Annotated in this window: 54 protein-coding genes, 1 tRNA gene and 2 pseudogenes (2 of these 57 cut by a window edge); 18 read left to right on the top strand and 39 right to left on the bottom strand. The window is 67.3% G+C overall.

Features of this window, described 5'->3' with window-relative positions:
* The 5 genes and pseudogenes from MYF83_RS15165 to MYF83_RS15145 form a co-directional block, all read right to left on the bottom strand.
* Positions 1-110 carry the start of a Mut7-C RNAse domain-containing protein gene (locus MYF83_RS15165; protein WP_248960976.1) on the bottom strand. The gene continues 637 nt to the left of window position 1, outside the view, so the window shows 110 of its 747 coding nt (coding positions 1-110); it begins with the start codon at positions 108-110; its stop codon lies beyond the left edge, outside the window.
* A gap of 312 nt (positions 111-422) precedes the next feature.
* A pseudogene (locus MYF83_RS15160) lies at positions 423-992 on the bottom strand (transposase); the annotation flags it as partial.
* 294 nt (positions 993-1,286) lie between these two features.
* A complete protein-coding gene (locus MYF83_RS15155) occupies positions 1,287-1,694 on the bottom strand; it encodes a hypothetical protein (RefSeq protein WP_248960975.1) in 408 nt (135 codons plus the stop codon).
* A gap of 33 nt (positions 1,695-1,727) precedes the next feature.
* Complete coding sequence (locus tag MYF83_RS15150; protein ID WP_308201455.1) at positions 1,728-2,432, bottom strand: MFS transporter; 705 nt, start codon at positions 2,430-2,432, stop codon at positions 1,728-1,730.
* A gap of 45 nt (positions 2,433-2,477) precedes the next feature.
* Positions 2,478-2,801 (bottom strand): hypothetical protein, encoded by a 324-nt coding sequence (locus tag MYF83_RS15145; RefSeq protein ID WP_248960974.1) that lies wholly within the window; start codon positions 2,799-2,801, stop codon positions 2,478-2,480.
* Between the two features lie 139 nt (positions 2,802-2,940).
* On the opposite strand from MYF83_RS15145, the gene MYF83_RS15140 reads away from it, so the two are divergent.
* The 8 genes from MYF83_RS15140 to MYF83_RS15105 all read left to right on the top strand — a co-directional run bounded on the left by MYF83_RS15140 (position 2,941) and on the right by MYF83_RS15105 (position 14,327).
* The gene (locus MYF83_RS15140; protein ID WP_248960973.1) at positions 2,941-3,900 is read left to right on the top strand and encodes an AraC-like ligand-binding domain-containing protein; all 960 of its coding nucleotides are present in this window, start codon (positions 2,941-2,943) and stop codon (positions 3,898-3,900) included.
* A 171-nt stretch (positions 3,901-4,071) separates the two neighbouring features.
* Positions 4,072-5,961 (top strand): hydantoinase/oxoprolinase family protein, encoded by a 1,890-nt coding sequence (locus MYF83_RS15135; RefSeq protein ID WP_248960972.1) that lies wholly within the window; start codon positions 4,072-4,074, stop codon positions 5,959-5,961.
* A 10-nt stretch (positions 5,962-5,971) separates the two neighbouring features.
* Positions 5,972-6,346, top strand: coding sequence for an acetone carboxylase subunit gamma (locus MYF83_RS15130; RefSeq protein WP_248960971.1), 375 nt, complete (start codon positions 5,972-5,974; stop codon positions 6,344-6,346).
* A complete protein-coding gene (locus MYF83_RS15125; RefSeq protein WP_248960970.1) occupies positions 6,343-8,475 on the top strand; it encodes a hydantoinase/oxoprolinase family protein in 2,133 nt (710 codons plus the stop codon). Before MYF83_RS15130 ends, MYF83_RS15125 begins: the two co-directional genes overlap by 4 nt.
* Complete coding sequence (locus MYF83_RS15120; RefSeq protein WP_248960969.1) at positions 8,472-10,526, top strand: hydantoinase B/oxoprolinase family protein; 2,055 nt, start codon at positions 8,472-8,474, stop codon at positions 10,524-10,526. The genes MYF83_RS15125 and MYF83_RS15120 overlap by 4 nt, the downstream gene beginning before the upstream one ends.
* Before the next feature lie 58 nt (positions 10,527-10,584).
* Complete coding sequence (locus tag MYF83_RS15115) at positions 10,585-11,211, top strand: hypothetical protein (RefSeq protein ID WP_248960968.1); 627 nt, start codon at positions 10,585-10,587, stop codon at positions 11,209-11,211.
* A 162-nt stretch (positions 11,212-11,373) separates the two neighbouring features.
* Positions 11,374-13,140, top strand: coding sequence for a feruloyl-CoA synthase (locus MYF83_RS15110; RefSeq protein WP_248960967.1), 1,767 nt, complete (start codon positions 11,374-11,376; stop codon positions 13,138-13,140).
* Positions 13,137-14,327 (top strand): thiolase family protein, encoded by a 1,191-nt coding sequence (locus tag MYF83_RS15105; protein ID WP_248960966.1) that lies wholly within the window; start codon positions 13,137-13,139, stop codon positions 14,325-14,327. Before MYF83_RS15110 ends, MYF83_RS15105 begins: the two co-directional genes overlap by 4 nt.
* A gap of 200 nt (positions 14,328-14,527) precedes the next feature.
* Here the strand turns inward: MYF83_RS15105 and MYF83_RS44285 are convergent, their stop codons facing one another.
* Positions 14,528-14,863: an integrase core domain-containing protein gene (locus tag MYF83_RS44285; protein WP_372500159.1), complete on the bottom strand. Its 336-nt coding sequence runs from the start codon at positions 14,861-14,863 to the stop codon at positions 14,528-14,530.
* A gap of 325 nt (positions 14,864-15,188) precedes the next feature.
* Between MYF83_RS44285 and MYF83_RS15100 the strand changes: the two genes are divergently transcribed.
* Complete coding sequence (locus tag MYF83_RS15100; RefSeq protein WP_248960965.1) at positions 15,189-15,683, top strand: hypothetical protein; 495 nt, start codon at positions 15,189-15,191, stop codon at positions 15,681-15,683.
* Positions 15,684-15,922: 239 nt separating this feature from the next.
* Positions 15,923-16,885: an ISKra4 family transposase gene (locus tag MYF83_RS15095; RefSeq protein WP_308201451.1), complete on the top strand. Its 963-nt coding sequence runs from the start codon at positions 15,923-15,925 to the stop codon at positions 16,883-16,885.
* Between the two features lie 31 nt (positions 16,886-16,916).
* Here MYF83_RS15095 and MYF83_RS15090 read toward each other — a convergent pair whose 3' ends face one another.
* The gene (locus tag MYF83_RS15090; RefSeq protein WP_248960963.1) at positions 16,917-17,369 is read right to left on the bottom strand and encodes a MarR family winged helix-turn-helix transcriptional regulator; all 453 of its coding nucleotides are present in this window, start codon (positions 17,367-17,369) and stop codon (positions 16,917-16,919) included.
* A 111-nt stretch (positions 17,370-17,480) separates the two neighbouring features.
* Here MYF83_RS15090 and MYF83_RS15085 point away from each other — a divergent pair, with 111 nt between their 5' ends.
* Positions 17,481-18,368 carry an alpha/beta fold hydrolase gene (locus MYF83_RS15085; protein WP_248960962.1) on the top strand — a complete coding sequence of 296 codons (888 nt, stop codon included), beginning with the start codon at positions 17,481-17,483 and terminating at the stop codon, positions 18,366-18,368.
* 31 nt (positions 18,369-18,399) lie between these two features.
* Here MYF83_RS15085 and MYF83_RS15080 read toward each other — a convergent pair whose 3' ends face one another.
* Positions 18,400-19,182, bottom strand: a complete 783-nt coding sequence (locus tag MYF83_RS15080) for a hypothetical protein (RefSeq protein WP_248960961.1) — start codon at positions 19,180-19,182, stop codon at positions 18,400-18,402.
* Positions 19,183-19,556: 374 nt separating this feature from the next.
* Between MYF83_RS15080 and MYF83_RS15075 the strand changes: the two genes are divergently transcribed.
* Positions 19,557-19,847 carry a hypothetical protein gene (locus MYF83_RS15075; RefSeq protein ID WP_248960960.1) on the top strand — a complete coding sequence of 97 codons (291 nt, stop codon included), beginning with the start codon at positions 19,557-19,559 and terminating at the stop codon, positions 19,845-19,847.
* Positions 19,848-19,908: 61 nt separating this feature from the next.
* Here the strand turns inward: MYF83_RS15075 and MYF83_RS44280 are convergent, their stop codons facing one another.
* Both MYF83_RS44280 and MYF83_RS44275 read right to left on the bottom strand, forming a co-directional pair.
* A complete protein-coding gene (locus MYF83_RS44280) occupies positions 19,909-20,835 on the bottom strand; it encodes a LacI family DNA-binding transcriptional regulator (RefSeq protein WP_279339565.1) in 927 nt (308 codons plus the stop codon).
* A pseudogene (locus tag MYF83_RS44275) lies at positions 20,812-22,365 on the bottom strand (GH1 family beta-glucosidase); the annotation flags it as partial. The pseudogene MYF83_RS44275 and the gene MYF83_RS44280, both read right to left, overlap by 24 nt.
* Positions 22,366-22,603: 238 nt before the next feature.
* Between MYF83_RS44275 and MYF83_RS15060 the strand changes: the two are divergent.
* Positions 22,604-23,566: a quinone oxidoreductase family protein gene (locus MYF83_RS15060; RefSeq protein ID WP_248960959.1), complete on the top strand. Its 963-nt coding sequence runs from the start codon at positions 22,604-22,606 to the stop codon at positions 23,564-23,566.
* Positions 23,567-23,808: 242 nt separating this feature from the next.
* Here MYF83_RS15060 and MYF83_RS15055 read toward each other — a convergent pair whose 3' ends face one another.
* From MYF83_RS15055 to MYF83_RS15015, 9 genes are all read right to left on the bottom strand, one after another.
* A complete protein-coding gene (locus MYF83_RS15055; protein ID WP_248960958.1) occupies positions 23,809-24,588 on the bottom strand; it encodes an SHOCT domain-containing protein in 780 nt (259 codons plus the stop codon).
* Between the two features lie 122 nt (positions 24,589-24,710).
* Positions 24,711-25,781 (bottom strand): PucR family transcriptional regulator, encoded by a 1,071-nt coding sequence (locus tag MYF83_RS15050; RefSeq protein ID WP_248960957.1) that lies wholly within the window; start codon positions 25,779-25,781, stop codon positions 24,711-24,713.
* Positions 25,781-26,581, bottom strand: a complete 801-nt coding sequence (locus tag MYF83_RS15045) for a DUF2705 family protein (RefSeq protein ID WP_248960956.1) — start codon at positions 26,579-26,581, stop codon at positions 25,781-25,783. Before MYF83_RS15045 ends, MYF83_RS15050 begins: the two co-directional genes overlap by 1 nt.
* Positions 26,562-27,467: an ABC transporter ATP-binding protein gene (locus MYF83_RS15040; RefSeq protein WP_248960955.1), complete on the bottom strand. Its 906-nt coding sequence runs from the start codon at positions 27,465-27,467 to the stop codon at positions 26,562-26,564. The genes MYF83_RS15045 and MYF83_RS15040 overlap by 20 nt, the downstream gene beginning before the upstream one ends.
* A 267-nt stretch (positions 27,468-27,734) precedes the next feature.
* Positions 27,735-28,091, bottom strand: a complete 357-nt coding sequence (locus MYF83_RS15035; RefSeq protein ID WP_248960954.1) for a thiol-disulfide oxidoreductase DCC family protein — start codon at positions 28,089-28,091, stop codon at positions 27,735-27,737.
* Positions 28,092-28,214: 123 nt separating this feature from the next.
* Entirely contained in the window at positions 28,215-28,427 is a 213-nt protein-coding gene (locus MYF83_RS15030) for an SHOCT domain-containing protein (RefSeq protein ID WP_248960953.1), read from the bottom strand.
* A complete protein-coding gene (locus MYF83_RS15025) occupies positions 28,424-29,956 on the bottom strand; it encodes a cobyric acid synthase (protein ID WP_248960952.1) in 1,533 nt (510 codons plus the stop codon). Before MYF83_RS15025 ends, MYF83_RS15030 begins: the two co-directional genes overlap by 4 nt.
* Before the next feature lie 14 nt (positions 29,957-29,970).
* Positions 29,971-30,903, bottom strand: a complete 933-nt coding sequence (locus tag MYF83_RS15020; RefSeq protein ID WP_248960951.1) for a cobalamin biosynthesis protein — start codon at positions 30,901-30,903, stop codon at positions 29,971-29,973.
* A gap of 100 nt (positions 30,904-31,003) precedes the next feature.
* Positions 31,004-31,690, bottom strand: coding sequence for a phosphotransferase (locus tag MYF83_RS15015; protein WP_248960950.1), 687 nt, complete (start codon positions 31,688-31,690; stop codon positions 31,004-31,006).
* 222 nt (positions 31,691-31,912) lie between these two features.
* Between MYF83_RS15015 and MYF83_RS15010 the strand changes: the two genes are divergently transcribed.
* The 3 genes from MYF83_RS15010 to MYF83_RS15000 all read left to right on the top strand — a co-directional run bounded on the left by MYF83_RS15010 (position 31,913) and on the right by MYF83_RS15000 (position 34,004).
* Positions 31,913-32,890: a Gfo/Idh/MocA family protein gene (locus MYF83_RS15010; protein WP_248960947.1), complete on the top strand. Its 978-nt coding sequence runs from the start codon at positions 31,913-31,915 to the stop codon at positions 32,888-32,890.
* 209 nt (positions 32,891-33,099) lie between these two features.
* On the top strand, positions 33,100-33,855 hold the full coding sequence (locus tag MYF83_RS15005; protein ID WP_248960941.1) for a ZIP family metal transporter: 756 nt from the start codon (positions 33,100-33,102) through the stop codon (positions 33,853-33,855).
* Positions 33,856-33,927: 72 nt separating this feature from the next.
* Positions 33,928-34,004, top strand: a tRNA-Arg gene (locus MYF83_RS15000).
* Positions 34,005-34,208: 204 nt separating this feature from the next.
* On the opposite strand, the gene MYF83_RS14995 is transcribed toward MYF83_RS15000, so the two are convergent.
* The 14 genes from MYF83_RS14995 to MYF83_RS14930 all read right to left on the bottom strand — a co-directional run bounded on the left by MYF83_RS14995 (position 34,209) and on the right by MYF83_RS14930 (position 44,470).
* The gene (locus MYF83_RS14995) at positions 34,209-34,412 is read right to left on the bottom strand and encodes a hypothetical protein (protein ID WP_308201448.1); all 204 of its coding nucleotides are present in this window, start codon (positions 34,410-34,412) and stop codon (positions 34,209-34,211) included.
* 143 nt (positions 34,413-34,555) lie between these two features.
* Entirely contained in the window at positions 34,556-34,750 is a 195-nt protein-coding gene (locus MYF83_RS14990) for a hypothetical protein (RefSeq protein ID WP_248960939.1), read from the bottom strand.
* A 235-nt stretch (positions 34,751-34,985) separates the two neighbouring features.
* Positions 34,986-36,296 carry a tyrosine-type recombinase/integrase gene (locus tag MYF83_RS14985; RefSeq protein WP_308201447.1) on the bottom strand — a complete coding sequence of 437 codons (1,311 nt, stop codon included), beginning with the start codon at positions 36,294-36,296 and terminating at the stop codon, positions 34,986-34,988.
* A 68-nt stretch (positions 36,297-36,364) separates the two neighbouring features.
* Positions 36,365-36,577, bottom strand: a complete 213-nt coding sequence (locus tag MYF83_RS14980; protein ID WP_248960931.1) for a helix-turn-helix transcriptional regulator — start codon at positions 36,575-36,577, stop codon at positions 36,365-36,367.
* The gene (locus MYF83_RS14975) at positions 36,574-38,190 is read right to left on the bottom strand and encodes a replication initiator (protein WP_248960929.1); all 1,617 of its coding nucleotides are present in this window, start codon (positions 38,188-38,190) and stop codon (positions 36,574-36,576) included. Before MYF83_RS14975 ends, MYF83_RS14980 begins: the two co-directional genes overlap by 4 nt.
* On the bottom strand, positions 38,187-38,342 hold the full coding sequence (locus tag MYF83_RS14970; RefSeq protein WP_248960928.1) for a hypothetical protein: 156 nt from the start codon (positions 38,340-38,342) through the stop codon (positions 38,187-38,189). Before MYF83_RS14970 ends, MYF83_RS14975 begins: the two co-directional genes overlap by 4 nt.
* Positions 38,339-39,766: an FtsK/SpoIIIE domain-containing protein gene (locus tag MYF83_RS14965; RefSeq protein ID WP_248960927.1), complete on the bottom strand. Its 1,428-nt coding sequence runs from the start codon at positions 39,764-39,766 to the stop codon at positions 38,339-38,341. Before MYF83_RS14965 ends, MYF83_RS14970 begins: the two co-directional genes overlap by 4 nt.
* 82 nt (positions 39,767-39,848) lie before the next feature.
* Positions 39,849-40,163, bottom strand: coding sequence for a hypothetical protein (locus MYF83_RS14960; protein ID WP_248960925.1), 315 nt, complete (start codon positions 40,161-40,163; stop codon positions 39,849-39,851).
* Complete coding sequence (locus MYF83_RS14955) at positions 40,160-40,435, bottom strand: hypothetical protein (RefSeq protein WP_248960924.1); 276 nt, start codon at positions 40,433-40,435, stop codon at positions 40,160-40,162. Before MYF83_RS14955 ends, MYF83_RS14960 begins: the two co-directional genes overlap by 4 nt.
* Complete coding sequence (locus MYF83_RS14950; RefSeq protein ID WP_248960922.1) at positions 40,435-40,872, bottom strand: plasmid replication, integration and excision activator; 438 nt, start codon at positions 40,870-40,872, stop codon at positions 40,435-40,437. The genes MYF83_RS14955 and MYF83_RS14950 overlap by 1 nt, the downstream gene beginning before the upstream one ends.
* Positions 40,873-41,008: 136 nt before the next feature.
* Positions 41,009-41,845, bottom strand: coding sequence for a protein phosphatase 2C domain-containing protein (locus tag MYF83_RS14945; RefSeq protein WP_248960921.1), 837 nt, complete (start codon positions 41,843-41,845; stop codon positions 41,009-41,011).
* Entirely contained in the window at positions 41,846-42,691 is an 846-nt protein-coding gene (locus MYF83_RS14940; RefSeq protein WP_248960920.1) for a sigma factor-like helix-turn-helix DNA-binding protein, read from the bottom strand. It lies immediately after the preceding gene.
* Between the two features lie 432 nt (positions 42,692-43,123).
* The gene (locus MYF83_RS14935) at positions 43,124-43,564 is read right to left on the bottom strand and encodes an ATP-binding protein (protein WP_248960918.1); all 441 of its coding nucleotides are present in this window, start codon (positions 43,562-43,564) and stop codon (positions 43,124-43,126) included.
* Between the two features lie 93 nt (positions 43,565-43,657).
* On the bottom strand, positions 43,658-44,470 hold the full coding sequence (locus MYF83_RS14930; protein WP_248960917.1) for a helix-turn-helix domain-containing protein: 813 nt from the start codon (positions 44,468-44,470) through the stop codon (positions 43,658-43,660).
* Positions 44,471-44,758: 288 nt separating this feature from the next.
* Here MYF83_RS14930 and MYF83_RS14925 point away from each other — a divergent pair, with 288 nt between their 5' ends.
* Positions 44,759-45,985, top strand: a complete 1,227-nt coding sequence (locus tag MYF83_RS14925) for an HNH endonuclease (RefSeq protein ID WP_248960916.1) — start codon at positions 44,759-44,761, stop codon at positions 45,983-45,985.
* A 167-nt stretch (positions 45,986-46,152) separates the two neighbouring features.
* On the opposite strand, the gene MYF83_RS14920 is transcribed toward MYF83_RS14925, so the two are convergent.
* The 6 genes from MYF83_RS14920 to MYF83_RS14895 all read right to left on the bottom strand — a co-directional run bounded on the left by MYF83_RS14920 (position 46,153) and on the right by MYF83_RS14895 (position 56,658).
* Positions 46,153-47,637, bottom strand: a complete 1,485-nt coding sequence (locus MYF83_RS14920; protein WP_248961005.1) for a DNA phosphorothioation-associated putative methyltransferase — start codon at positions 47,635-47,637, stop codon at positions 46,153-46,155.
* Positions 47,638-48,887: 1,250 nt separating this feature from the next.
* Positions 48,888-49,595, bottom strand: coding sequence for a hypothetical protein (locus MYF83_RS14915; RefSeq protein ID WP_248960915.1), 708 nt, complete (start codon positions 49,593-49,595; stop codon positions 48,888-48,890).
* A gap of 268 nt (positions 49,596-49,863) precedes the next feature.
* Entirely contained in the window at positions 49,864-50,700 is an 837-nt protein-coding gene (locus tag MYF83_RS14910) for a phosphoadenosine phosphosulfate reductase family protein (protein WP_248960914.1), read from the bottom strand.
* A complete protein-coding gene (locus MYF83_RS14905) occupies positions 50,697-54,308 on the bottom strand; it encodes an ATP-binding protein (protein WP_248960913.1) in 3,612 nt (1,203 codons plus the stop codon). The genes MYF83_RS14910 and MYF83_RS14905 overlap by 4 nt, the downstream gene beginning before the upstream one ends.
* On the bottom strand, positions 54,305-55,480 hold the full coding sequence (locus tag MYF83_RS14900; protein WP_248960911.1) for a DUF4007 family protein: 1,176 nt from the start codon (positions 55,478-55,480) through the stop codon (positions 54,305-54,307). The genes MYF83_RS14905 and MYF83_RS14900 overlap by 4 nt, the downstream gene beginning before the upstream one ends.
* Positions 55,477-56,658: a cysteine desulfurase family protein gene (locus MYF83_RS14895; protein WP_248960910.1), complete on the bottom strand. Its 1,182-nt coding sequence runs from the start codon at positions 56,656-56,658 to the stop codon at positions 55,477-55,479. Before MYF83_RS14895 ends, MYF83_RS14900 begins: the two co-directional genes overlap by 4 nt.
* Positions 56,659-57,081: 423 nt before the next feature.
* Between MYF83_RS14895 and MYF83_RS14890 the strand changes: the two genes are divergently transcribed.
* Positions 57,082-57,217, top strand: partial view of a DEAD/DEAH box helicase family protein gene (locus MYF83_RS14890; protein WP_248960909.1) — the start only. 1,925 nt of this gene lie beyond the right edge of the window; the window shows 136 of its 2,061 coding nt (coding positions 1-136); its start codon is at positions 57,082-57,084; its stop codon lies beyond the right edge, outside the window.

Genomic DNA, 57,217 nt, shown 5'->3' with positions numbered 1-57,217 from the left:
CCATCGCAGGTCACACGCACCTCGTCCCGCCGGTGCCGCGGCGCGAGGAACACCCACAACCCACGCTCGACCAGCAGGCACAGCCCCTGCTCCCCCACAAGGCCCAGCATGCCAGGCGGCCTACACGACCGTCCTGTTCGTTTACGGCTTCCGCCGGGAGAACCAGATCTCCGGGAGGATCGAGACGATCACCCCGGCCATCTGGGTCCCGGTTCCTTCGGAGGAAATGCCCGAGGTGGCTCGGTCGATCCAGTTCGACTACAACCTGGCGCGCGGCATCGTCGAGGTCGGACGGTCCACTCGGCTCACCGAGGTCGAGCCGCCCAATTACGAGTCTCTGTCGAGCGCGTTCGACGGCGGCTCCGGAACCGGCAGTGCCAGCCGCTTGGCGATCGCGGTGTGCGCCCCGACCCTTGAATAGCCTGCGCGGTGCCGATATGCACGGTAAATGGCGTGTGCAGCCCGATTCCCGAATGATAGTGCCGATGATTGTAGTACTCGAAGAATCGACGGCAGAACGTTCGCGCGTCCTGCGCCGACCCGAACACCTCCGGGAATGTCGGGCAATACTTCATAGTCTTGAAGTTCGCCTCGCTGTACGGGTTGTCGTTGCTCACCTTCGGCCGAGAATGTGACTTTACGATGTCCAGGTCCGACAGCAGGTTCGCCACTGACTTCGACGTCATCGACGGGCCCCGGTCGGAGTGAATCGTCCGCGGCGCAGTTCCGCCATTGGCCCGGATGCAGTTCTCAATGAACTGCTTCGCAAGCTCCGCAGATTCGCGGACGTGCACCTCCCAATGCACCACGCACCGCGAGAAGATGTCGATCATCACATACAGCTCGAAGTACTTTCCCCGCTCGACGGACGGGAGCTTGGTGATATCCCAGCTCCACACCTCATTGGGAGCTCTGGCGACCAGATGCGGTTTCTTCTTGGCCTCGTGCCGGGCCAGAGCACGCCGCTCGCGGACCAGGCCCTGCGCACGCATCACCCCGGTACATCGTCGACACCGACGCCAGGTAGACGCCGCGATCGATCAAGATCGCCCACACTTGGCGAGGCGACTTGTCCACGAACTCGCGGCTATTGAGAACTCGGATCAGCTCATCGCATTCTTCCTTGGACAGCGCGTTCGGCGGGGTCGGCCGCACCGTTTCCGGCCTGCTCTGCTTCGGCGCCCGCCGCCGATACAGCGTCGATCGGTTGATCCCGGTCAGCATGCATGACCCTTGAATGCCGACATGGGGTTCGAGTTGCTCACGGGCTTCGTCGCGCAGCCCGGTCACGAGTTCTCCGAGTCCGCGCTCTCGGACATCGTCTCCAAGAGCGCGTGCCACTTCCCCATGATCTCCAGGGCGGCCTCGGTCTGCGCGAGCTTCTTCTTCAGACGGGCGTTCTCGCGCTCCAGTTTCTCCCTCTCAGCCTTCTCCTTCGCCCGCTCCCTCGCCGCCTCGCCCGAAGTGACCTGCTTTTCTCCGGACACGCCCTTCAAGGCGCCCTCGTCGCGCTGCTTACGCCACAACTGAATGCTGGAGTCATACAACCCCTCACGCCGGAGAATGGCACCCTTCTCGCCGGACGAGGCGGCGTCGTACTCGGCGACCACCCGCAATTTGTACTCCGCCGAGAAGTGCCGGCGCTTCGGTCGATCAGCCCGAGGCCCGCCGGCCTCCAGGTCGTGCTTCGTCATCGTCACAGCCTGCTACACCAAGTCTCGCCCTACTCATGCCACACGGGGAACTTCATCACCATATGTCCCACTTGAGCTTGGCACAGAGGGATCGTCCGGCAGTAGGCGAGGATGTACCGGTTCCGGCCGCCTGCCCAGGAGACGCGGAGCGTGGGCCGGCCGTTGAGCACGATGTTTATCTCTAGCTAATCGCTCTTTGCGCAGGTAGTGACGCTGGATCAGTGTCAGGCACGTGAGGCAGGGGTCGGGCATCACGATCGGTCGGGCGGTGAAGAGCAAGCCGATCAAGGCGAGGATCATCCAGGCGGTCAGATAGAAGAACGCGGTGGCCGGAGAGGCGAGGGTCCATAGAAGGCCGGCGATGCCGCTGGCGGCGAGATTGCCCAGGGACTGGACGGTGGCCAGTAGACCGAAGGCCGAACCGCGTAGGCCCGTTGGGGCGAGGGTGGCGACCGCGGCGTGCTGGGCGGTTTCGACGGCGCCGATGCCGATCCCAGCCAGGACGAACGGGACCGCGAGCAGAGCGATGGCCGGGCTGGTGACGGCGAACAGGGTGTAGGCGGCGGCGAAGGAGGCGACTCCACCGGCCAGCACGCGGACCGAGCCGCGGGCGCCGAGCCGGTCGGCGAGGTGTCCGGCCGGGACCGAGGCGAGCGTGGCGGCGGCGTTGTAGGCGACGTAAAGGCCCAGCGCGATGGTGGTCGCTGTGGTGGTGCCGTGGGCGGAGGCGGGGACGATGTCGGCCAGTAGTGCGTTGCGGGCCGGGACGCATGTCCCCTTCCATCACCCGCGAGCTGGTCCTTGGCCAGGCCAGGACCCTGGCGCCACGGCGAGGCCGCGGAGCTGCTGGAGGATCTCCAAGGGGAGCCCAGCGTGGCCGTGCTGGACCTGCTGGCTCGCATCCACGCCCAGCAGGGCGACCTCGACCGGGCGGACCAGTGCTGGGCCGAGGCGGAGCGGCTGGCCCCGGGCGGCGCGGAGATCGTCAACGGGCGGCGGCGGATCGCAGCCGAGGGTTTCGGCGAGCATCGCCTCCATCTCGGCCGCCATCAGCAGGGCGTTGGCCAGGCGCACGTGGTAGCGCCGCTGGCCGAGTTGCGTGCGCAACAGAACCTCGTGGCGCACTCGATATGCACATACAGTGCCGTCAGTAGGGTGTCCAGCGCGGTCGTCACACCCCGATGCTGGAGACCCTCCCACCATCTGAGAACCCCGTATTCGGAATTACTCGTTCAGGGGAGAGGCCGTGGGTGACAAATTCGTGACAAGCACTCAACCTCCTGCGCAACGCCTGCAGTTCTGGCTGGAGGTCGTCTGCAATCAGATCCTTCCGGTGAGCATCGACCCCCGTCATGACCGCGTCCCGCAGGCGGGCATGGCATGCAGCACCCTCGGATCGCTGCGCATCAGGGACGTGGTCGGTGGCGATCACGTGTACACCCGCGACCAGGCCTGCCTGCGCCGCGGCGATCCCGAGACCGTGCAGATCGGGACACCCCTGCAGGGGGGATCGATCCTGATCCAGGACGGCAGGGAGGCCGTCCTTGGGCCAGGTGACATGGTCGTGTATGACAGCTCGCGGCCGTTCACCTTGGTGATGGAGGAGCGATTCCACTGGCAGGTCTTCCTGCTACCCAAGGTGAAGCTACGCCGCCCGGAGAGCGAGTTGGCGCAGATCACTGCCGTCCCGCTGTCGTCCGAGCGCGGCGTCGCACGGGTGGTCTTCCAGTTCCTGCGCAACCTGGCCACCGAGGCCCGTTTCTTCGAGGGCGATCCGGGTGCGGCCGCTCTCGGTGAGAACGCCGCCGACCTGATCGCGACGATGGTCCGCTCTCACTTCGGCAAGCCATGGGACGTCGCGGACCGGGACGCGGTGCTCCTGCACTCGGTCCTGGCCTTCATCGCCGAACACCACGCCGACCCATCCCTCGATCCCGCGCTCATCGCGCACCGGCACGGGATCTCGGTACGGCGGCTGCACGCGCTGTTCGAACGCCACGAACGGTCAGTAAGCACCCAGATTCGGCAGGAGCGCCTGATCGCGATCCGCCGGGATCTCGCCGATCCCCGGCTGGCACAGCGGCCGATCGCACGGATCGCCGAATCGCACGGCATGGTGAACCCGTCGGCGTTCGCCCGGCTCTTCCGCGCGGTCGAAGGCATCACCCCGCGCCTGTTCCGCGAGATGGCGTTGCGCCGCACCTGAACGACGTTCTGTGCCGATCGTGCAGTCCTCTGTGCGACCGGCGTAGTTAACACTACGAAGCATTGACGTTACACGCGTAATTTGTCGAACATCTCCGTGACGCTGTCGGGTGTGTCACACCGCGGCGGTGAGCCGGCTTCGCCGGCTCACGTTCGAATTGGAGGTGTTGGCATGTACAACGTCGACATCGACACCGGCGGCACCATGACCGACGGCCTCGTCTGCGGAGGCGGGACGGTCCTGGCGCTCAAGGTCGAGACGACACCCCACGATGTAACGGTCGCGTTCCTGGACATCCTCAAGGCGGCTCAGCGGGAGTTCGGCTTTGCCGACCTGCGCTCTTTCCTTGACCGGGTCGAGGTGATCCGGTGGTCGTCCACCATCACGTCGAACGTCCTCGCCCAGCGGGTCGGCCCCAAGCTCGGCCTGCTGGTCAGCGCCGGCCACGAGAAGGATCTGTACGACGAGGAGGCCGCGCGGGCGGTCGTCGGCGTGCTGGTCTCGGCCGGGGACATCAGCGGCATCCCCTCGGACGCCGACGAGCACGAACTGCGGCTGGCGATCAAATCACTGCTGGACAAGGGCATCCGCCGCATCAACGTCAGCCTGCGCGACGCCTTCCCTGACGGCCAAGCCGAACGGCGCATCATCGACATGATCGCGCAGGACTACCCGGACCACTTCCTCGGCTCTATCCCAGCGCTGGCCGGTAGCGACGTGGTGCTCCGCCCGGACGACAGCACGCGTACCGTCGCCTCTCTCATCAACGCTTATGTGCACCCCGCCCTGGCCACCTCGCTCTACCGGGCCGAGGAGATCGTCCGCGACGAGCACGGCTGGCAGGGAAACGTCCTGATCGGCCACATCAACGGAGGCGTCGCGCGCATTGGCAAGACCAAGGCGTTCGACACCATCGAGTCCGGGCCGCTGTTCGGCACGCACGCCTGCGCGGTCACAGCGGGCAGGTTCGGCGACGACAAGGTCATCGCGATCGACGTGGGCGGCACCACCGCCAAGGCCAGCGCGGTACGGGCCGGCCAGGTGGTCTCCAAGGAATCGGGCCACCTCTTCGACATTCCGCTGCGGCTGGACATGCCGTTGCTGCGCTCGATGGCCCTGGGCGGGGGCAGCGTCGCCCGGGTGACCGACGGCCGGGTCGTGCTCGGCCCCGACAGCATGGGCGCCGCGCCGGGACCGGCCTGCTATGGGCTCGGCGGCCGCAACGCCACGGTCACCGACGCGTTCTTTCTGTGCGGGTTCATCTCACCAACCGCCTTCCTGGGAGGCAAACGCGTCCTCGACGCCGACCGCGCCCGGACCGCGCTCGACAAGCACGTCGGCACGCCGCTCGGGCTGGCCCCGCCGGCCGCCGCCCAGGCTGTCGTCGAGGCCGCCTGGGACGCCGTCGCCCAACTCGCCAGGGGGACCGCCGAAGAGGCGGGCTGGGATCCGGCCGACTGCGTCATCTACGCTTACGGAGGCAACGGCCCGTTGTTCGTCACCGCCGTCGCCGAACGGCTCGGTGCCCGCAACGCGAGGTTCTTCCGCTACGGGCACGTCTACTCGGCCTACGGCTCGGCCATCTCCGATGTGGTGCATGTTTACGAGTCGGCCCTGACCGACCGCGGGCACCTGGAAAGCGTCGGCGCACACCTGGCGGACCAGGCGCGCCGGGACCTGCGGGCCGAGGGATTCGACCCCTCCGTCGCGTTCCTCCACTGGGACGTCAGGTCAGCGAAGGGCGCGGTACAGGGGGAAGGCGAGCTGCCGCCCGCACCGCACGACGGCGAGCCGACGCTCGTCCGACTCACCGCACGCCATCCGCTGCCAAGGCTGCGGCAGTCGGAAATCGACGGACCGGGCGAGACCGAGGCGACCGGAGGCCGGCCCTCGCCTTTCGGCGCCGACGGTTCGCTGGCCACTTACGACGGCGTCGAACTGGCCAGCGTCGACCTGACCGGGCCGCTGCTGGTCGACGGCGGCAGTTACACCTGGCTGGTCACCCGCGGCTGGTCCCTGTCCACAGACGCGTTCGGCGATGCGTCCCTGACCCGCGAGTAGGAGACGAGACATGCCCAGACTGCACGTCGGCGAGTATCTCGATGCCGACCTGGACACCGAACGCTGGCACTGCCACGAGTGCGGGCACGACTTCGGGCCGCTGCGCTCGGACTACAAGCGCGGCCTCCTGGTGGCCGAACGCGATCCCCGCGAGGTGCATCCGCCGGTGCTGGAGGGCGCGTACACCTTCGCGCCCAACGGCGACTGGATCCGCATCGTCGAGTTCTACTGCCCCGGTTGCGGAAGGCAGGTGGAAACCGAATACCTGCCCCCCGGCCACCCCCTGACCCAGGACACCGCGCTGGACGTCGACGCCATCATGGCCCGGCTCGCTTCGGGCGCGGTTCGCATCGACGAGCACGGCAAGCTGGAGGCGACCCGATGAAGGCGATCGACATCGATGTGGGCGGCACCTTCACCGACATGGTGCTGACCTGGGACGACCGGCGGGTCGTTGCCAAGTCGCCCACCACGCCCTACGACCTGTCGGTCGGCTTCCTCAACGTGTTGCACGCCGGGGCCGCTCAGCTCGGTCGCCCGCTACAGGAGGTGCTGCCGCACATCGAGATCGTCCGGTACTCCACGACGGTGGCGATGAACCGGCTGATCGAGCGGAAGGGGCCCAGGCTTGGTCTGATCACCACCGAGGGCCACGAGGACGCGATCCTCATCGGCCGCGGCGCCCAGTGGACCGACGGAACGCGTATCGGCGAGCGCCGCAATCTGGCCGTGCAGCGCAAGCCCGAGCCACTGGTGCGGCGCGACATGATCGTCGGCGTGGCCGAGCGGATCGACTCGGCCGGGAACGTGATCCGGGCGCTGGACGAGGACGACGTGCGCGCCAAGCTGCGCGACCTCGTCGACCGGGGAGCCCGCGCCATCGCCGTGTCGCTGCTGTGGTCGTTCGCCAACCCGGAGCACGAGCGGGTGATCCGCCGGATCATCCGCGAGGAGTACAAGAGCTACCACGTCGGCTATCTGCCGGTGGTCCTGTCGCACGAGGTTGTCGGCAAGGTCGGCGAGTACGAGCGGACCATGACCGCCGTGCTGGACGCCTATCTGCAGACCAGCATCAAATTCGAGCTGGAGACCACCTGGGACCAGTTGCGGGAGAACGGTTACCGGGGCACGTTCCTGCTCACCCACAATACCGGCGGCAGTGCGGAGATCTTCAAGACCACCGCCAGCCGGACCTTCAACGGCGGACCGGTCTCCGGCTTGATGGGTTCCTTCCACATCGGCAAGGCACTCGGCTACCGCAACGTGATCGCCTCGGACGTCGGCGGTACCAGCTTCGACGTCGGCATGGTGGTGGACGCGTCAGTCCGGTCGTACGAGTTCCGGCCGATCATCGATCGATGGATGGTCGGCATCTCGATGCTGCAGACGACCACCATGGGTGCGGGGGGCGGCTCAATCGCCTGGATCAACGACCTGCTCGGCGGCCGCCTGGAGGTGGGGCCGCGCAGCGCCGGGTCCTACCCGGGTCCGGTCTGCTACGACCTGGGCGGTACCGAGCCCACCGTCACCGACGCCGACGTCGTTCTCGGCTACATCTCCCCGGATGGGTACTTCGGCGGCAACATGCCCCTGAACAGGGACAAGGCTGTAGAAGCGATCCGTACGAAGATCGCCGATCCGCTCGGCGTGACCGTGGACGAGGCGGCCGCCCTCGTCCGCCGCATCGTCGAGCAGAACATGGCCTCGGCGATCAAGCGTGAGGTCCACCTGCGCGGCTACCACCCGGAGGACTTCGTCCTGTTCGCCTTCGGCGGTGGCGGGCCTACGCACGTGGCGGGCTACCGTGCCGACGTGCCCACCGCGGTGATCTTCCCGCAGGCTCCGGTCTTCTCGGCGCTGGGCAGCTCCGTCATGGACATCATGCACGTCTACGAACAGAGCGGCCGTATGCAGTTCATGGCGCCCGTCACCGAGGAGATCGTGATCGACCTGGAGGCGTTCAACGCCCGGGTTGAGGAGCTGATGCGGCGCGCACGAAAGGATCTGGAGGCCGAGGGGCTGAGCGACCGTGAGACCGTCTTCAGCGTCGAACTCGACATGCTGTACGGCGGGCTGGTGCAGGTCAAGCGAGTCTCTTCGCCGGTCATCACCATAGAGTCCGATGACGACGCCCGCCTCGTGTACGAGGAGTTCGAAAAGGAGTTCGCCGACGCCTTCAGCCCTCATGTGGTGAACCGGCCCGGCGGGGTCTACCTCGACGCCATCGTCCTCAAGGCCACCGTTCTCACCGAGAAGCTCGATCTGCCCACCTATCCACTCGAAGCCGCCGACCCGTCGGCGGCCCGTTCCGGCGCCAGACCGGCGTACTGGCCCGAACTCGGCGAACGGCGCGATACCGAGGTCTTCGCCTTCGACGCACTCCGGCCGGGCAATGTCGTCACTGGCCCGGCGATCGTCGAGATGGAGTACTCGACGATCGTCGTTCCGCCCGGCCAGCAAATGAGCATCGACCAGCACGCACTCGGCGTCATCGAGAAGGAGGGCGGGCGATGAGCCACCCGACACTGGAGGAGAAGCTCGCGGCACTGAAGGTCTCCGCTCCCAGCGCGTACGAGCGCGCCTGCGCCGACTCGCTGCGACCCGGCGACTACGAGATCGGGGTGCAGCGTACCGCCGACATTCTCGACGAGGGATACGAGATCTTCATGCGCTCGTCCCGGTCGTCCATGGGCGTGGCCGGCGACTCGATCGTGGCGATCTTCAACGCGGCCGGCGATCTGGTAAACGCCTCGGCGGGCACCTACCTGCACGCGGTCATCCCCCCGATCGTCATCAAGTACATCCTGTCCCGGCACTCGAAGAACCCCGGGATCAACGACGGGGACATCTGGTATACCAACGACGCGCTCTACGGCGGAATCCACAACCCCGACCAAGTTGCGATCATGCCGGTGTTCTTCGAAGGCGAGCTGGTGGCGTGGACGGCGGCGCTGTCCCACACCACCGAGACCGGCGCGGTGGAGCCGGGTGGGATGCCGCTGGCGGCCACCGCCCGGTTCCAGGAGGGCATGAACCTGCCGCCCATGCGCGTCGGAACCGACTTTCAGATCAACACCGATGTCCTGGAGATGTTCGCCGCCTTCGGCATCCGCGCCGAGGCCAACGTCACGGTGGACATGCGGGCCCGTGCGACCACAGCCGACCGGGTGCGGGTGCGGCTGCTGGAGATGATCGCCCGCGAGGGCAAGGACTTCGTGGTCGGGCTTATGCGCCGGATGCTCGACGAAGCAGAGGCGGGCGCCCGCAAGCGCATCGCTCACTGGCCCGATGGCACCTACCGGACGGTGACCTTCAGCGACGCGGCCGGGCTGGCTCCCGGCCTCATCCGCAACTGCGCGATGACGATGATCAAGAAGGGCGACCACCTGCTGTTCGACTTCACCGGCACCAGCCCGGAGACCCCGTCGAGCTACAACGCCCACCCGCAGGCCGTCATCGGCCACATGGCCAACTACATCTACGAGTACGTCTTCCACGACCTGCCGGTCAGCTCGGCCACCTTCGAGCCGATCGACTTCGTCTTCCCGCCGAACTCGATCCTCTCGCCCGACGCGCGGGCCGCCACGTCCTGCTCGGTGATGGCGGCGACCGGCGCCATGAGCGCCGTGGCCAACTGCATCAGCCGTGCCAGATTCGGCTCCGACGAGTGGAAGCAGGTGGCCGCCAGTCAGGGCAACGGCGGCAACGCCATCGTGCTCGCCGGAGTCAGCCAGTGGGGTGCCAACTTTGCCGACATGATCGCCTATCCGATCAACACCGAGGGCCAGGGCGCCCGGGCCACCAGCGACGGCATGGACGCCTACGGCTTCCCATGGTGCGCGTTCGGTCGCGCCCCGGACGTGGAGAGCATGGAGAACGAGTTCCCCATGCTGATCCCGTTCTCCTCGCACTGGAAGGACAGCGGCGGGCACGGCAAGCACCGCGGAGGGGTCGGAACGGCCCAGTTGTGGGTCACCCACCACGTGCCGATGCTGTTCCAGATGGCGATCGCCGACAACTCCGTCATCCAGACGCCGCAGCCACTCTTCGGCGGGTACGCCCCGCCCACCGTGCCCGGCATCAGGCTTGACGGCATCGACGTCGCCGAGGCGATGGCCTCGGCCAAGACAGGAACTCTGACGCTGGAGGCACTGCTGCGGGGCGAGTTCGGCGGCACCGTCGTGTCCGGGCCCTACGGCAGCGCGGTGCACCCGGTGCCGGGTGGGCAGAGCATCATCGTCGGCCTGTCGACCGGAGGTACGGGGTACGGCGATCCGCTCGCCCGCGATCCGGCTTCCGTGGCAGCCGACGTCACCAAGAACCTGGTCTCCGTCCATGTGGCCCGCGACATCTACGGCGTCGCGATCGACCCGGTCAGCGGCCGGGTCGACGACGAGGCCACCCGGGCGAGCCGGGAGAGCATGATCGCGGCCCGGCTGGAGCGGGGCCGGCCTTACGAGGAGTTCGAGGCCGACTGGTCTCAGCGCAAGCCGCCGGAGGAGATCCTAGAGTTCTTCGGCTCCTGGCCCGACGGCTCGGTCGTCACCCCGCTGATCCGGATGTGATCCGGTGACTACCCCTCGCAATGCGGTACGGGCGCTGCTTGCCGGTCAAGAGGGCGGCGTGCTCGCCATTCCCCTGGCACTGCAAGTGGCGGCTCGTATCCAGGAACGCGACGCCGAGGACTTCGTCTACGACCCCACCCATCTCGCCAACGCACTGCGGGATCTGACCGAAGCGGTGGATCCGGACGGCGTGCCCGTCACCGCCCCCGAGGTGCTCCTGGTCGGCTGCCCCGACACGGCGCGACTCCTCTCCAGCGAGCAGCTCGACGTCGCCCTCGAAGCGACCCGCCGGCTGCGCGCCTCGGCGGGGGACCGGATCGCGCTGGTCGCGGAGTTGCCCGGCCCTGCCGCGATCATGGATTGCTGCGCGGCCGGACCCGACGCCGCAGCCGACGCCGTACTGGCGCTGGGAAGGAGGTTCCTGGCCGCCGGAGCGGACGTCATCCTGATCGGCGACCACGCCGAACCCTCCGGCGCCGGCCTGTCGACCCTGGCCAATGTCGCGCGCTTCCACCAGGCACTGGCACTGTGCCACCCGGTCACCCGGTATGGGCTGGCCGCGGCCACCGTCGTCTCGCTGGACACGCCGGGTGCGGGACGCGGGGTCACCGTGACGGACCGGCAACTCTCCCGTCACACCGACATCGAAGTGCTGCGGGACTGGATCAACGCCGTACGCGGCTGACCGCCCCGTTCGTCCCCTTCCGTATACGAGGGGGCGGCGACCGTCCGGACCGGTCGCCGCCCACCAAGGCTCTCCCGAGCCCGAGGAGTCGTAGCCATGAAAAAAGTAGCGCACCTGTACTCACGCCCGTCGATCGTCCGCCGGGACCGCGCGGACGGCTGCGTGCTGCTGGAGTCGGCTACGCCACTGCAGCCCAGCCCCGGCGGCGTCGTCGAGATGCTACGGGGGTGGGCCGCGCTCGACCCCGAGCAAATGCTCGTCGCCCAGCGCGGGCCGGACGGGACGTGGTGGGGCAAGACGTACAGCCAGGCGCTCGCCGCCGCCGACTCGATAGGGCAGGCACTGCACGAGCGAGGCCTGTCGAGCGAGCGGCCGCTGATGGTCCTGTCCGGCAACTCCGTCGGGCATCTGCTGATGACGCTCGGCGCGATGACCGCCGGTATCCCGGTGGTACCGATCAGTGTGGCGTACTCGCTGCAGAGCCGTGACCACGCCCGAATCAAGATGATCGGCGAACTCGTACGGCCGGGCGCGGTGTACGCCGAGGACGTCGAGCCGTTCCGTCCCGCGGTGTCGGCGCTGGGCGGCGACCCGATGCTGATTTCCGCGGTGGGCGGCCCGGCTGAGCACTCACTGGACGCGTTGCTCTCGACGGCGCCCGGCAGGGAGGTGGCGGACGCCGGTGCGCAGATCGCCGATGACACCGTTGCCAAGATCTTGTTCACCTCCGGCTCGACGGGGATGCCGAAGGGTGTCATCACCACCCACGGCATGTTGTGCGCCAATCAGCAGATGATGCGGCAGGTCTGGCCGTTCCTGACGGGGGAGCGACCCGTGCTCGTGGACTGGTTACCGTGGAGCCACACCTTCGGCGGCAATCACAACGTAAACATGGTGCTGGCCAACGGTGGCACTCTCCACATCGACGATGGACGCCCGACCCCCGGACTGCTGGCCAGGAGCCTGGCCAACTATCGGGACGTATCACCCACGCTGGCGTTCAACGTGCCATCCGGCTGGGCGCAGCTCGTTCCTGCATTGGAGCGGGACCACGATCTTGCCGAGCGGTTCTTCGACCGTATCCGCCTGCTGTTCAACGCGGCGGCGGCGCTGCCGTCCACGCTGCGGCATCGGCTGAAGGTGCTTGCCCGGGAGGCCACCGGACGAGACATTCCGGTGACCGGATCTTGGGGCACGACGGAGACGGCGCCGGCGGCCACCACGGCCCACTTCGACTACACCGACGCGCGCTGCATCGGCGTTCCGCTGCCGGGTGTGACGCTCAAGCTCGTTCCGGCCGACGAGGACAGTTATGAGATTCGCGTACGGGGCAAGCTGATCACGCCGGGTTACCACCGCCGCCCGGATCTGTCCGACGCGGCCTTCGACGAGGAGGGCTTCTACTGCCCCGGGGATGCGGTGAGCTTCGCCGATCCGGCCGACCCCAATGCGGGGCTGCTGTTCCGCGGGCGCCTCGCCGAGGACTTCAAGTTGTCCACCGGCACCTTCGTACGCGTGGGCTCGCTGCGCACCGCGCTCCTGTCGGCCGCGCCGGTTCTCTCCGACGCCGTCATAGTCGGAGAGAACCGTGGCGACGTGTGCGCCCTGGCCTGGCTCAATGCCACCGAGGCCGGCCGCGTGCTCGGCGAGCTCCCAGACACCCAGGGCGAGGTCTTGTATTCCGCCGAGCTGGCCGCGTACCTGGCGCCGATCCTGGGCGAGCTGAACGCCAGTGCCGGCTCGGCGTCGCGGATTCAACGGCTCCTGGTCATGGCACGTCCAGCCACTCTGGACGCCGGTGAGATCACCGACAAGGGCTATGTGAATCAGCGGCGAGTGCTGGCTCAACGAGCAGAACTGGTCGGCCTTCTCTACCGCGACGCGCCGCCCGGCGAGGTCATCGTCTCTTCACGCAAGGAGGGTTCATGAAATACCAGGACGTGGCGATTCCGGCCGGGCACGCATGGAGCTCGCCGTTCGCCCGGTGGCAGGGTTCACTGGCCGACGTCTCGGCCCTTGATCTGGCCGCCGATGTCACAGCACGTGCCCTCGCCGTGCGGCACCTGACCCCGGACGCCCTCGACGGGCTGGTTCTGGGCTGGACGGTGCCCCAGCCCGACATCTTCTACGGCGCTTCTCTACTGGCCGCCCAGATCGGCGCATTGGGGCTGTCCGGCCCCATGATCAGCCAGGCGTGCGCGACCTCTGTGGCATCCCTGGAGGCCGCGGCGGGCCGGGTCACGTCGGGTGGCGGCACCCAGCTCGTCGTCGTGACCGATCGCACGAGCAACGGCCCGCAAGTGCTCTACCCTCGCCCTAACGCACCCGGCGGCGCACCGCAATCCACGCACTGGGTGCTCGACAGCTTCGCCCACGATCCCTGGGCGGGCACATCCATGCTGGCCGCGGGTGATGCCGTGGCGGCGGAGTCTGGAGTTACCCGGGCCGAACTCGACGAACTGGCCATTCTGCGCTGGGAGCAATACCACAAGGCACTCGCCGATGGCCGCGCCTTCCAGCGCCGCTATCTGGTTCCCGTAGAGGCTCCCGGGCGGCGTGGCGCCAAGACGACGATTGACGCCGACGAGGGGGTGCGCCCGGTTGTGCGAGAGGAAATCGCCAGGCTACGGTCGGCCGCGCCGGGCGGCACACACACCTTCGCCACTCAGACTCATCCGGCCGACGGGTGCGCCGGGGCGATCGTCACTTCTGTGGCACAGGCAAGGGAGCTCAGCGGAGGAGAGGGCGTCGTACACATTCTGGCCACCGGCATGGCGAGGGTCGGCCGGAGCCGCATGCCGGAGGCACCGGTACCCGCGGCACTCGCAGCCCTGAACGACGCCGGCCTGAGTATTGATCAGGTGGACGCGGTGACCACCCATAATCCCTTCGCGGTCAACGACGTTTACTTCTCCCGCAAGCTTGGTTTCCCCTTGGAGCGCATGAACTCCTATGGATGCAGCCTCATTTTCGGTCATCCACAGGCGCCGACCGGGTTGCGGTCCATCGCCGAGCTCATTGAGGAACTACGGCTGCGCGGCGGGGGGATCGGCCTGTTCACCGGGTGCGCAGCAGGTGACACCGGAGCGGCGATCGTCGTGCGAGTGACCGACTGACGCATCACGAACGATCGCCGGAATGGCGGCGACCTGCGTCACGGACGGCGTCTTCATCCCGCACCATGCGTACGAACAGGGCGGTGCACCAAGCCGAGGTTATTGTCGAATCCAACCACACTGACGGCGTGACCACTGAGGCGCTCTCGCGCCGCTCCTGTGCCGTGCCAATACTCGTGTATTGGCTCCCCAGGGGATCGCTAAGCCGCTCGCCGGTACTGATTGATCAATCCCGAGACTGCCTTGGTCCGTCGAACCGGCACCCTCATATCGATCACTCGACCGGGCTCGTGCAGTGGCGGCAGCTGATCTCGGGACTGATGCGGCCGATGATCGTTGTAGTGCCGCTCGAATTCGGCAAGTACCCGGCGCAGATGCCGCTCACCATGGACCAACACGTGGTCCAGGCACTCACGCCATAGTGTCCCAGCGAACTGCCGCCAGTTCGGCGAGGCCTTACGCGGTGCCGGGCCGAGCCCGGCCGGCCCAGTCCGGCCGTGGATGAGCGACCTGGCGCCGGAGCACCGCCACCTCATGCCGCAGTACGAGAATTTCCACTTCCTTGGAAGCGTCGCTGCGGGCCAACAGCATCAGCCAGCCCACAACCCGGACGAAGACCAGATACAGCAGACGGAAGCACACGAGGAGGGAGGATAAGTACGCCTGCCGCTTCACCGGCCGTGAGGCGTTCCCGAAGGGAGACAACCGTGGCTGACGACCGGTCCAAGGTCATTGATTTGATGGCCCCCGAAAAGAAGATGGGTGTAGCTCTTTTGCAGTGAGTGTCTGACCTGGGCCTTTGCGGACGTGACTGTTTGATCCGGGAACCGCCTTTTACTGTGAGTGCAAAGGTGTGAGGCGGTGGTGACGATGGGCTCGTTGCTGGGGGAACTGGCGCGGCGTGAAGCCGTGGTCCGGCAGCGGATCGAGGAAATCCACGAGCAGATCGCCGCGCTGGCGTCACAGCTGGAGGACGAGCAGGACCGGTTGTCACGGCTGACGATCACGCGGGAGACCGTGGAGGAGATCCTGGGCGAAGCAGCCCGGCCGCTCGATGAGCCCGAAGGACAGGTCGGCCTCGCCGGGGCGGGCGCAGCGCCGGTGCGGCCGCCGGTGCTGGGTGTGGTGACGGTGCCGCCGTGGCGGCCGGGCATGAAGGCGGGGGTGCTGCCGCGCGCCTACCGGGACGCGGTGGAGATCATGGCCGATGCCGGTGCGGCGATGCGTGCCGGGCAGATCGCGGTGGCGATGGGATTGCCAGATGAGGCCGCCAAGCGGGAGGGGCTGCGGTCCAAGCCAAAGCGGCTGATGGAACGCGGCTGGGCGCGGAAGAGGGGCCGGGATTGTTCACGGTGACCGATCCGGTGGCTCGCGAGGTGGCCGAGCAGGATGGCGCGGCGTCACGGGACGCAATCGCGCCGTCACCGGGCGGGTGATTGTGGCGGGGCTCTCCCGCCGTCAGGTTCGAAGGTGCGAACCCAACCGTTCCCGACGAAGGAAGAGCCCTGTGCAAGCACCGTACGACACCGGCCTCACCGCTGACGTCTTTGCGGAGGCGAAGAACACATTCAACTGTCTCATCGGATACCTCGCCGATGCGGCGACCGGGACGCTGCCCCATGACCGGCTGGAGGAGACGATCGTCGAGCAGGGGCGGGAGCTGCAGCGCCGGCTGCTGCAGGCGCACCTTGATCTGCGGGCGCTGCGCGAGCTGCGGCACGTTCCGGACGCGGCTGGCGGCCGGGGAGAAGGCGGCCCGCAAAAGGATGGCGACCTTGGGGGTGGTCTACGACGCCGAACCGGCGCCGCGGCGGCCGCACGATGTGATCGCCGTCCCGGGCGGGCGAGCCGGTCAGCGCCGGCCGCGGGCCCGGCCGCGCGCGATGCGCAAGTGGCTGTGCGGCTCGGTCATCACCGGCCCCGGCGCTGTGATCGCCAAGGTGTTCAACCATGCCGAGGCCCGCGACCCCGGCCATGTCCGTCCCTGGGTCGTACTCGTCGACGGGGCCCGGCACCAGCTCGATCTGATCGCGTCGCAGGCCGCCCGCCGCGGCATCCGCGTCCACATCGTGATCGACTTCGTGCACGTACTGGAGAAATTATGGGCTGCTGCGTGGAGCCTGTATCCGCCCGCCGCGCCGGCCGCGGAGGACTGGGTCGCCTCCCACGCCCTGGCCCTGCTGGCCGGGCACACCGGTCATGTCATCAGCGCGCTGGCCGCCCAGGCCGCCACCGTCGGCGCCCGGCGTCGCGACGGCATCGACGCCTGCATCCGCTATCTGTCCAACAACGCCGAGCACCTGCGCTATGACCAGGCGCTCGATGCGGGATGGCCGATCGCGACCGGAGTGATCGAGGGCGCGTGCCGTCATCTGATCGCCGACAGGTTCGACCTGGCCGGGGCACGCTGGGGCCTGGCCGGAGCCGAAGCGGTGCTGAAACTCCGCGCGTTGGTCGCCAACGGTCACTTCGAGGAGTACTGGAGTTTCCACCTCGCCCGGCAGCACGAGCGTGTTCATCAGAGCGGTTACCAGGACGGATACGCCCTCACGGCTTGATCGCTTCAGTCACCCATCTCGCCGCAGGGCCTCAGTCCGACTCGCCGAGGTCACGGGCGATCCAGCCCGGTGTGTCGAAGCGCACGGGCTGCCTGCCCACCAGCGCCGTCAGGTGCGCCTCGAAGGCTTCGAGCTCAGCGGCACCGATCTGCTGCCCCCACTGGTCGCGCAGCTCGTCGAAGATCGCTTCTCCCTGGCGCAACACCTTGAAGCCCAGCGCGGTGACCTGGAGGCGTTTGCGGCGGGCGTCGTTCGGGTCAGGGTCGCGTGCGACGTAGCCGCGCTCTTGCAGCACCGCGATGGTCCTTGCCGCCGACTGCTTGGAGATCGACAGGCGGCGGCCCAGTTCTGAGGCGCTGTCGGCGCCCGCGGCGATGGCCCGCATGGCGAAGTCGTGGACGGGACGCACGTCCTCGTGGCCGCGCTGGGCCAACTCGGAGATCGCGGCGTCCACAAGCGTGCGGAAGCCCCCCAGCAGCAACAACGCAAGATCGGCGCCAGCGCGAGACATGGGAGAAGACTACGGCACCGACTGGACAAAAGACAGTCAGAGTGTCTATATTTCGACACCCTGACTGTCGAATTGAGGAGAGGCATGACCATCACGCCAGCCGGTACCACGCTGCCGGGGATCACCCACCACCGCGCCGAGGTCAACGGGACCACGCTGCACTACGTTGCCGCCGGAACCAGCGGATCCCCGATCCTGCTGGTCCACGGGTTCCCCGAGACCTGGTGGACCTTTCACAAGCTCATCCCCCTGCTTGCGGTTGCCCACCGCGTCTTCGCCGTCGATCTGCGCGGCTTTGGCGACTCGGACAACGGGCCGGGAGAGTACGACAGCACGACCTCGGCCGAAGACCTCCACCTGCTGATCGCGCACCTCGGCGTCGGCCCGGTCCACCTCACCGGGCAGGACATCAGCGGCGCGACCGTCTTCCGCCTGGCCACCACGCATCCCGAGGACGTGCTCAGCCTCACCGCCATCGAGATGGGCCTGGCCGGATTCGGCCTCGAAGCGCTGGCCGACGTCACCCGCGGCGGCGCCTGGCACATCGGGGTCCTCGCCGCACCTGGCATCCCCGAACTGCTGCTGGCCCGCCGCGAACGCGAGTTTCTCAGCCAGTACGCGTTCCCGGCCATGAACGCGACCCCGGGAGCGATCACCGACGCCGACATCGACGAGTTCGCCCGCACCTACTCACGTCCTGACGGCTGGCGCGGCGCGATCGGCCTCTACCAGTCAATGCTGCGGGAAGGCCCCCAGATCAGGGCCCTCGCGGAATCTACTAGGTTGAAGAGGCCTGTACTGGCGGTCGGCGCCGGCGGCGGTCCCTTCACGGCACGCACCATGTCCCAGGCCGCGTCGACCGAGATCAGTTCCGTGCAACTCGGCGGCGTGGGCCACTACGCCGCGATGGAGGCCCCCGAGGCGCTGGCGAAGGCGGTTCTCGGTTTCATCGAAGGCGTCGACGCCGCCTGATGGTCTTAAGAAGGTGTTTTTCGCTAGACCATCATGAATCGTGATCACGAAACCGATGCTTCAAGGGATCATCGGTTACCCCGGAAGAATGGGGACGCGGACGATAGGCACGCTGGTAGGCGGGCTCACCTAACGTCTGACGGGCCTGGTCTTCGCAGGCTTGGCGGGCGGCGACCCACCCGGGGGACCTTCGAACCTCCGGCAAGCAAGAACCCCCGCCCAACCACCACCACGGCGCATCACGGTGACAAGCCACTGCCGCCCGCCCCTTGCCCTCTACCGGGCGATCTGCCGGCGGACCTGCTAGGTCAGGGCGAACAGCCCCCGGTTCATCCTGGGCCAGCCAGCCCCGTTCCACCAGCCGCCTCAGCTTGCCCCGCAGACCCTCCACCGCCGCGGCAGACTCACCCCGCCCCAACGCTGAGGAGATCTTCCCGGCCCGCATCGCCCACCCGGCATCGGCCAGCACCTCCAACACATCCCGATACGCCCGGGGCAACACCGAAGGCTCCACTTTCGGACACCAGGACGGCGCCGTCACCACGCCCCGCCGCACCACCTCGGCCGCGCTGTCCTGTCCGTCATGCCGCGTTGCGGACTCAGCATCCCCACCCGCCAGGACCGGGTCCGCGATCAGCCGGCCCGCCTCGCCCAGGATCTCCTCCATCACCTCCTGCGCGACCAGCAGCCCAGACAGCCGAGTCTCCTCAGCCTCCAGCCGCGCCCGCACCTCGGCGAGCTGTTCACCCAGCTCCTCAATCCACTGCCGGGACTCGGCCTGCCGCCGCGCCAGTTCCTCCAGCAACGAAGCCATCGCCGCCACCGCCTCGCACGCCTACACCCACAGTAGAAGGCGGTTTCACGATCAAACAGCCAGGACAGCAAACGCCCAGCTCAGCAGGTCACTGTAGAAGAGCTACACCCAAAGAAGATCCTGGTCCTGGAGCACTTCGCCGAGGGAGACCCCCACGGGTTCGCTGAGGCGGTCCGTGAGGCCCGCATGCGGTACGAGCGAGCGGACGGCTATCGGGATAGTGGCGCGCGCAAACTCCTCACCGCACCCGAGGTCACCCCGGCCGTCCACTCCGCCTGCGAGGTCACAGCCGCCGCCAGCTCCGCTCCCGCCGCGCCACCGTCGCCGCCCTTCCTTCTGCGCCGGCTCGATGGCCTCAGCGATCCGCCCCCACCGTGGTCGTGCCCTGGGCGAGGGACGACGCGGAGACCATGGAGGCTCAGCCCCGGCTGCTCCAAGCCCTGGAATCGGCCCTGGGGAACGTCATCGGTTCTGATCGGCACAACCGCCCCTGGGTGCGGCAGGGCCCAGCCGACCTGGAACAGTTCGCCACGGCCCTGCCGCAGATCGCGCGGACAGCTGTCACGCGCCACCTATGGCGCCCGCCGGCCTACCCTCCCTCCGGCCGGTCTCCCCTCGAACGCCCCAGGCTCCAGGGCCCCCTCGACCCCTTCGAGCCCGGGTGATGGCGGTCCATGGCACCGGCCTCCAGCCTGCGCAGGTGAGGTGCACGGCTCTCCGACCTCGTCACGTGGAGCTGCGGACGATCAGTTCGGTGGGGAGGATGACCGAGGAGATCGGGCCGCCGTCGATCTGGCGGAGTAGCAGGCGGACGGCGGCCCGGGCCTGGTCCTCCGCCGGGCTGCGGACCGTGGTGAGCGGCGGAGTCGCGTACGAAGCGGCCTCGATGTCGTCGAATCCGACCACCGCGACGTCGTCGGGCACCCGGCGGCCGGCCTCGTGCAGGACGCTCAGCGCCCCGATCGCCATCAGGTCGCCGGCCGCGAAGACGGCGTCCAAGTAGGAGTCGTCCTGGAGCAGCTCGCGCATCGCCCTCGCACCCGACGCCCGGGTGAGGTCGCCCATGGCGACGACCGACCTGCGGCCGGCGTCACGCAGGGTGTCGCGGTAGCCCGCGAGCCGGTCGTGCGCGGCGGCGCTCTCCAGCGGCCCGCAGATCATGGCGATCCGGCGCCGGCCCTGGCCGAGCAGGTGGGTGACCGCCGCCCTCGCGCCGCCGGTGTCGTCGCCCCCGACGTACGGGACGGCCAGGGAGGCGGCGGGCCTGCCCAGGGACACCATGGGGACGCCCGTGCGGGCCAGCTCGCTGAGCAGCGGGTCCGCGCCCCGGCCCGGCACGATCACGATGCCGTCGACGTGCCCGGCGACGACGTACTTCTCGACGCGCCGGCGGCTGTCCCGCGAGCCGCCGAGCATCAGCGTGACCTGCTTGCCCGCCTCCTCCAGCGCGTGCCCCGCCGACCGGACCACCGCCGAGAACAGCGGATCGTCCCCCGCCGCCCCAAAGCGCGGGCCGTCTGGATCTTCACCGGGAGAGCTGCCGGTTCCGAGGGGAGAGTCGAGTACGACCAGGCCGACGGTGTCCGTGCGCTGGGTCACCAGGCTCCGGGCCGCGGAGTTCGGCACGTAGCCGAGCTCGTTGACGGCGTCCATGACGGTCTCGCGGGACTCCGGGCTGACCGTGGCCTGGCCGTTGATCACCCGGGACACCGTCGACCGTGACACGCCCGCCCGTGCCGCGACCTCCTCCAGGGTGGGACGCCTGGCACGTTCCTTCCACACCCCGTTGCGCCGGATCACCTCGCGGTACCACAGCGCGCTGTCCTTGAGCAGCCTGCGCTGGGTCTCGAAGTCGACGTGGACGATGCCGAAGCGCTTGTTGTACCCCTCGGCCCACTCGAAGTTGTCCAGCAGCGACCAGACCAGGTATCCGCGCAGGTCGGCTCCGGCCTCGATGGCGGCGTGCGCCGCACGCAGGTGGCCCTCGATGAAGGCGGTGCGGTCGGTGTCGTGCACGCGGTCGCCGGTCACCACGTCCTCGAAGGCGGCGCCGTTCTCCGTCACCAGCAGGCCCACCTCCGGGTAGTCCCGCGCGAGCCGCAGCAGGAGCTGGGAGAGGCCGGTCGGCACGATCGGCCAGCCCATGGCCGTCGTCGGGGCGTAGGCGCCGGTGAACTCGATGTCCTCGGTGCCGGGGTAGGCGGGGTTGGCCGGCTCGCCGGGCCCGGATCGGACGACGCAGGGGGTGTAGTAGTTGACCCCGAGCAGGTCGATGGGCTGGTTGATGACCGCCAGGTCGCCGTCGTGGATGTGGGCGAGGCCGGCGAAGCGCTCGACGATCGGCAGCACCCTGGCCGGATACTCGCCGCGCAGCACCGGGTCGAGGAACTGCCGGTTGATCAGCGAGTCCACCCGGTCGACCGCCTCGGCGTCCTTGGGGGACAGGGTGAGGGCGGGGTCGTTCACCTGTCCTGGGGTGAGCACGGGCGCGAGGTTGAGCGTGAGCGTGATCTCGCGGGCGCCCGCGCCGCGCAGCGCCTGTACGCCGAGCCCGTGGGCGAGCAGCAGGTGGTGGGAGGCGCGGAAGGCGTCCGCCGAGGAGGTGCGGCCCGGCGCGTGCACGCCGATGCCGTACCCGAGGAAGGCCGCCACCCACGGCTCGTTGATGGTCATCCAATTGCCGACACGGTCGCCGAGCCGGTCGTGGACGACCGCGGCGTAGTCGGCGAACCGGTAGGCCGTGTCCCGCCGAGCCCAGCCGCCGAGATCTTCGAGCGCCTGCGGAAGATCCCAGTGGTAGAGGGTCACGTACGGCTCGATGCCCGCCTCGAGCAGGTTGTCCACCAGTCGCTCGTAGAAGTCCAGGCCCGCCGCGTTGACCGGGCCGGAGCCGCTCGGCTGCACCCTGGACCAGGCCACCGAGAACCGGTAGACCTCCAGGCCGAGCCGCTCCATCAGGCGGATGTCGTCCGCGTACCGGTGATATTGGTCGCAGGTCACCTCGCCGGTGTGGCCGTCCGCGATCGCGCCGGGCCTGTCGCAGAAGGTGTCCCAGATCGACGGGCCCCGGCCGTCCTCCCGCACGGCCCCCTCGACCTGGTAGGCGCCCGTGGCGGCACCCCAGATGAACCCATCGGGGAAGGCGAGCGTCTGTCCCCTGGTCGCGATGCTCGTCGCGGACATCGTTCGACGACTCCTGTCTGCCGTTGTGCCGGAGGCCGGTCGGCTGCGGCCACAATGTGAGGGAACAGCGGCAGAGCCATTCTCGCCGTCCCGATCAGCGAGCGCACGTCAAAATCGGCGGGAAACGCCCGAGATGCCTGATACGTCAGGGATGCCGAGAACAAGCCGGGAACAAGGAGTGAGCCGCCGGAGGTTGGGCACCGGCGAGGCACCGTTCGACCATGAAGGAGTTCAGGCCATGCATGCCATCGTCGTCGCCGACCCCGGAGGGTCCTCCGCGCTCACCTACACCGAGGTGCCCGATCCCGTGCCCGGGCCCGATGACGTGCTGGTCGACGTCAAGGCGATCGGGGTGAACTTCATCGACGTCTACCACCGCGAGGGGCGCTACTCCGTCCCGACGCCGTTCGTCCCCGGTTCGGAGGGCGTGGGCACCGTCGCGGCCGTCGGGGCGAACGTGACCGACGTCGCGCCCGGCGACCGGGTGGGCTGGCACGGAGTGCTGGGCGCCTACGCGGAGAAGGCCGTCGTACCGGCGGCGAGAACGATCCCGCTGCCGGAAGGGCTGGACTTCGAGCAGGCGGCGGCCGTGCTCCTCCAGGGCCTCACCGCCCACTACCTGACCCACTCGACGTACGCGGTGAAGAGCGGCGACGACACGCTCGTCCACGCGGCGGCGGGCGGGATGGGGCTCCTGCTCACCCAGATGATCAAGCTCCGCGGCGGCCGGGTGATCGGCACGGTCTCGACCGAGGAGAAGGAGAAGCTGGCGCGGGACGCCGGGGCCGACGACGTGATGCGCTACGAGGGCTTCGCCGAGGCGGTGCGCGAGCTGACCGGCGGCCAAGGCGTCCACGTCGTGTACGACGGCGTCGGGGCGAGCACCTTCGAGGGGAGCCTCGCCTCGCTGCGCCGGCGCGGCCTGCTGGCCCTGTACGGCGCGTCGAGCGGGCCGGTGCCGCCGTTCGACCTGCAGCGGCTGAACCCGGCCGGCTCGCTGTACGTGACCAGGCCCACGCTGGCCCACTACACCGCCACCCGCGAGGAGCTGCTGGAACGGGCCGATGAGGTGCTCGGCTGGGTGGCCTCCGGGGCCCTCAAGGTGCACATCTCCGCCCGCTACCCGCTGGCCGACGCCAAGAGGGCGCACGACGACCTCGAAGGCCGCCGGACGACCGGCAAACTTCTGCTGATCCCCTAGCGGGGCGACCCCCGCCTTCGACCCGGTCCCGGCTCCACGTCCGCCCGATCCGATGCCCGCACTCGGCGCCGCGGTCACCCGATCCGATGCCCGCACTCGGCGCCGCGGTCACCCGCCGGACGTGACCAGGCCGACGATCAGGACCGCCAGGTAGATGCCTCCGGCGATCGCGATCACGTGCAGCGCGATCGCCCAGGCGCGTAGCGCCGTCTCGTTCTTCATGGTGTCCCCTTCCGCGGCCGTCAATGGGAGCCGTTGAGCAGGCGGGCCTTGGCCGCGGCGTACTCGGCGTCGTCGAGCCTGCCGGCCGCGTGGAGCGCGGCCAACCGCTCGAGCCGGTCGACCAGGTCATCGGCGCCGGCCGGAGCGTCCACCGGGGTCAGGCCGACGAAGCGCGACCGCGGACCGCCGTAGGTGTCGCGCGGCGGAGCGTCCCGAGGTGGCGCGTCCTGGGGTGACGCCTCCCAGGAGGGCGCGCCGCGCGGGGCGTCGTTCTCGCCGGGCAGCACCACCGAGGTCGTCCACCGTAGGTGTCCCGGGCCTGTCGCCCGCGCCGGGGACGGCGTTGCGGGCCGCGGCGACCTCCCCCAGAAGACGGCGCGCCGCGCGTCCTTACCGAACAGGGCGAGCAGCGGCAGCCCGCCCATCAGCCCGAAGACGATCGCGCAGACCATGAACCCCCACTCGACCTCGGGCCCCGAGAGGGCGCCCTGGAGGAAGTTCCAGCCGAGGCTGAGGAACAGCGCGGGCCAGGCGAGCGGCGCCCAGCGCGGCCCCACCGGCAGGACGCTGACGGCGTAGACGCCCAGCGCCACCACGCCGCCGACGATCGAGACCGGTATGAGCCACGCGCCGTCCGGGCACGGGGTGGCGACGACGTACGGCCCACCGGAGGCACAGCTTCCGCCGATGCTCATGAGCTGGCGCGAGGTCAGGAACAACATGGTCAGGCAGCAGGTCAGGCCGCCTAACCCCAGGAGGATCCCAATCGACTTGCGGATCAGCTGAGGGGGGGTGATCACGCTCCGTATAGTAGGGCACCATTCCCATAAGGGGACAGGGCTTATCAAGCCGGTACATCACATCTTCTCGCCCTCTTCTCGGCCGGGACCGAAGCACCCACGGAGGTCGCGGGCCGGCGCGTTCAGGGAGCGGGGTCGGCGGGCCAGCCGAGCAGGCGGGCGCCGAGGACGGCGGTCTCCAGCGTGAAGCGCTGGGTCGGATCGTCGGGCGAGAAGCCGGTGAGCCGGCGGATCCGCTCCAGCCGGTAGGTGACCGCCCGGGTGCTGATCCCGAGCTTGCGCGCCGCGGCCGTCTGGTTGCCCTGCGCGCCGAACACCGCCTCCAGGGTCGAGAGCAGAGGTTCGGGGCCGCCCCGCGCGTCCAGCAAAGGGCTGAGCACCGTGGCGACGAGATCCTCTATCGCCTCCCTGTCACGCAGCAGCACCGGGAAGACCAGCAGGTCCGAGGCTTTGAGCACCTGCGGCCGCAGCCCCAGCCGCTCGCCCAGCCCGATGGCGTCACTCGCCTCGCGAAAGGAGGTCACCACGCCTCCCGGCCCGCGATGCGGGCGGCCGACGCCCACCCGCCAGCCCGGGTCGAGGTTGCCGCGCACGTGGTGGGTGAACTCTCCGGTGGCCGCGGTCAGGGTGCCGGGCGCGACGCAGACCAGCAGGCCGTCGCGGGCCGCGATCAGGATGTTGTGCGAGCCGAACCGGGCGATGAGAGCCTGCTCGATGCGCCGGACGATCGGGTCGCCCTCGCTGATCGGCTTGGTGTCCCGCGCCACCGCGACGACGTACGCCTCGGCCAGCCGCAGCCCGAAATGCTCGGCACGCTCGGCCAGCCGGTCCGCGCGTCCCTGCAGCAGATCGCCGATGAACTCCCGCCGCGCCTGGTCCTCGTGCCGGAGCGCCCGCAGCTGTGCCTCCTCGTACCCCTCGAAATAGGCCCCCAGCGCCCGCCGCACGGCACCGAGGACGGTCGCCTCGGCGGGGCGGGAGGTCAGCTCGGAGGCGAGCAGGCACGCGTCGGCGAGGGAGCGCATCGGCACACCACGTTCGGCGGCAGCCGTCCCGAGCGCGCGCAGCTCCTCGACGACGTCCCGGCCGGGTAAGCGGCCCGTGGACGAGGCGGCGGTCAGCACCGGAAGGTACCCGCCGAGCAGGTCGGCGGGCACCCCGGTGGCCTCGCTCACCTGAGCGAGAACGTCCATCACACTCCTACATCGCGCCGGTCGAAGGAGAGGACGGCGGTCAGGGTCAGCACGGCCGTCGCGGCCAGCAACACCAGGTAGTCCCCGATCGGGAAGCCGTTGACCAGCGGGTTTCCCTCACTGTAGTAATGGAACGGCGAGAACACGTTCAGCCATTTCATCACCTCGACGTCGGCGGACAGCGCGTTGACCACGTACCCGACGACCGCGTACGCGCCGGCGACCGACATGGCCAGGGCCTTCTTGCCGGTCGCCGCCCCCACGGCCAGCGCGAGGGTACCGAAGAGCAGGACGAGCAGGTACAGGCCGGTATGCGCGGCGAGGATCCTGTCGAAGGAGACGTCGAGACCCACCGCCGAGCCGAGGATGGCCAGCACGGCGAGCGAGACCACCGCGACCACGAGGAGCGCGACGGCCAGGCCCGCGAAGCGCTCCAGGACCAGCCGCTTGCGGTCGACCGGCAGCGTGAGGGTCAGCTCCAGCGTCCCGGACTCCTCGGGCGCCGCGAGGGCCCTGTTGGCCAGGACCACGGCGCACATGGTGAACAGGAGGGGCACGAAGAGCTGGTAGACGACCGCCTGGAGGAACCCGGTGCCGCTGGTGATGTTCTCCAGGCCGCCCATGAGCTTGCGAACGCCGTCGGGGTACTTGGCGAGCGCCGCCTGGCTGTAGAAGTCGGGGTTTTCCCGCATTTGCGGGAAGAAAGAGGTGTACATCCCGCTAAAGAGGCAGATGCCGATGGTCCAGCCGATGAGCGCGCGCCGGTAGTCGCGCAGCGTCTTACGCACCAACAGGGGCATGGTGCACATCCTCGCTGTAGTAGGTGAGGAAGATCTCCTCCAGGTCGGGCTCCGCGGAGACCATGTGGACGACCGTGAAGCGCGCCGCCGCCTTGATGAGCGCGTCCGGGCGGCCGTCGATCGTACAGCGCAGGCTCGCGCCCTCCACCTTCAGCTCGCGCACCCCCGGCAGGTCACGGAACGCCTCCTCGGGGACCGGCGCGTCGAAGTGCAGCTCCACCTTGCGCACCGCCTTCTCGCGCAGCGCCGCGATGTCCTCCACCGCGACCAGCCGCCCCCGCCGCACGATGCCCACCCGGTCGGAGACATGCTCCACCTCGGCCAGCACGTGCGACGACATCAGCACCGTCCGGCCCGCCGTACGGACCTCACGGACCATCGCCAGGAACTCCTGCTGCACGAGCGGGTCCAGTCCGCTGGTCGGCTCGTCGAGGATCAGGAACTCGGGCTCATGCATGAACGCCTGGATGAGGCCGACCTTCTGCTTGTTGCCCTTGGACAGCTGCCCCATCCTGACGGACAGGTCCGCCTCCAGCCGCTCCGCGAGCGCCTCGATCCGCCCCTTGGCCACGCCGCCCCTGACCCCCGCCAGGAACTCCAGGTACTCGCTCGCCTTCTCCCGGCCTTCCAGCGCCAGCTCACCCGGCAGGTAGCCGATCCTGCCGCGGATCGCCGCGTCCCGCGGGTCGGCGCCGAGCACCCGGGCCAGGCCGCGCGTGGGGCGGATCACATCCAGGAGCAGCCGGATCGTCGTCGTCTTCCCGGCACCGTTCGGGCCGAGGTACCCGAACACCTCACCGGGATGGATCTCGAGGGTCAGATCCTCGAGCCCCCGGCGCTTACCGTAGAACTTCGTCAGCCCCTCGGTCTCCACCACTGCTGTCATGCACCGAATCTTGACGCCCCGGCGCCCGGCACGACAGGAGCACACCAGGACACTTGCGCCCCCGTTCCCTTCCCGAACCCGGCAACCCACCCCCAAAAAAGCTCTACCACCCCACCCCCGCCCCGGGCACACCCATCCGACCGCCCCACCACCTTCCGCCCCGGTGTGGTGGTCGGGTGACTGGCGCCGCGGCGGCGAGACGGGGTACGGCGATGCCGGCGCCACCGTACGGTGGGGAACCGGCGAAGGTTCGAAGGGGCGCCGGGGCTAGCCGATGGCGCAGGCGCCCGTGCCGCCGGGGAGGCGGTGGCGGTAGCGGGCGATCAGGCGGTAGACCGCCTCGGCTGCCCAGCTCACCGGGGGCGCCATCATGACCAGGCCCGCCGCACGCCACCACGGCCTGGGTTGCAGCGCGAGCAGCACGGCGACGGCACGCGCTCCCGAGGCGCGGAGCCCGTGCGGGCCGAGCAGCTGCACCGACCGGGTCACCTCGTCCAGGGTCAGACCATGATCGGCAAGGTCGAGCTCCTGCCAGGCGCTCACGCGCGGCATGAGAGGGAGATGCCGGCGCCCGAATTCCACGCACCGCCGGCAGAACCCGCAGTCGCCGTCATACACCAGCATCCGACGATTCTCGCACACGCCTTCGAGCCACCACGGGCACGCCTTCGAGCCACCACGCGCACACGCGTTCAAGCCGCCACGGGCACGCGTTCAAGCCGCCACGGGCACGCGTTCGAGCCGCCGCTACCAGGGCCGCTGGAGGCCGGCCATTCGCTGGTGGTACTCATCCTCGCTGATCTCGCCCGCGGCGTACCGGAGCCGCAGGATCTCACGGGGGTCGGACTGATCGGGCCTGCGCGGGCTCAGTGCCCGCGTGACCAGCACGATGACCGCCACCAGCACCGCCGCGCCGACGGCGAGGACGGCGACGACGATCAGAAGCGCGAGCGCACTCATGGTGTTCCTCCGGGAGGCAGCGTGAGCAGGCCGGCCGGCGCGCCCTTCTCCACGAGCGCGAGCAGCGCGTCGGTATCCACATACTGCTCGATCAGATCACCGAGCGCGTCCAGATGACGCTCTCTGAGCGCCGCGAACGAGATCCCCGGCGTGGGGACGAAGTCACGGCCCGCTGTGGAGGCGACGTCGGTGAGGAAGGCGCGGCGGAAGTCGTCGTTCTCCAGGGCGCCGTGCCAGGTGGTCCCCCACACCGCGCCGGCCCGGCAACCGTCGAGGAACGGCTCCGCGCCCGCGCCGTCCATGACCGTCACGATGCCGTGGTGGATCTCGTAGGCGGCGACGCGGCAGCCGTACGCCTCGCCTACCGGCCGGGACAGGGTCTTGTCCGCGGCGAACTCGACGGTCACGGGCAGCAGGCCAAGGCCCTCCACCAGCCCGGCGCCCGACTCCACCTCGTCGCGGATGGACCGGGCGAGCATCTGGTACCCGCCGCAGACGCCGAGGATCGGCCCGCTTCGGGCGAGGAGCGCCGCGGCCAGGCCGGTACGGCGCAGCCATTCCAGGTCGGCGACCGTGGCGCGCGACCCGGGCAGGATCACCAGGTCCGCCTCGTGGAGCTCGGCGATCTCGGCGGGCGAGGTGACGAACCGGACCACCACGCCGGGCTCGGCGGCGAGAGCGTCGACATCGGTGAAGTTGGAGATCCTCGGATACCGGACCACCGCCACCCGCAGGACCTCCGAGGTCCCCGACCGAAGATCCCCGGCCGTCCCCGTCCCCGCCGCCATCGTGGGGAGCCGGCCGTCCAGCGCGAGGGAGTCCTCCAGGTCCATCCAGAGCCCGTCGAGCCAGGGCAGCACCCCGTACACCGGGCGTCCGGTCAGCTGCCGCAGCATGTCGAGCCCGGGTTCGAGCAGCTCGGCCGCGCCTCGGAACTTGTTGATCAGGAACCCGCTGATGAGCGCCTGATCTTCGGCGTCGAGCAGGGCGAGGGTCCCGTAGAGCGAGGCGAAGACGCCGCCCCGGTCGATGTCCCCGACGACGACCACCGGGACGTCGGCCGCACGTGCCAGCCCCATGTTCGCGATGTCGCCCCGGCGCAGGTTGATCTCCGCCGGGCTGCCCGCACCCTCGCAGACCACCACGTCGTACGACGAGCGGAGCCGGTTGAACGACTCCAGGGCGACCGTTCTGAGGTGGTCCCTGTACGTGCCGTACTCCATGGCGTCCACATCGGCGAGCGGCCTGCCCAGCACCACGACCTGGCTGCGCCGGTCACTGCCGGGCTTGAGCAGGATGGGGTTCATGTCGGCCGTCGGCTCGACGCCCGCCGCCTGCGCCTGGGCCACCTGCGCCCGCCCGATCTCGGCGCCGTCGGCGGTCACGAAGGAGTTCAGCGACATGTTCTGCGCCTTGAACGGCGCCACGCGCACGCCGCGGCGGGCCAGCCACCGGCAGATTCCCGCCGTGACGACGCTCTTGCCGGCGTCCGAAGCCGTACCCGCCACCAGCAACGTCCCTTTGACCACCGTACGACCATGCCTCACCGGCGGCGCCGGCGCCACGCGTGCAGGGCCCATGCCGAGGCGACGGCGAGCCCGGCCGACGCGAGGTTCACCGCACGCGCGAGCCGTACGGACCTGGCGATGTCGCCGACCTCGGGCCTGCGGCCGTCCCCCAGCTCGGGACGGTGCTCCACCCGGCCGCCGTAGTCGTTGCGCCCGCCGAGCCGCACGCCCAGCGCCCCGGCGAACGCCGCCTCGCACCGCCCGGAGTTCGGGCTCGGATGCCGGCGTCCGTCCTTGCGCAGAACGGTCGCCGCCTCGCGGGGAGATCCGCCCACCAGCGGGGCCAGCACGCATGCCAGCGCCCCGGTGACGCGGGCGGGGATGTAGTTGGCCACGTCGTCCAGCCGGGCGGCGGCCCAGCCGAACTTCTCATAGCGCTCCGATCGGTGTCCGACCATCGCGTCGAGCGTGTTGATCGCCCGGTAGGCCAGCAGCCCGGGCACGCCCGCCACGGCACCCCACGCGAGCGGCGCCACGACGGCGTCGGAGGTGTTCTCCGCGATCGACTCGACCGTCGCCCGGGCCAGCTCGCCCGTGGACAGGCCGGACGGGTCCCGCCCGCACAGATGCGGCAGCCTCGCGCGCGCGGCCGCCAGGTCGCCCGACTCCAGGGCGCCGGCCATGAACGCACCCTCGCGGGCCAGGGTGGTGCCGCCGAGCACCGCCCAGGTGGCCGCCGCGGTGAGCGCCGCGCGGGCTGCGGGCCTCCGCCGGGTCAGGCGCTCGGCCGCCACGCCGAGGAGCGTCACCGAGCCGACGCACACCCCCACATGTGCCACGCCCGGGCCACGCGCCTTCCCGTACAGGCGGTGCTCCACGGCCGCCGCGGCACGGCCGAACACCGCGACGGGATGGACGCCGCTGCGCGGGTCGGCGAACACGGCGTCCAGGGCGACCCCGGCCAGCAACCCGACGGTCCTGGCGCTCCACGGAGATCGCGAAACAGGAGGGGTCGAGGCGGCGAGCGGGGAGGACGGACGTGAGACTCGGGTCACCAAGGCCGGCGGCCTAGCGCAGGTGGGCATCGAGCTCTTCCCAGTGGTCGTCCAGCCAGGCGGCCGCTCTGCGGATGCGCTCACCCGCGCCTTCCTGCCACATTCGAGCCCAGCCCCCGCCGTCCCTCATGGCCCGCGATCGCATGGCCAGGTAGGAGCGGTCGAACCGGAGCCGGGTCACCTCCAGGAGCCGGCGTCGGTCGCGCGCCGAGAAGCCGTACGCGTCGCAGAACAGCCTCAGGCGCGTGCCCACGTCCAGCCCGTGCTGCAACGGGTCACGATCGATGGGGTCCGCGATCGGCGCCCAGTGCCGGAGGGTGGTCGCCACGTCGAACAGCCGGGTCGTCGGCCGTGCCATGTCGAAGTCGATCAGCGCCCACGGCTTTCCGTCGCGAAATATCACGTTTTCTGGGGTTATGTCGCAATGCCCCACCTGCTCGGGCAGGGCGTCTTCCTCGGATCCGTCAGCCCACACGGCGTCCGACGGAGGCACGAACCCCTCGACCGCGTCATGGAACCGGCGCACCAGCTTGGCCAGCTCGACGAGCGCCTCGTCACTCACCGCGTGCGGCCGGAGCGGACGGAGCGCCGCCTCTCCCGGAACGAAGGACAGGATCTCTCGCCCTCGCTCATCGACGCCGAACACGCGCGGCGCCCCCTCGAACCCCACCGATTCCAGATGGCGCAGCAAGGCATGCACAGCGGGGCTCGTCGGTCTCATCGGCCGGCGCACGGTGTCGCCCACGCGCACGACCCCCTCCGTCACATCACCGCCATAGAGGCGGATCTCCGGAGAAGTGGTGCCGACGGACATGGCGCACCAGTATAGTCCCGCCACTCAGGCCACGTGAGCCGTCCGTCCATTTTCCAACCCCCCGACCAACCGGGCAGTCCAGGCATTCCCATCTGACATGATGCGATCATGCGCATAGGGACCCTTGGGGCAGCGCGGATCACCCCCACCGCACTGATCAAGCCGGCTCGTGCCGTCGACGGCGTCCAAGTGACGGCCGTCGCCGCCCGCGACCGGTCACGCGCGGAGGCCTTCGCCACCAAGCACGGCATCCCCGTCGTCCACGGCACCTACGCCTCGCTCCTCGCCGACCCGGCCATCGACGCGGTCTACAACCCGCTGCCGAACGCGCTGCACGCCGAATGGACGCTACGCGCGATCGAAGCGGGCAAGCACGTCCTCTGCGAGAAGCCCTTCACCTCCAACGCCGCGGAGGCCAGGACCGTCGCGGACGCCGCCGAGAAGTCCGGCCTGGTCGTGATGGAGGCGTTCCACTACCGCTACCACCCGCTGATGGAACGCGCGCTGGAGATCGTCCGTACTGAGCTGGGCGAGGTCCGCCACGTCGAGACCTGGATGTGCTTCCCGCTCCCCCGCTTCACCGACATCCGGTACTCGCTGGAACTCGGCGGCGGGGCGCTCATGGACGCCGGCTGCTACGCGGTCCACTGCCTGCGGACCCTAGGCCCCGGCGAACCGTCCGTCGTCTCCGCCGCGGCCCTGCTCCAGTCCCCCGGCGTCGACCGGGCCATGGCCGCCGACCTCCGCTTCCCCACCGGCGCGACGGGGCGCGTCCACGCCTCCATGTGGTCGGGGCAGCTCCTCAAGGTCGCCGCCCGCGTGGAAGGCGAGCGCGGCACACTGCAGATCACCAACTACGCCGCGCCGCAGTTCTTCAACCGCGTCGTGGTGTCGGTCGACGGCGTCCGGCGCCGGGAGCGCATCCCCGGCGAGGCCACCTACACCTACCAGCTCCGCGCGTTCGCGGCGGCCGTCCAGGAAGGGCTTCCTCCGCTGACGCCGCCCAGCGACTCGATCGCCAACATGACCGTCATCGACGACATCTACCGCAAAGCCGCCCTCCCCCTCCGCGGCACCCCGTCCTAACCTGCTCCCCTCCGCGGCACCGGCTCCTCCACCCTCCCCTCCGCGGCATCCCGTCCCAACCTCCCCTCTGCGGCATCCCGTCCCAACCTCCTCCACCTCTCAATCCGCCGTCCCCTTTCCACCGGCCCCAGGTTCGTCTGCCCCGCCGTTCCCCCACCGCGCCGCGCGTTGCCCCGCTCAATACCGTCTCAGGTGTCTACGGTGGCCCCATGCCGATCGCGCTGGCCTTCGCCGCCTTCGTCATGACTCTGCTGGGCGGGGTCGTCGCCCAGCGTGTCCGCGACAGGCGGCACATCGTGCTCGGTGCGGCAGCAGGGGTCATGCTCGGCGTGGTGGCGTTCGACCTCATCCCCGAAAGCCTGGAACTGTCCCCCTACCGCCTGCTCGGCGTGCCGGTACCGATGCTCGCGCTGGCACTCGGCTTCCTCGCCGTTCACACGCTCGAACGCTCCCTGGCGGTCCATGACCTGCCGGAAGGCCACTACGCGCATCACAGCCACCGGCACGCCGCCGTCGGCCTCGGAGCCGGATCGGCGCTGGTCGTCCACAGCTTCATCGACGGCACGGCCATCGGCGCCGCGTTCCAGTCAGGAGGGCAACTGGGCGTCGTGGTGGCCGTCGCCGTCATCGCGCACGACTTCACCGACGGCTTCAACACCTTCACCCTCACGACGCTGTACGGCAACGCGCGCCGCCGGGCCGTGACACTGGTGCTCCTGGACGCCGTCGCCCCCGTACTCGGCGCCTCCCTGACCTTCCTGATCCACATCCCCGAGCCGGCGCTGGCCGCCTACCTGGGCTTCTTCGGCGGCTTCCTGCTCTACCTGGCGACCTCCGACATCCTGCCCGAGGCCCACACCACCGACCATCCCACCCAGGCCACCCTCCTCGCGACCATCGGCGGCACCCTGTTCATGTGGCTGGTCATCGGCCTCGCCGCCCATCAGCCCATAGAATCCGGGTGAACGGACATGCTGGTGAGCGCCCCACCCAAGCGGTACGCGGACGCTCCCCAGATCATGCACAATTATCCGAGAGCGCCCTTAGCTCAGCTGGACAGAGCATCGGACTTCTAATCCGACGGTCGCAGGTTCGAATCCTGCAGGGCGCGCCATCTCGACCGGGCCATCTGCCCTCTGACCTGGCCTTTCTCCTTGATCGGCGATCATGGTCGCCTGCAGCCGGATGCCGCCGAATGCAGCCCTCAGCGGGTGTTCACGGGATATATGCGGGATGAAAATCTCGACGTTTCCCCAGGTCAGACCGGCAAATTGAAGGGCCACGGGGGTTCCCGCGGCCCTTGGAAGGTAGATCGCCATCATGCTGTGAGTGCCTCGGTTATCCGCTGGTTCGCGATGTCACACTGCCCGTCGATGCACTTGGCGTAGACCCTGAGCAGCACATCCATGCTGTACCCGGCCCGTTCGACCACGTCGGGCGCGCGCACCCCGGAGTTGAGCCAGAGCGAGTCGGCCGCGTGCCGCAGGTCGTACGGCCTGCCGGCCAGAGGCGACGCGACCACTTGCTGGAACTTGCTTCGTCATGGTGAGGTCTGATGTGCCGCAACGCCGCTATCCCGGTGATCTTTCTCCGTCTCGCAACCGGCAGACGTAAGTGCTCGGGCGCGCCGCACTGGCGCGTGAGGCGGCGTTGCAGGTGGCTGTCCTAGATGCGCCTGGGGGCCCACGTGCGGAGGTCGAGTGGCGGCTCCGGGACCTCGTGCGGCTGGTCCGTCTCGACCTCTTCGACCATCTCGCTGGGCAGGACGCGGTCCGGGAGGCTGCCGAACCTGAAGAAACGCAGGCTGGCGTACTCCTCATCCGTGAACTTCTCCGATGACTGGCTTTCCTCGGCCATCATGTTCCTCCTCACCCCCAGGCTAATCTGGCCAGCCGGTCATCGCGCAGAAATCGTGCGACGAGTGCGATCCCCTATGGATCCGGCCTTTCTCAGTGTTAAGGGGAGGACCGGTCAGCGTCGGGCCGGGGCGGAGTGGGAGGGGCGTCCGATCGCGCCGCACCGGGGTGGGTGGGCGAAGAAACGAGATCCAGCTACGACCCTTACTCGATGTTCCACGGCTACCTCAGCTCGGAGTTCAGAGAGTAGCCACGCTCGTCCGGCCAAAAAGCGCGTCCATGATGCGCTGATTGGCCATCTCGCGTTGGCCGTCGATGCACTTGGCGTAGACCCTGAGCAGCACATCGACGCTGTGGCCGGCCCGTTCGGCGACGTCCGGCGCCGGAACCCCCGAGTTGAGCCACAGCGAGACGGCCGCATGCCGCAGGTCATACGGCCTGCCAGCCAAGGGCGAGCCGACCTGATCAGGAGTCAGCGCGTACGTCCGCGCCTCCTTCCAGACCTTGGCGTACGCCGTCGTGGAGAAGACACCACCCGTTGCGGTCCGGAACAACCGCCCATCAGCCGCGGTGCCATACCGTTCGATGTGCTCGCGGAGGATCATCACCAGCTCCGGCGGAATCGGCACGTCGCGTATGGCCTTGCGCCGACGCTGCTTGAGCCCGCGGACATCATGGGTGCTCCCCGAGTCAGAGAACCGCCGCCCGCTCTCCGGCCGTGTCTCCTCCAAGGTCAGCAGGCCCCACCCAGTTGCCGGAAGATGGCAGTCCTTCTCGCGGAGCCCCGCGGCCTCAGCAGGCCGAAGACCGGCGAAGTACATGCAGGCGAACATCCCCGCCAGCATCGCCCCTCGCGACCGGCCCACGTACGTCACCGCAGTGAGCAGCTCGCGCGCCTGCACGGGGTTGACCACCACCCGCCGGTCCACCTCCCCCGACACCTTCGCAGGCTTCCAGTTCACACGGTCGAGCGGATTTGCCGAAAGATCCCCCAGCTCGACGGCGTACTCCAGCGCGTGATGGAACACCGCCCGCTTACGCCGGAAGGTCGAGTCAGCCGCCCGCTTCCCAGCGAGGGTCACCGACAGCGCCTCCAACGCGGCCCGAGCCGTCTTGGCCTCCTCCAGCTCGACGACCGGCAGCGAGGAAGCGGTGAGCCAGCGCAGCGCGGCAGCCTGATCAGCGTCGAGACTCCCCCGCCGGCCATCGGGCACGAAGACATACCCACGAAGAACCGAGCGCAAGACCCAGAGATCGGGCTTACCCGGCCGATCACGTAGCAGAGCGAGCGTGACGCCGGTCATCGCGTCCGTCATACCCTCCCGCGACTTGGCCGCCGAGTGAGGCCACTTGGCCAGCACGTACGCCTGAGCGAACTGGAGCCACGTCCGCGCAGCCTTGGCCTTGACCAACGACAGAGGCAGGCCGCTCTCCACGTCGAAGGCCTCACCTACCTTGGCCGCCTGCCGGAGGTCCGACAGGAAGCTCTCGGCCAGAGCCTTGGTGCGGACAGTCTTGGACTTCTCCCGCCCGCCGACCTTCCAGCGCACCTCGTACGACGCCGTCTTGCTGGACTTGTTGCGGCGGACGTCCCAGAACTTCACGTCATAGCTGGTGTTCACGCGGCCCTGCCGTTCCGGGGGTCGGTCTCCCGTAGCGACTCAAGCCAGGCGTCGAAGTCGCTGCGGTAGACGCGGATCTCCCCGTTGGGCAGCTTGAAGCCCCTGGGCGCCTTACCGATCTCCCGCCAGCGGTAGAAGGTCCGGAGCGAGATCCCGCCCAGCTCAGCGAGGATCTCGGGGACGCTCATCAGCTCATCACGCTTCCTCATGCTGCCCTCCCCTCAGTTGCGGAAAGATCGTGTCCGTCTCCTTGCGCCTGGAGCTGGTTCATGTGGTTACGCCACCGCTGGCGCTCATGGACCGACCGCAGCAGCCGTACGGCCAGCGGAGGCACGTTGGCGTCTCCCTGAGGGACGGGCCGCCAGACGTAGCGGTGGGGGTCCACCGGCTCGTCTGCGACGCCAAGGGCTTCCAGGACCCAGGTACGGCGGTCCTGCTTGTGCTCGGTCAGCGTCTTGTTCGACCACTTCCTCGACACCAGGACGCGCCGGCCCGCGTAGCCCAGGTGCTCAGGCTTGTGCGCCTTGCCCCGGCAGCGACCGGGAGCCATGCCCGCCTTGGCGCTCTTGGGTTGGATGCCATACCGGAGCCAGTTGGGGCAGGTCGGCGAGCACGGCTCGAACCGAAGCGCGTCCGCGAAGCGTTCGGCATGGAACCGCTGAGCCAGATTGTCGCCATCGAGGGTGTCGCCAATGGACTTGGTGAGGTACTTGGACAGGTACCGAATGCACTGGTCGGCGTCCTTGCTCCCGGCCAGCACACCCTGCACGTCGACCTGGGTGCCGAAGCGCACCACGTGCAGCGGCTCGGCCTCCTCGTACTGGTCAAGCTCGTCGAGGGCTTCATCCCAGGTAGGCAGCACTTCCCCAGTGGCCGGGTCGAGGTAGCCGACGCCATCGGACCAGACGGGCAGGTGATCGCCCTCGTACTTCACCTCATCGACCGACGGCCACCACACCTGGTGATAGGTCGCCGCAGCGATCTGCTTGATCTCCGCCCGTGGCAGCGTGCCTCGCACGGCCATATGCAGATGCGGGGCCAGCCGCTTCTGCGGCTCGACCGCGGCGAAGTACTGCACATCGAAGCCGGCCACCCGGCGAAGGTTCTGCACGAACCGGTCCACCAGCTTGGAGAAGTGCAGCGCATCCCGAGCCGCCCGGACGTAGTCGTAGCTATCCGGGTCAACGGGGACGCCGTCCTTGATCCGCCCGTACGACGGCAGGGTGAGGGTGAGGAACATCGACGGCCGGAAGGTCTTGCCATCCGGCGCGTGGAACACTCGGCCGAGGGTCGTGGCGCTCATCTTGCGCCTGGGAAGGTCCGGGGCATCCTGGCGCCGCTTGGTCGACCGCGACCGCTTGCCGGTGGTCCGGCCGAGGACGTTGCCGCGCATCCCGGCGTTGTTGATCTCCTCGTCCAGTTCGGTGATGGCCGCATCGAGCTCCTCGGTTTGCTGTCCTGCGGCTTCCGCGTCATCTCGCCAGACCTCAGCGTCGGCCCGTACCTCGACCAGGCAGCGCTGATAGTCGTCCGCCTCATCCGGGGTGTTGATCGGCTCGGCCTCCAGGTGCCAGCCCTCCCGGCACTGCGCCATCCGAAGCTGCCTGTTGCGCTTCGCGCAGGAGGGGCACTTGGACTCCAGCGTCGCGCCGCAGGGAACATCGATGATCTCGGACTTGCCAGTCGCGATGTCCAGCCGTTGGAGCGCGACGGGACGGATGCATACGCCGTACTGCTTGGCGATCTGCTCGACGACATCCCGCGCCAGCGGCATTGCCATCCGCACCGCCCGAGGAAGGGACCGGTCGTTGGCATTGGTCATTGATCATCACCGCCGTCCTGGGCCGGGAGCGTGACGGCGGTCTGTCCGCACTCCTGGCACTCGACCAGCCCGCATGCCGGGTCCAGCCACAGGACGTTGAGACAGCGGCACACCTCGCAGCGCAGGCCGTCGAGGAAGTGAGTCAGCGTCATACGGCCTCACCCACCGGGGCGAACTGGGCGGCCATTGCCCGGATGTCGGCGTCGGAGACGTATGCCGCCCGCACACGTACCGGGTCGGGGCTGGTCTCCAGGCGGATGTATCCGATGCCTGCACCGGCCTCCGGGCGGGGTGAGATGAGGTCGGGCAGTGCTCCCCTGTTCCGGGCCCCGTCGCCGAGGACCATGTCGACCTGTTCGGATTCATCCAGCCGCAGGGCGATCTTGTCGGGGAACAGGTTGCGGATGTTCATGACCTCCTTGCGCGGGTCCTGGAGCGCGGCGAGCACGCCGACGCCCACCGCCCGACCTTGGGTCGTCAAGGTGGCAAGAGCAGCGGTGATGCGCTGGCGAAGGTGCTTGTCGGATTGGTAGGCGGTCAGGAAGGCGACCTCGTCGACGACCACCAGGACGAACGGGTCATCGACGGTGGGCGTGTGGTTGCGCTGGACGCCGGCAAACCGGCCCGCCCTCTCCTGCATGACCTTGACCGCCGCATCCAGCAGATCGGCACAAGCGTCCGGGTCGGCGGCGTAGCGGCAGCCGAAGATGGTGCGACCGTAGGACAGCTCCATGAGCTTGGGGTCCAGCGCCCACACCTGCACCAGCCCGGCGCGGACGGCGGGCAGCAGGCCACGGATGGCGGACCAGATCACCGAGCCCTTCCCTGCCCCGGTGGCTCCGGCGACCAGGACGTGGGTGCCATGGAGCTTGAGCAGCCACGGATGGCCGTTCTCCTGCATGCCGACCTGTACCGGCCCAGCCGAGGCTGTCTCAGGTATGGGGACGGCCGGGAGCGGGACGGCGAGCGGGTCGCTACGCGGGAACGTGAGCAGGAGCCTGCCGGAGCGCTGAACGCTGATCCGGCAGGAGGTGGCGCCGAAGCCGTGGGCGAGATGCTCGGTCCGGGCGGTCCAGTCGGTGACGGCCTGCCCGGAGAGCATCTTCACCGTGACCAAGTCCGCCCACGGTGTGCAGGTGACGGCGAGCAGCCGGGGAAGGCAGTCGCGCCCCCGCAGGTGCCGTCCCAGACCGGAGACGATCAACACCGGTTGCCAGTGACGCCGGTAGATCGAGACCAGCCGCCACCAAGCGAGCAGGGGCCGGCCGACCAGCCGGAGGAACGAGGGCCGGTCGACCAGCGCCCACGAGACGCCAGCCGAGACGGTCAGGCCAGCGAGGACGACGACGTACGGGTAGCCGTATCGGGTCCAGATGACCCCCAGACCGGCGGTGATGGTCAAGGCGATCGGGTGACGCCAGACCAGGCCAACGGCACCGGCCAGCATGCGCCAGGCGGCGATCGCGAGGGTGAGAATGGCCGGAGTCTGCACCACGGCCGGGCGGAAGACGACGGCGGTGTCCGGCGTGGTGGAGACCAGCCGGGCTGTCTCATCGCCGGGAAGCTTCTTGAACATTAGGCTTAAGCCCTCTCTTGATGTTGTGTCCAGGGAGATCAGGGGCCGCCGGAAGTACCAGTTCCAGCGGCCCCACCTCGTGTCAGGCCCCGGCTCGGATGGCCGGAGGTAGGTGGCGCTTGGCATACAGGCGCTCGCACTCGGCCAGGTAGCGTGCCGCCGCGTGGGCGAGCTCGCGGGCCAGGGCGATGTCGGCCTCGGTGACCGGGCCACCTCCGGTGCTGGAGATGGTCACCTGCCCCTCGGCGCTGGAGATGTCCAGGCACGCCCGTTCCTGGTCTATGCAGAACACCGAGACCGCCAGGTCGGACGTGTAGAACGACACGTCCAGGCAGGTGATCCCGCTATCGATCGCAGCCCGCAGGTGCGTGTAGGGCTGACGGTGGTTGTCGCTCACGCGGCCATCACCCCGCGTCCGTTGGGCAGGCCGTGGTAGCAGCGCTCCACCGAGGTGGCGAACTGGTGGGCCTGGTGGGCGAGCTGGCGGGCGAACTCCAGGTCGGAGGCGGTGACCTCGTCGCCGGTGGAGGTGGTGACCAGGACCGACAGGGCGCCGAAGTCCAGGGACAGGACCGGGGTGCGGGCCGGGTAGGGGTGGTTGGTCGCTCGGGCACCGCTGCCGGTGTTGAGCGTGATCGTGCTGATGCGGTGAGTCCTGCGGCGTGCCATCAGGCGACGTCCTTTCCAGAGACGTTGGTGTGCTTGACCGCGGCGGAAGCTGCGGCGGTTGAGGCGGTGGTGCGGGGAGCGCGCATCTGGCGCGCCTTAATCGAGTAGGTGAGTCGGCCGTTGCCGTTGACGTAGGGCGTGACGGCGAGCTGGTCGAACTCCACCGGGATGAAGGGCAGTCCCGGCATCGGGGCCGGGGGCACCGGCTGAACCGGAGCCAGGATCTTGACCTTGACGGTCTTCTCCCGCGCCTCGGGGTCGCAGTCGATCACCGTCACCTGCCAGACGAACTCGCCGGTGGTCTTGTCGCGGGCGTAGACCGGTTTGGCGGCGGTGGAGGCCTCGAAGTCCTTGACCTGGTCGACCTCCCCCACCATGTAGCAGCCGTGCGGGAACACATCCTCGAAGCTGATCGGGATGGCACCTCGAATACCCATCGCTCATCTCCTGTCGACCCCTCTAGACAGCTACAGCGAGGCGCTGAGACGAACTGTCTAGGGGGCTATGCAGAAGAAGATAAGCAAGGCGCGGTGCGGTTGTCTAGGGGGATAGACGCAAAGAGTTTCGTGTCGCTCACTCAGCGTCTTCGCTGACCGTCACATATACGGCGGTAGCGTCATCAAACGTCTTGCCACGAGGCCAGTGACTGCCATCCAGGTCAGAGCGTTCGGCTTGTCTTACGCGGTGGATCAACTCAGCAGGGCCGCCCTCGTCGAGGAGATCGAGGGCTTCCCGCCAGGTCGCCAGGCCGAATCGGTCGACCAGGCGGGACGCCCCGTCGCTGAGCAACGCGGCTGCACGGACCTGGTCAGCGCGGATGGCGCCGGTCTCGGCCTGTTCTGCGACGAGAGGTTCCACCGAGGCCACCCAGAATCCGCCGTCACGGTTGCGGTGCTGCCGCATCGCTTCGACGTACTCACGGTGCGCCTGCTGGTGTTCCGGACTGCCACCGGGAAGGGCGTCCATGCGGCTGCGGTAACGCGAGCCGACCTGCGCCTCGCGGTCATCGCAGACGACCAACGGCTCAGCCGAATCGGCGACGTCCAGGATGAGGACGGAGTCGGCGAGCACCAGCCACTGCAGCATGTCGCCGGTACAGCGGAGCATGACCACGGTGGCCGAGGGCGTGCCGGCGTGGGCGAGATCGCAGGTGAAGTCGTGCATGGAGGTCACGGCCTTGATGCCCTCACCGAGGATCTCGGTCAGAGTCCCGGTGCTTTGCGTCATCGAGGCCAGCAGCGTCGAGCCGAGCATGCGCGAATACCACGCCACACCATGAGAACAGCCGGACTCCGACCCGGCAGGCGTACCCGCGCCGTCCAGCAGCACCACGGCATCGGGCGTGGCCGCGACGAAGTCCTCATTCGGTCGGCCCAGGCTGACGGGCTTGGTGGCGAAGGTGACGCGCACCTAGTCCCCCTCGTGCCGGTAGAGCGGGCTGGCCAGTTCCGCTTTGACCGGTTCCCCGGTCGCCGGGTCGTACTCCACACCCACCACCGTGGAGAACCGGTCTTCGCCGACCTGACCCCAGAGCGTGTTGATCTCCGAGACGATCAGACTGACGACGCCGAGGGTGCCTTGCGGATGGATACCGGTGAACACCAGCACGTTGCCTTTCCCGTCCGGCCGGGCCAGCCGGCCAAGGTAGGCGTAGTCCACGTTGGCGGCCGGGTCGTTGTCCTCTCCTGACCGGTAGGTGGTGCCGGTACGGCTGTCATGGATCGTCCACGGACCGTCGTCGGCCTTGACCCACTCCAGCACCGGATCGGACTCATACATCTGCGCCATCACCGGCGAGAGCCGCGGACCGCAGATCACGATCAGATTGGGCCGGTTGAGATCGATGTCCCCGCCAAGGGGGACGTGCTCCAACTCCACCGACAACCCGAAGCCGCGTGCCAGATCCTCCAGCCGCTTTCCCGCGGTGACATCTTCCATCGCCACGACAGGACGCGCCTTGATCGCGTCCTGCTTGAGCGGGGTGGCGATCGTGAGCGTGCCCGTGCCGAGGAACGCCCCTTCCGGCGCCGGGCCGGTGTGCCGGATCTGGTGAATCCTGCCCCGGGTCAGGCCGGCGGCCTCGGCGATCTGGGCATACGACATGCCTTGGGCGTGCAGGTCCTGGATCACCCTGCGCCTCAGCCGGGCGAGTTCGGCCACTTCCTGCTGGGCGGCGTTGAGCCGCTCGGTGGCCGCGCGCAGCAGGACGAACGGGTCCTCGATCGCGGCGATACGCTCAAGCTCGCTGGATGGCACGGCCGGTTCCTCTCGGTGATGCTCCACCGAGTCTAGGCCCCTAGACGCTTTGTCGTCTATTCCCCTAGACAGTACGCGTTTGAGCTGTTCACCGGTTTGAAGGCTTACCGCCCGTATGTTCCACCTGCGATTGGGCACACCCCGCGGACTCACCGTAGAACTCCCCCACCGAGCAGCACGGGAGCACGCTCATGGCGCGAGGACCGGAGCAGCGCCCACCTGGCGCATCCCCCCGACCACAGGACAGACCTCGACAGGACGAGAGGGGCGGATGCCGGCCAAGACGCGGTCCAAGCCAGGTTGCAGAGCAGAGCACAACCGCCACACGCCCACGCCGCACCCCGAGCACGCACCGAAGCGCGGGCCCTGAGCGATGTCAGAGCGTTGGGCGCCGACCTACAGGCAGAACCACCCGAAGCCTCGGGCAGCCGATCACGCACGCGTAGCCTCGGAGCCCGGCAAAGGTGCGGCCGGGGCGTTCTTGCCGGCGTTGACCAGCAGCAGCGCCCATACGGTGCGGCCTCGCTCATCGCCGCGGACTCCATAGGTGTCGGCCAGGGCGCCGACGATCATCAAGCCTCGGCCGCCCTCCTCGCCCTCCTCCGGCGAGAAGATGCTCGGGCCGTGTGCCGCGCCGGCGTCCACGACGCCCAGCCAGACCCGATCATGCTGGGCGTGAATCAGTACCTGGAACTGGCCGCCGTACCTGCCGCTGGCGGTGTGACGGACGGCGTTGGCGGCCAGCTCGCTGACGATGAGCTCGGCCGAATCCACGATCGGCCAACCTGCGAGGAAGGACGTGACGAACCGGCGGGCTTCCCTTACCGAGGGGGAAGTGCCGAGGAAGGACCGAGACATGCGCCATGCGCTCATGGTTACGCTCCAACGTCTAGGGGGCTATACACCCACGTCACGAGCGTATGACCTGCACTTGGTCATCCTCAAGGAATTCGACGCATAAATGCGTCACTTCTCTAGCTGGGCCGCCAACTTCCGAAAGTCAGCCCCGATTTCACCCAGAAGGTCCCGCAGCTCATCCCCGTACACCGCCGCTGCCGCAAACGCCTCGAAAGCCTCCTCATGCGTTCCAATCTCACTTGGCTCGGTCGACGTGAGATCACCCGTCAGGCTCTCAACCACGCTCACCGCCTTATCGAAGATCGTGAACCCATTCAGTGGAAACGCCGGCGCCTCCGTCTTCCACGGCACCACGCCCAGCCGTACATGCGGCAGCGTCGACACCTGCACCAACCGGTCAAGCTGCGCCACCATCAACGACGGCGACCCCGGCCACGTCCGCACCGCCCCCTCCGTCAGCACGAACGCGAACTTCCGACCTTCCTCAAACAGCACCGCCTGCGCCTCAACGCGCACGGCCGCCGCCCTGGCCGCGTCCTCCTCATCCACATCCCGGCCGACCGCCAACGCCAACCGCGCGTACTCGGCCGTCTGCAACAACGCGGGGATCACCGCCGAGGAGAACACCGCCATCCACTGTGCCGATCGAACCCGGGCAGCATTAGCCGCCTCCCGGCCGGCCAGCCCACCCCGCAGCCGCGACACCTCATCACGCAACCGCAGAAGCAACGCATCCAGCTCACCGCGGTCCCTCTCTCCGAGCCCCAGAGCAGCCGCAACCCGCTCAACAGTCTCCGGAGTAGGAAGAAGCTGCCCCGTCTCGATCCGCGAGATCGTCGGCTGTCCCACCTGCGCCCGCTGCGCCAACTCCTTACCCGTCAGCCCAGCTTCCCGACGCAGCCGCCGAAACAGCTCTCCCAACCCCCGCAACCGATCCCGCCGCTCTTCCACACCGAGCGTTCTACCACGCTGAGCCACTTCACATCCTCGATCAGTGGTCCACGCCGAGGACCGTGCGCGTCGTGCTCCACGCCCATTGCATCTCGCTTGCGCATGACGTGGATGCGGGGTGTCCAGCGCAAGCGGCCATCCACCGCTGTCATGCAGTCCGCCTCATATTGGGCAAATTAGTGGACAAAACCATACTAACCGGATGATATCGCTATCAGGTTCAGTATTTAGTGCAATAGCTGTTCCTATCATTCCCTCATGGCACTTTCCGATCTCCGTCGCGAGATGGTTCTGTCCGCTATCGAGGAGTACGACAAGCTGGGAAGAGACGCCTTTCTCGAGGTCTACAGATACGGCCCGGCGCGCGGTTACTTCCTCCTATACGACGGGAAGCGGTACGACTCCAAGGCCATCGCCGGCGTGGCACATCGCGACGTGGACGGCCGGCCGCTGCGAGCCGAGGACTTCTCCGGCGGCAACGCCACCGTCGCACGCGCGCTGAGCGACCTCGGCTTCGAGGTCACCCGTCCAGGCGACATCATCGACGGGCACTCCCCGCAGAGCCTGCTCCAGAAGATCGGCACACTCAAAACGGCCGCATCGGCCACGCCTGGCGCGCGGAAGCGGCACCAGCCTTTGGCCCTTCTCTGGGCCCTTGGCAGAGTGTCCCGGGGCGACGATCGCCTGGTGCCGTGGAGAGATGCCTCTCCCGCACTCGAATCGCTCCTGCGGGAGTTCGGCCATCCCGGCGACGGCCTGCATGCCGAGTTTCCCGTACTCCGTCTGTATCACCACGGGCTCTGGGACCTCCCTGGCCGAAACGACGTTCCAAGGGCCAGCGGCAGCGCGGCGCAGCGCTGGATGCGGCAGAACCAGCCGCTCAGCGGTTTACGCTCATGGGTACACGACCTCGTGACAGATCATCCGGCCGTGCGCGCTCAGATCGTCCTGCGACTCCTCGACGAATACTTCCGCGACGTCGACCGCGACGAGTTACTCGCGGCCACCCGGCTTGCCCCCGAACCCAACGCCATTACGCCGGCCCGGGACGAGGCCACACTTCTCCGCGACGGGACACCAACACCAAGCCGCCGCACGGTCACGACCAACCGCGTGATCCGTGACTCCGCGCTCGCGGAGCAGATCAAACTCGTGCACAACCATCAGTGCCAGATCTGCGACATCCGTCTCACGACCAGGCGAGGCCCCTATGCCGAAGGCGCCCACATCCGCCCGCTTGGCACGCCTCACAACGGCCCCGACGAGCCGGGCAACCTCCTCTGCCTGTGCCCCAACCACCACGTCCTGTTCGACGGCGGAACAATCACAATCACCGACGACCTCGTAGCCATCGACGTCCCGACCGGCCAGCCGATCACCCCAATCCGGCTCGCCGACGGACACACGCCGGATCCCCAACACCTGGCCTACCATCGGCACATCTCCGAGGACTCTCAGTCGACAGGTGCAATCAGGTGCAAGTGACCAAGGATTGCTAGGGGTTTGCAGAAGCAGACAGGTTACGGCAGGCCCCTTACATACGCCCATGCCGTACGGCGAGGCTCTACACGCGTGAACCGGCCGGTCAGGGTCGCTGTGAACGACAGCAGCCCTCTGCCGAGCGTCCTGCTCGGTCCCTGAGTCGACTGACCTTAACTATCAGCGCGGCGTATCAGCCTGTGTCCCTTAAGGGATCGCCCGCACCGGTGGAGTTCTCTCTCCCATCCCCCCTCTGTCCCGATTAGGTGTGGTTGTTCGTAAAGTCCCGCTCGTACCTCCGCCTCTGTGAGGCGACGGTACTTGGGCACATCAGGGTCATCCGGCGCAAGGAACTCATGCTTGCGGTGAAGGAGCGGACGGTTGGAGGAGCCAGCGTAGGACAAGAATGAAGACTTCAATGTCTGTAGGTCGACGGTGTACGACGAGACCAAACGAGGATGCGGGTCAGTGTCGAAGTCGGGGTAATCGAGCCAGCTCACGCCGCGGCCTTGATGACGTAGCTTCGCAACCGTCCACTCGGACGGACGGCCAGCGGCAATACTGGCGCAATGCTCATACAGACGGAGCACTATGGGCATCCGGTGGACGGCGCGGCGGTGCACGTACAGGGCTGTCGGGGTGAACTTCCCCGCAGCCGACCCAACCATCGCACGGCGAATGTATGCGTCATCGCGGAGTTTAAGTAGAAGCCGGTCTGCGCGCTTGCACGCTTCTGTGTAAGACGAGAAGAACGCCCGGATGTCGAGTTGAACCGAAAGCGGGAGGCTGCTCGCGGGGCCGCGGCCATGGAACAGTTCGAGAGCAAGGAAGAGAAGGGTGTCTAGTGAGGATCGCTTCCCAGCTTCTTCGACCTTGTGCGGATCGGCGGCCTGCTGGGCGAGACGGTTCAGCTCGGCCGGTCGCAAGTGTCCGAGGAGGGCGGTGAGCTGCTGCGGCATTTCCTCTAGGCTAGGGAGGCGGCCGCGTTGCTGGAGATGGTCGACGATGGCGGCGGTGGCAGAAGCGGTATCTTCAGAGGTCAGCCACTTCGCATCGGGTGTGATCCGACGGGCGAGGTAGCGAAGTCGAGCTTCGTCGTCCCTGAAGGCGTAGACGATGCCGGGTGCTGAAGGTAGGCAGTGAACGCCGGTTACCTCCTCGACGTAGTCACGAAGCTCGCCGGCGGCGAATAGGTGTTGGAAAGTGTTGCGGCTGGTGAGGATGCCGTCGCCGTACTCACGACCTTTGATCTGGTTCCGCTCCCAGCGCAGCCGCGCTGACACCACGAGCGCTGTATGAGCGTTGTCCCAGGCGCGTCGAAGGGTCTGACGTCGTTCGGCCGGATCTTCGATCACATTGACGACGTAGGTGAGGAGCACAATCTCAGCGGGTTCAAGCTGTCCCCCAGGGTGGTGAGCCGGATCCCACCCGGAGGCGTCTAGGCCGAGTTGTCGCAGGGCCCTTACGTCCGCGCCTCGGCCACAACCGTAGTCGAGCACTGAAGTTCCCGAACCTAGCTGCAGATCGGTCACGGCTTGGCGCGCGGGGGCGGAGAGTCTAACGCGGCCGATCGCGGTCCGTTGACGCTCGCTCTTCCATATCGTCGGTGCCTCCACGGGTACAGTCTGCCCTACGCCGTCGGCGCTACCCTGCAACATCTCCAAAGCAACCTGGCCGTCCGAGGTTGGTCTCGGGTCCACCAAGGGCGTGCCATTTGTCATTAGAACCAGCGAGCCGCCTGAGTCCCAATGAAAGATCTTTGAACGACACCGCCGCTGTGCTGACAATGACTCAGTCAAAAGAGGTGCCGTCTCGTCTGGTTAGCGGAAGCATGAAGAAAGAACCAAAATCATCCCAGGCCGGCAGGCCGCCTCTTCCTATCTTGGGCCACTCGGATCGTCGGGCTAAGTGCATCCGAATTTGGCGATAGCTACCAGAATCGGGGCGATCCGAGTTCAGGTCATGCACCAGCCAGAGTCGCAACCGGGGTCTTCGTTGGATTCTTGCCTGGCGAATGGTTCCTCAGGAATAGCATCCGCAAGCGGGATACCGTAGCGAGTGAGGTATGCGGGATCTCGTCCTAAGGCAGCGCGCCGCTTGTTCAGCTCGACTTCCAGTCGCATGGATTTGATAAAGAGTTCGGGCTCATTGCGCCGCTGCGCTCGCCATGCATCGACGGTCTTGAACGGGCAGAAAAAACACGAACTCTTCGGGGGCACTGGGAGCCCAGCACTTGAAATGATTCGAATGCAATCATCCCGGCGGAAGCCAAGGTCGAGGAGCGGATACTCGATCTGCTCGTATAGCTCACTCCGACGCTTGTTGGCTCTGTGAATCTCATCTACAGAGATCCCTATACCTACCACAGCAGGCTGGCCTGTCGTTGCCCCCTTTTCACGCAGCCACCTGCCAACAACCTTGATCTTGAAGTCGGCAGTGCATGATCTTCGGCCAGGCGCCCCATTGGCCATGCGTATGGGAATCGGAATGGAGCGCGTACCAGGTTGGTTGAGGCGCTCCCACAGAGTCTCCGCGGTCCCGTCGCGGCGGTAGCGCCTCAATTCGTGGAGTTCTATGCCGTGTTGCTTCGCGTACACAGCGGCATGGTCCCTTACATACGCGAGAGTCGCCGGGTGCTCGCTATCATCGCCCACGTTTGCGAACAAGAAGATGGGAAAATGGATCCGGCGCTGAGCGGCAAGGACGAGCAGTGCCGTGGACTGCACACCACCCCCATAAGAGATCACTCTAAGGTCTTCCGCCCGGGCGGCTGTAGACGAACTTCTTCCTTCCATACGTACACCGTCCTCTCTCATCCGACCATAATATCTTACGGTCACGTCGATATGTCAAGGAGGACTGTTCGGCATAGAGGTGTCAGGGGTGATCGAGACGCAGACGAGCGAACCTACGCCTTGTCCGCATCTTCACCGTTCTGACTGGGAAGCTGGTTGGTAGGCCTAGAGGACGCATTACTACGGTATGGCCGTACTTCAACCTCGTATCCGGCTCTGAACAGGTGCCGAACGAAGACGATGGCAGCAGCACTCTCACTGTTTGTGAAGGTCCGTGCAGTAGAAAGGGTTTCATCCGAATCCCTGACCAGAGCATCCCGTTGCCCGCGTGGCTTGATCTGCTCCCGATCACCACGTCGGACGCTTTCAAGTGCTTCCGCTGCTATGGTGCGGTTTCGGCGCTCAGCGTCTAAGAGAATCGTGTCCAACAGCCAGAGCGGAGCACCTGACAAGGTGAGATCCGGAGGTGCAAGAGTGCCACGGTTGCGCCACTGGCTGATGTCCGTGTGCTTCTTACCGAAGATCCAGGCTAGTTCCTTGATCCCGATCAAGGATGGCGGTTCCGCTAGAACCTGCGCGAAGTAGCCATTCGGGATGCTGGCTTTGTACTCATCGAGCCTGCCTGGAGGCACATCCCGCTGGCCCGGCTTGGCCAGCGCCAGCACAGTTGACAGCAACCAGTAAGGCTTGCCAGAGATCACCACATCAGGATCTCCGAGAAGGGCCCTCTTCCTCCACAGCTGAGGGGTGTCTGGAGCCACGTCGAAGAGTCGGGCGATCTCGCTGTGACCGAGCAGATAGGGGATCCGCTCCACACCCATGTGCTGCGCTCTCCTGAAGGCATCCCTGGCAACTACATCGTCATCCCAAGATAGCGCTCCGTAGATCCCAAGCGGATCAGGCTGTGGCCGGTGGAGGGACTGCGTGCCTCACCAGAAGCCTCACCACTTGCGTTTCTAATCAGTGCACTTGACGTCTCGACGCTACTCCCAAGGTTCGACTGAACCGCCCGGGTCCACTGACCATCGGATCCGGGCGGTTACCATACATGCTTGCGCGTCGACTAGGGAGGCATTCAGTACCGTCGCGTCAGAGGTGGCACACCGCGCAACCCGCCTGATCGTCTTCCTCGTCATGCGCGTCAGAAAGGATCTCCAACAGTGGACGGTTCGGCTTCACGCGCTTCGCAGCCCGTTCGAGAGCTGTTTGGTGCTTGGCCTCAATATCGTCCCGTCGTTCTATCAGCTCATGCAGTGACTCGCCTTGGGACCAGGTGTACTGCCGGTCCTGCATGGCAGTGCGCCTGTAGTTGACCTTCTCCTCGTAGGCGATGGCCTGCTCGAAGAGTTCCGGGTGGCGGTCCTTGAGCCCGATCCACTCATGCTTCCGCTGGAAGAAGCAAAAGTAGCAGCCTGACCTCGTCCGCCATTCGTAATAGCCGGGTAGGCCGATGCCTGCCTCATCGAGGATTCGGTCAACGCCGGCACGGTCGATGCCGTCTTCTCGGAACGGGAAGACCGCCGTGATATTCGGCTTGGTACTGACGTAACCCAGTCGGTTCTCGTCCGCGCGGATCGCGACGTAGGAGATCACCTCATCATTGCCGACCCACTCTTCCAGTGGCTTGATTTTCAGGTTCTTGGTGCACCAGCGCATCTGGGGGCTTGGAAGAGTTCCCTGATAGACCTCGAGCCAGTGGTCGAAGTCACGCGTTGAGTTGAGCCGCGAGATCGGTTTGCCGACTGCGGCCTCAAGCCGGTTGAGGTACTCGTACGTCTCCGGCAGCTCCGCGCCGGTGTCACAGAAGAAGTACTCCATGTCGGGCACACGGTCGCGCATGTAGACGGCGAGGGCGGAGGAGTCCTTGCCACCGGACAGACCAAGAACGTGACGCTTCTTCCCGCTGGAGCTGTTGGTATCAGTCACAGCTTCTCCTTCCCTTGGGGGACCGCATCGGTGTCTGTTGCGGCGAGGCGTTCGGCCAGTGCGGCGAGCAGGATGCGCGCGCCGTCGGGGCCTAGTGCCTCCTCAGCTTGCCTGATGACACTGACAACGAGGTCATCAGTGGCCTGGCGGGACTGCTTCGGCACGTGGATGAGGGTGCGCTCTTCCGTCCCCTGAGGGGTGGTGAGTGTCAGCAGGTGGGTTTCGACCTGCCGAGGCTTGGCCACCTCCGTATCAAGTGTCGGAGCCTCGCGCATTTCATAGAGGTGGCTGACCCGGTCCAGGGCACGTGCCACCTCCCTCACCTGACGGGGAAAGCTCTCGACGTCTCGATCAGTCCAGTCACCGAGCGCCTTGTTCGTGAGGCGGATGATGATCGGATCGAGCCAGTCGTCATCCGGCAAGTTTTCATTGAGCACACGGGAGATGAATCCCTGCAAGTTGAGCTCAAGTGAAGCGTTAGAGAAGCCGCGGAGCCGTTCGGCTAGGCCGGACCGCAGCTCTTCCAGGTTTGCCGACAGCCGGAACTCACGGCCGATCGTTGACACGACCTCCTGCCGCAGGGCAGCGCCGGCACCAGAGAGTTCGTCAAGGGCGGTGACCAGACGCGATACGTATGCGCTGGCGGCCTGCTCGTCCTCGGTGGTGCTCGTCTGGATCGGTTCGAAGCCCAGCGCCTTAGGCAGAGAGGTGAAGACCAGCTCGTCTGGATCGGTCGCCGTAGACAGGACCTCGCGGATCGCGAGGGCGTCTGAGCTCAGCCGCCGAGTCTGCCGCGCGTAGGGCTGCAGAACCATGATGCGCTCCAGCATCGCCCGTGTAACGGCGAGCAGCTGAGGGTTGCGCGCTGTGAGGGATCGCGGAGTGTCCACGTCTAGCGACAAGCCCAAGCCATCGACCACAAGACGGCGCTGGCCCCCTCCAACCGGCGTGGCCTTGACGGCGAAGCGATCTGGATATGGCACATTGAGCCGTTCCACGACCTCTGGGGTCAGTCGCTGGCAGTAGTTGCCGTTCTCGAACAGAGCGATGTCCTGGGCGCGCAGAATGAGCGCGGTAACCACGAGGATCGGGACGACGCCTGCCTTCACCCCGTAAGGAGGAGCCATGAGCCGGTGGTAGATGTCAACGATGGGCGTCAGCTGCGTCGCACTGGTCAGCGCATCCTCGAGAGCAGCCCAGACAGGCATGACGCTGTCGTTCTTCTGTGGGCTCGGACGTGAGATGCCGTGGGTGAGAATGCTGCCGGCCTGAGTGCCACTACTAGACTCTCCGGCGGCACGGTGAAGTCCGAGATACTCCAAAACGCCGTGATACATCGCCCGCTCAGGAGTGTACTTACCCGTCTCATATCCGAGGAGCGGGTAGCCCGAGCGCTGCAGCATGGCGGTGAGCAACTCACGGCGGGCGCGGGCGGCATTACTGGTGAGCTGGTTACGCCCGACCATCTCGTTTCGGATGTGAGGAGTGAACGGGTAGACCTGATCGCAGGCTCTGGACGCTAGGCCGGCATAACTGCGGGCCTCGATGGGCTCGCCCGGCTCGTTGTTGATTTGGGTACCCTTGCCCCAAAGGTTCCAGGTGGACTGCGGGCTCAGGGGATTGAAAGCCTCGCCCAGCAGTGCGCCGATGCTGCGCGAGATGTCGGCAGCACGTTCCGCGATCTCTCGGGCAGCCACGTGGTCAAGGGCGTCGTCTTCGAGGAGTTCCTCCAGCGCTACAAGAGTGATACCCGACTGCAGGACAGCCGTGGGGTTCTTGGTGGTGCCAATCAGTACGGGCAGCGGGGAGTTCACCACAGGCCGGTTCTCCAGCGACCCGAGGTGATAGACGATCAGGCCGTCCGCTGCACCTTTTACGACCTCGAGCCCGTCGAGCTTCTCCGTCTGATGACTTACTGCGGTGACGAAGTAGCGCAGCATGCCTGTGCGTTGGCTATGCCCGCCGGCAACTACGGCCGCCGGTAGTACCGTTCCAAGGTGCTTGTTGAAGTACTGCACAACATCGGTCGGAGCGATACGAGTGGCGATTTCTCTGACTCGTGCGTCGATGTCGACGTCGGTACCCTGCCAGATGCGGTACTCGTTGCTGTACACGCGATGGACGACGAAACCGTCATCGGTGAGCTTCTTCAGACGCTCTTGCAGGGCAGCGAACTGCTCGGGATCCGGAGCGTCGACTGGATCATGCAGCGCAAACTGGATCATGGCCGGAGTGGCCCGCATTACGCCATCAGCATCTATCAGGTTCAGGATGCCGATCACCTTAAGTAGATCTTGGTCTTCAGGCGGAAGCCCGTGTGCCTCGTTCAGGCGGTTGTCGACCTCCAGCCAGCGGCTAGCGTTGGTTGAGGCCAGGATAGTTGTGCGGCCGGAGGCGAAGAAGTAGTCGTACAACTGTGGCAGGCGAATGGTGGAGGCACGCTCGGGTGCGTCTGCCGACTGTGTCTCTAGGGTGCGGCGGACCGTGTTCGGCTCGTCGCTCGCGAGGAAGCCGGTGAGGCTTCGGTCGTGCTGCCCGATCTGGGATGCGAGAAGCGGGGCGGCGATGGCGGTGATCGGGTGCAGCGGGTACAGGTCAGCGAATGTCTCTGTGGAGATGTCCACGACGGACTTCAGAGCATGTCCACTCCATGCTTCTGCTGAGGCTTCCGCCTGCTCACGAATGAGGTTACGGCCGGGCTCCTGGACATCCGACAGGTCTAGGCGGCGCCGCATCAGGTGGACGGCGTCGCCGAGGTTCGGCGCGAAGGTGATGTCTTCGAAGCGCCCCTGGATCTTCGCCCATTCCTGGGTCTGGATGGTGCTCGATCGTGCTGCGTAGTCAGTGAATGCCAGGTGCTGCAACGTGAACATGAACAGCGGTAGCCCTGACCGTCCAGCGCCCTTTTCGGCGAGCACCTGCAGGAGGAATACATCACTCTCAGCGCTGCCGGAATCTCCGTCAACGGCAAGGTGCTCAAGGGTCTTGCCGAACTCGTCGATGATTAGCAGAAGAGGCGCCTCGTTGCACAGTGCGGTGACAGCGTCGATGAGGTTTGCCGTCGTCGGTACCTGGCGCTCCATGCAGGCGACGAGTGCCTCAGCGACAGCCTGCGGGGGTCGCTTGTTCCATCTGCGCTCTGCGGCGGTTTGCAAGGCCCGGTGCACAGTGGCCGCTAGAGGTTCCCGATGCGCGGTTGCGACCGCACCCAGGAAACCTTCTGGAGCGAGTTGATCACGGACCCGGGCGAACCGTGTGGCAAGGCCGGGGCTGGTTGCTGCAACTGCTGCCTGGGCCTCGGCCTGACGGGATGGGTCATGCCCTAGGAAGGCATCGAACAGGTTGGACAAGGTTGACTTGCCAGAACCGTACGGACCAGTGAAAGACCAAGCGCGGGTGCGCCTGAGATCGGCGACGGCATTGGTGACGCGTTCCAGCACGTCCAGGGCGCGGGCTCCCACGTAAGGGGAGTTCAGATGCTTTTCGCGCACGTCGCGCTCGAGGTTGGTGGAGCGCAGCTCAGAACCAATCAGGCCGATGCCTGCAGGGATCTGCGCGAGGGCCTCGGCGTGGCGAGCGCGCGGGGGGGTCTTTGTCGCCGGGGTCACGCGTTCTCCTCGATCAGTTCCAGCTCCTCGGACTGCTGGGGTAGTTTCTTGCGTGAGCGCTTGTGGCTGCCACCGTCAAGGCCGGGGTATCGCTTAACCCACTCCTGGGTGGTGGGGAATCCTTCTCGCTCCTGGACCCGCCCATAGTGCTCGTCAAGGACATCCCAGGCAAGAGCCTGCGGAGGCTTTGTGAAGGCCAGGCTTCGCTGGCCAAGTGCCTCGACGATCTGCAGATCTGGGTGTTCACTAACGAGAGACTCAATGGCCTTGATCAGCTCTGGTTCCCGAGTACGGAACGCTCGGCCTGGGGCGCCTGGTTCGTTGGCAAGCCGTGCCAGTGAGATAGAGCCGGCGTTCACTGAAAACCGAGAGGCGTAATCTAGGCAGGCATAGGCCAATACCGGTGCCGGCAGGCTGGACCGCGATCCACTAGTGAAGCGCCAGGTCCGCTCCTTACCCTTACCTTGCCCCTCCAGGAGACCCAGCTCTCGGAAGGGGCAGGCCAGCAAGTCCTCGAAGCTGCCGGGAGACAGTGGATTGAACTCCTGGTCAAGGGCATACATTTTGATCAGGCAGTCCACGTCACGATTGATCGACTCTGGTGCCGGCCATTTATCTTCGCCGAAGCTCTCTCGGATGTGGCGCGTGACAACGGTTGCCATCTCAGCCGCAGTCACTCGGGAGAAGGGGGCGAGATGGAACATCACGTACCAGGTCGGCGCCAAACATTTGGCCTGGGGCTCAGACGAGAGCAGCCACCAGTGCAACAGCCATAGGCTGCCTGTGTCCTCGAGATAGGGGTCAGCTCCGTCTTCGTCAAGCAGCCAGCGGGCCCTCCATGTAGGGGAGGCGACATAGGCCCGGTAGGACGGATCCTCGTGGGGGTGCTCCTGGGTGAGCTTGAAAGCTTGCGACCAGTACCGCATGGCGTTGACCATGTTCTTGCCCACGCCCAGCAGAACTGGTGCGTCCTCACGGTGGAATATCTCTCTGTCCTCCTTCACCTGTATGTAGGCCTTGTGCAGCCAGCCGAAGCGGGGCGCGAAGGTTTCGTGGCGTGCGAACTTCGGTTCGGCGGCCTCAGCGAGCCGGCTATCCGACATGCGATAGGACCTTTCGAGCAACAGGTGGGCTAAATAAGGGCGGCTGTACGCATAGGTGAGGCCGATCAAGGCTTGGCGGTGGCGGCCATCACCGACCGGACTTCTGTCACGGCACGCACGGTGGCGTTCAGGGCCCGCTCGACATCCCCTTCTGTGGTGGCGTAGCCGAGTGAGAATCGCACGGTCGAGTCGGCGTCCTCGCGGCTGTGCCCCATGGCGAGCAGGACGTGGCTTGGGCTCGGCGCCCCGGAGGAACACGCGCTGCCATCCGAAGCGGCCACCTCTGGCATTGCGGCCAGGACGGCATCCGCGGGGATACCGGGGAAAGTGACACTGGTTACGCCTGGCAAACGGGGTACACGGGTACCGTTTATCCAGCAGCCGGCCACATTCGAGATCAGCTCTTGCTCGAAGCTGTCACGCAGCGCAGCAGTACGCGCAGCCTCCTGCTCCAGCGTCAGTTGTGCAGCCTGAGCAGCTGCGCCAAGCCCTACAATCCCTGCCACGTTTAGAGTGCCAGCACGCCAACCGCGCTCCTGACCACCCCCCAGGAGCAGCGGCTTATGGGGTAGAGGAGCGCCACGTCGAACAAAGAGCGCGCCAACGCCCTGCGGACCGCCGAACTTGTGAGCCGACAGAGACAAAAGGTCAACATCAACCTCGTCGAGATCCAGAGGGAGCCGACCAACATATTGGGTGGCGTCGGTGTGGACCAAGGCGCTGGCCTCGTGAGCCGCCGCGATAATAGGCCTTAGATCGGTCAGAACCCCGGTCTCGTTGTTCGCAATCATGGCGGACACGACGGCCACGTCACCAGAGCGGAGGGCCTCAACCAAAGGCTCCAGGTCGACTATGCCGTCCTTGTCCACAGGAAGCACGACGAGGGAGCGACTCGTCTCCATAGTGATGGCTTGGGCGGTTTCTAATACCGCCGGATGCTCGACAGCCGTCGTTACCACCACTCCGCCGCGGGCGTGAGCGGCACGCAAAGCCAAGTTATTAGCCTCTGTGGCCCCGGAGGTAAAGATAATCTCGCCAGGATGGCAAGTGAGCAGCTCGGCGAGTTGGCGGCGGGCTGTGTCCACACGACGAGCGGCGTCGCGTCCTTGATGATGGATGCTGGAAGCGTTGCCGACGCTACGGAGCGCATCGAGGGTGGCTTCTAGAGCCTCCGGGCGGAGTGGTGCGGTGGCGTTGTAATCGAGGTAGGTCACACCCGTCCGATCGTCTGACATCCTTTGCCCCATCGTGCTGCACTCCTGAGGTCACTCCTGGCAGCTCTGCTTAAGGGACCATCTCGTTCCTCCAGGAGTGCAGGGAGATCCTAACCGACACCTGTGACAGGGGAAGCAGATCTGCGGGAACTCGAACGTATGTTCACATCCACATGGGGGCATCTGACCTCGGTCATGCATTCACGCGGCTCTCGCGGCTCTCGCGGCTGACCCTGTAACGATACTTGGGCCGATCTAGATGTACAGGTGACGGAGTGCTCATGGTGCTGACAGGCCCGTGGGAGAGAAGGGCACAGACGTGAGATCAGGTAAGGCAGGCGCATAGTGATCAGGCAGCGGACGATACCTCAGCCAAAGCTCGTTGGGAGCGGCTGAACGGTGCTCCGCGACGAACCCACTCTTCGTCCCGTCCTGTATCGGCTCCCCGCTGATCCATTGGCCGCGGACGTGCTAATCCCTGCCTTCCGTCAGGCTACTCGGGTAAGAGGAGCCTTCGGGTGGTTCACCGCAGGTTGGATTCATAGCCTCGCCCCCGGTCTCGCCGAGTACCTTCGCCGCGATGACGTAGAAA

This window comes from Sphaerisporangium perillae, assembly GCF_023276435.1.
GTDB lineage: Bacteria > Actinomycetota > Actinomycetes > Streptosporangiales > Streptosporangiaceae > Sphaerisporangium > Sphaerisporangium perillae.
The sequence above is the reverse complement of the archived record's forward strand: the minus strand, read 5'-3'. Positions and strand labels throughout refer to the sequence as shown.

Bases quoted from the DNA above. Each gene is read 5' to 3' on its own strand.
- MYF83_RS15155 (WP_248960975.1), bottom strand. From the start codon at position 1,694: ATGACGAAGCACGACCTGGAGGCCGGCGGGCCTCGGGCTGATCGACCG.
- MYF83_RS15135 (WP_248960972.1), top strand. From the start codon at position 4,072: ATGTACAACGTCGACATCGACACCGGCGGCACCATGACCGACGGCCTC.
- MYF83_RS15130 (WP_248960971.1), top strand. From the start codon at position 5,972: ATGCCCAGACTGCACGTCGGCGAGTATCTCGATGCCGACCTGGACACC.
- MYF83_RS15125 (WP_248960970.1), top strand. From the start codon at position 6,343: ATGAAGGCGATCGACATCGATGTGGGCGGCACCTTCACCGACATGGTG.
- MYF83_RS15120 (WP_248960969.1), top strand. From the start codon at position 8,472: ATGAGCCACCCGACACTGGAGGAGAAGCTCGCGGCACTGAAGGTCTCC.
- MYF83_RS15105 (WP_248960966.1), top strand. From the start codon at position 13,137: ATGAAATACCAGGACGTGGCGATTCCGGCCGGGCACGCATGGAGCTCG.
- MYF83_RS44285 (WP_372500159.1), bottom strand. From the start codon at position 14,863: ATGAGGTGGCGGTGCTCCGGCGCCAGGTCGCTCATCCACGGCCGGACT.
- MYF83_RS15095 (WP_308201451.1), top strand. From the start codon at position 15,923: ATGCGGCGACCGGGACGCTGCCCCATGACCGGCTGGAGGAGACGATCG.
- MYF83_RS15085 (WP_248960962.1), top strand. From the start codon at position 17,481: ATGACCATCACGCCAGCCGGTACCACGCTGCCGGGGATCACCCACCAC.
- MYF83_RS15080 (WP_248960961.1), bottom strand. From the start codon at position 19,182: ATGGCTTCGTTGCTGGAGGAACTGGCGCGGCGGCAGGCCGAGTCCCGG.
- MYF83_RS44280 (WP_279339565.1), bottom strand. From the start codon at position 20,835: ATGGACGCCGTCAACGAGCTCGGCTACGTGCCGAACTCCGCGGCCCGG.
- MYF83_RS15060 (WP_248960959.1), top strand. From the start codon at position 22,604: ATGCATGCCATCGTCGTCGCCGACCCCGGAGGGTCCTCCGCGCTCACC.
- MYF83_RS15050 (WP_248960957.1), bottom strand. From the start codon at position 25,781: ATGGACGTTCTCGCTCAGGTGAGCGAGGCCACCGGGGTGCCCGCCGAC.
- MYF83_RS15045 (WP_248960956.1), bottom strand. From the start codon at position 26,581: ATGCCCCTGTTGGTGCGTAAGACGCTGCGCGACTACCGGCGCGCGCTC.
- MYF83_RS15040 (WP_248960955.1), bottom strand. From the start codon at position 27,467: ATGACAGCAGTGGTGGAGACCGAGGGGCTGACGAAGTTCTACGGTAAG.
- MYF83_RS15035 (WP_248960954.1), bottom strand. From the start codon at position 28,091: ATGCTGGTGTATGACGGCGACTGCGGGTTCTGCCGGCGGTGCGTGGAA.
- MYF83_RS15030 (WP_248960953.1), bottom strand. From the start codon at position 28,427: ATGAGTGCGCTCGCGCTTCTGATCGTCGTCGCCGTCCTCGCCGTCGGC.
- MYF83_RS15010 (WP_248960947.1), top strand. From the start codon at position 31,913: ATGCGCATAGGGACCCTTGGGGCAGCGCGGATCACCCCCACCGCACTG.
- MYF83_RS15005 (WP_248960941.1), top strand. From the start codon at position 33,100: ATGCCGATCGCGCTGGCCTTCGCCGCCTTCGTCATGACTCTGCTGGGC.
- MYF83_RS14990 (WP_248960939.1), bottom strand. From the start codon at position 34,750: ATGATGGCCGAGGAAAGCCAGTCATCGGAGAAGTTCACGGATGAGGAG.
- MYF83_RS14980 (WP_248960931.1), bottom strand. From the start codon at position 36,577: ATGAGGAAGCGTGATGAGCTGATGAGCGTCCCCGAGATCCTCGCTGAG.
- MYF83_RS14975 (WP_248960929.1), bottom strand. From the start codon at position 38,190: ATGACCAATGCCAACGACCGGTCCCTTCCTCGGGCGGTGCGGATGGCA.
- MYF83_RS14970 (WP_248960928.1), bottom strand. From the start codon at position 38,342: ATGACGCTGACTCACTTCCTCGACGGCCTGCGCTGCGAGGTGTGCCGC.
- MYF83_RS14965 (WP_248960927.1), bottom strand. From the start codon at position 39,766: ATGTTCAAGAAGCTTCCCGGCGATGAGACAGCCCGGCTGGTCTCCACC.
- MYF83_RS14955 (WP_248960924.1), bottom strand. From the start codon at position 40,435: ATGGCACGCCGCAGGACTCACCGCATCAGCACGATCACGCTCAACACC.
- MYF83_RS14950 (WP_248960922.1), bottom strand. From the start codon at position 40,872: ATGGGTATTCGAGGTGCCATCCCGATCAGCTTCGAGGATGTGTTCCCG.
- MYF83_RS14935 (WP_248960918.1), bottom strand. From the start codon at position 43,564: ATGAGCGCATGGCGCATGTCTCGGTCCTTCCTCGGCACTTCCCCCTCG.
- MYF83_RS14925 (WP_248960916.1), top strand. From the start codon at position 44,759: ATGGCACTTTCCGATCTCCGTCGCGAGATGGTTCTGTCCGCTATCGAG.
- MYF83_RS14920 (WP_248961005.1), bottom strand. From the start codon at position 47,637: ATGTTGCAGGGTAGCGCCGACGGCGTAGGGCAGACTGTACCCGTGGAG.
- MYF83_RS14915 (WP_248960915.1), bottom strand. From the start codon at position 49,595: ATGGGTGTGGAGCGGATCCCCTATCTGCTCGGTCACAGCGAGATCGCC.
- MYF83_RS14895 (WP_248960910.1), bottom strand. From the start codon at position 56,658: ATGGGGCAAAGGATGTCAGACGATCGGACGGGTGTGACCTACCTCGAT.